The following is a 57,381-nucleotide window of genomic DNA, read 5'->3' as shown; positions in this document are numbered from 1 at the left end:
AAAGATTTAAATTTACATGTATTGGGGTATGGAATTGATTATTTGGATCCTGTATTCAATCAGATTGGAAAAGATATTGAAGATCAGGAAATAGCATCCAGCTTGAAAAAGATCGAATTGACCAATGCGTTAGGCTTTGATGTGGCAAAAGATATGTTGGATACTGTTTCTTCCAACGGTGTTTATACTGGAGAAATGTTTGCCGAAGTCTTATTGAAAGATGAACGATATTTAAATCATAAATTGTTAAAGCCATATCGTGAAGGAAAAGATCGTGGAGATAATCCGTATGTGAATTTTTATTGGGATTATTATTCACAGGGAAAGCCTTGTTATGTAGAGATTCAATACTTGTCCTTACAAGAAACGATTCAGATCATTAATGAACATGGTGGGATTGCCGTATTAGCGCATCCAGGAAATAATCTAAAAGGCAAGTTTGAATTATTTGATGAGATGGTCAAAGAAGGGATTCAAGGCGTAGAATGTTTCTCTAGTTATCATAGTGAAGAGGTTAACAAGTATTTCTATGAAAAAGCGAAAGAATATAATTTGTTGTATACATGTGGAAGTGATTTTCATGGAAAGACCAAACCTTCTATTTCCTTAGGACACAATGGCTGTAAACATCCTGAAGAAGTAGAAACTTTATTAAAGAAATACGAATTAATTTAAAAAAGAACGCAATTACAATGCGTTCTTTTAATGTGTCAGATCATCTAAGATCTCAGCTTTTCTTGTTCCGATCAATAAAGCTTGTTTATGGTTTTCATATACAGGAATTTCATGCTCACTTAAAAATAAAGCAGCATTGGAAGATAGGGAAAGGTTGGTGATGAAGATAACCATCTCTTGTCCTTTTGAGAAGGCATCTTCCATAAATTGAAGGGCATGGTTGATGGAATTGAGTGCCTTGGTTTCGGCTGTTTCTAAAATTTCTCTTTGTCTATCAAAAGGTTCTTTGGCAATATTGAAAGCCTCTAAACTTGAAAGTTCTGTTGGGATGTTTACTTTAGATAGTTGTTCAAGCAAATATCTTTGATGGTGAAGCTGATCTTTTGTCAAAATATCGGCTTTTTTGTTTTGTTCAAATAACACTAGCTTTTGATTTAATAAATCTTGATAGGAAATGGTATCTATGTTGTTTCGATATTCCTTTAAGAATGCATACCAGGTATCTGTATAGTATTTTTCCAAAATATATTGATCGAACAATTTGAATAAGCCATCAAGAAGTAGATTGACAACAGAGACTCTTTCATCAAAGTCAGCCATAGCGAGTCTTTGATATGTTTTGGTGTTGACTTTTCCATCTAAGATATCCATGATTCCATAATTATCCTGATATTTTTTATATAACAGATAATAAGCTTCTACATCTTCGGCTACTTCTTCATGATGAAGGTATTGATAGATGGTTTCTTTGTTGATATCCAGATTTAATTTTTCATAGAGCGTAATTAAATGAGAGAGATCTTCCCATCCGCGGGCTGTTACAAATTCCATGCCATCAATGCTGGTTTCGATACGATAGAACTGGCTTGGCTTTAATTCTAGATAGCCCAGGATCATAGGATGAAGATGTTTTGAAAGGGCATATTCTTTCCAAATGTGATAGTTCGCTTCTACATTGATATAACGCACACGATCAAGTGTGACCATATCAAATTCACGAACAGACTTATTGTATTCAGGTGGGTTTCCCGCTGCGACGATGATCCACCCTTCAGGTACTTTTTGATTGCCAAAAGTTTTATTTTGAAGGAACTGTAACATAGTTGGAGCAAGTGTTTCAGAAACACAATTTATTTCATCTATGAATAAGATTCCTTCTTTTAATCCAGTCTCTTTCATTTTTTGATAGATGCTGGCGATGATTTCGCTCATTGTATATTCTGTAATGGAATAAGTTTTTCCTTCAAATTCTTCTTCTTTGATGTAAGGTAGGCCAACAGCACTTTGGCGAGTGTGGTGTGTAATGGTATAAGATACTAAGCCGATTTTACATTCCTTGGCAATCTGTGCCATGATCTGGGTTTTTCCTATACCAGGAGGACCAATTAATAATAATGGTCTTTGATTGATGTTTGTGATTTGGTATTCACCATAAGCATTCTTTGTCAGATACGCTTTGACGGTGTTTTTGATTTCTTCTTTTGCTTGTTGTATATTCATTGTCCTGCTCCTTTAAAATCTAATGGATCTAATCGTAATGTAATGGCCCATGGTGGAATTGTTGTTGGATCATAATCATCTAAAAAGATAAAGGCACTTTTGTAAGATGGGCGCTTCTTTGGGTAGATACCTTTTCCGTCTGTGAAATAGATCAACCCGCTTAAATGATTGATTTTCTTTTCCTCTATTAATTGATCGACATATTGAAAAGCTCTTCGGAAGTCAGTGTTTCCACCACCCACCAAAGTAAATTGATTTAGTAATACTTCCATTTCATTTTGACTGTGGATCACATCCTCTTTGCGAACGGCATCATCGCATTGTAAGATGCGTATATAAGTTTTTCTAAAGAAACTATCGCTTTCAGATAAGAGCGTGTATGTTTCCTTTAAAAAGTTTTTTACGAGTTCTCCATTTGTAGAATAGCTGGTATCGATCACGATAACAAGCTCACTGATCTTATGTACTTCTTTGGTTTCGGTTTCTTCAATTAATGGCATATTTTTATAAAGATGAAGCCCATATGTATAATAGGTGAGGTCAAATTCATCTGGATTGGCATGAAGTTCTTCTCTAGAAATTGTGAACTTCTTTAAAAAGTCTTTATAGCTTCGCTTTGTCTTTGAGGCTTGGATCTGTCTTGCCATCAATGAAGAACCTTCTTCTTTGTTATCTTTGCCTTTTTTTATTTGATCAAGCATAGTTTGACGAGCAATTTTCTGCCAGGAATCCTGTAAGGAATTATTGGACATATTAGCTTGACTGTCTTCTTTTTGTGGCCAATAGCGATGATCATCAGTGAAGAATTCATAAACCAATTCATGAATATTATCTTGTCCAAACAACCAGGAATAAATCGCAGGGGCACTGATGTATTGAACATCTTTTTCCAGTTTTTCGTATGTTTCTTTACGAATCAAACTTAGGATTCGCTTAGTGCATGGTTTGTTTAAATGGTCGATCGTATATTCTACCGCAATATCACAGGCTAAATTCCAGTGATTTTGTTCTTTATTCTGACGAATCCAGAGGTGTGAAAACATGCAGTGAAATAGAGAGTGAAGATAAGCTCGATCGATGTATTTTTGATTGTTTTTAAACAAGTGGATCATCTTGGAAGCTGAATAGAATAGGTTTCTTCCATCGGTTGCCATTGTTTCAATTTGCTCATCGTTTACTAAAGTAAGTGCGTTTAGAGCAATGGACATATAAGGCATATCAATGAAGAGTTCATTTTGAACAAATTCCAAGATTTGCGTAGCCATTTGAATTTCCCATTCCTGCTGGGTTTGTATATGTTTTTTCATTTAGAAGTCCTCAAAGTCATATTTTTGTTTTTTTGTGAAATACTTTTTCTTCCACGTAATCAAGGTCGTAGTGATTTCTACTTGATTGGTATTCGTAGAAAAAGTGATTAGATCATCCAAAATGGTTGATTCTAACCATCCTTGCAGCAGCATAAACTCTATTTTATCGAGTTTTTCTTGATTGTCCATTGATTTGAATTTTAAGATATATTCGCAAATATATGTTTGATTTTGAATGATGTAATCCTGATAAAAAGATGGATTTTTTTTGAGGCGATGCATCACAAAATGAGCAAGTGTATCTTTGTTTTCCTCTACGCAAAGTTTGGGAAATGTCGCATCATATTCTTCTAAAGAGACAAGACCATCTTTAAAACATTGGCGTAAACGAAAGCCTTCTCCGGATATATTTAAACTGAATATGTGTGCCGGTCCAATTTCGTCATAGATTTCATAATATTCAGGATAAAATAAAGTAGCGTCATTAAAACAAATATCAATATCCCAGGATATTTGCGTCAAGATCTGTTTAAGCATGGTTGGTTCGTTGATACTTGCATGAATATAAATTGTGCTAAGTTCATGACAATTGAGAAACATATCCGACCCAATTTGTTTCAGTTTATTGGAAAGATGAATTTCTTTTAGCTTTTTACAGTTATAGAAACAAAAGGAACCAAGTTTTGTGACTGTATCAGGAATATCGATATATTCAATATTCTCTTTATTTAATTCATAGAGGTTTTCGTCTGAATTGCAAATCAATGTATCTTCTAAATGATTGTTTCGTGTAGAGAAACAGTGGTCTGCTAATTCTGAAACGATTCTGCCATCGATCACTTTTGGAATTTGAATATATGGAACGTTGGAATAGATGCGATATAAGGCGATGGTTCCATCGTTTTTTATTTTATAGCGATAAGAGTATTTGTTCATGAGTTTAATTATATCATAAAAAGAAAAAAACGCTTTTTAGCGTTTTTTAAGAATTATTGATTTAATGATCTTAAGAGCTCTTCAACCTCTTCTTTTGTACAAAGATTTGGAGAGAAAGCACTGGCACTTCCAGCGCATATTCCTTTTAGGAAGGCTTTCTTGTAATCGCCATCTGAGTTTAAGTAACCGGAAATAAATCCTGCAACCATGGAATCTCCAGCTCCTACAGAATTCACAACAGTTCCTTTTGGAGCAGGGCTTTTATGTATGGTCTTTTGTTCATCAATAAAGACAGCGCCCTGGCCAGCCATAGAAATTAATACGTTTTGAGCACCCATTTCCTGTAGTTTTAGTGCGTAAGGAATTACTTCGTCCTGCGTGTTTAAAGTTACATCGAACAATTCCCCAAGTTCGTGGTTGTTTGGCTTGATCAAAAATGGTTTATATTTTAAAACGTTCATCATAAGATTTTTTGTTGCATCAACAATGATCTTAATATGTTTGTCTTGTAGATGCTGCATGATTCTTTCATAGATATCATCTGGTAAAGTACTTGGGATGCTTCCAGAGATTACAAGGATATCCTCTTTGGTCAATTTGTCTAGTTTTTCAAATAATTCTTGAATGTTTTCATCTGTTATTTTTGGTCCCATACCATTGATTTCAGTTTCATTATCCGATTTCATTTTTACATTGATACGAGATAGTCCGTTTTTAACTTGAATAAAGTCTGTCTGGCAACCGAAGTTATTCATGCGGTTTTCAATTTCTTTTCCTGTAAAGCCTGCCATAAAACCAAGGGCCGTACTATTATGTCCTAAATTGGAAAGAACGATAGAAACGTTGATTCCTTTTCCGCCGGGCAAAATATTTTCGTAGTATGTTTTGTTGATTTCGCCGGTTTGAAAGTGGTTAACGCGAATAATGTAGTCTAATGATGGATTGAATGTTACTGTGTAGATCATCTTGCTTCCTCCTAAAATAGATGTGTTTTCTTTTTACACTCAAAGGGTATCATTATAATTGTTGAAAGTCAAATACAAATTGTTGAAATAACAGTTGACAAGGGGTAAATGTGTGCTAATATAGAATTGTAATTGTTGAAACAACAGAATAATAGAAAAGGAGATTGTTGAAATGAAAGCAAAAGCAGTAAGATTACATGGTGCAAACGATCTTAGGCTGGATGAATTTGAATTGCCAGAGATCAAAGATGATGAAATTCTTGTAAAAGTTGTATCGGATAGCGTTTGTATGTCAACCTACAAATGTGCTATTCTTGGTACGAAACACAAACGTGTTCATGAAGATGTAGCTGATCATCCAGCTATCATGGGACATGAAATGGCTGGAGACATTGTCAAAGTTGGGGCAAAACACCAAGACAAATTTAAACCAGGAATGAAATTTACTTTACAGCCTGCATTGAATTATAAAGGAACAATGTGGTCTCCTGGATATTCTTATGAATTTTTTGGTGGAGATACTACTTATTGCATCATTCCAGCAGAAGTAATGGAATTAGGATGTTTATTGGAATATAAAGGGAAAGCATATTATGAAGCAAGCTTAGCTGAACCTATGTCATGTAGTATTGGTGCGTTTAATGCCAATTATCATACAAAGATGGGTGTCTATACACATGAAATGGGAATCAAAGAAGGTGGAAAGCTTGCGATCTTAGCAGGTGCTGGTCCAATGGGATTAGGAGCTTTGACTTATGCTTTGCATCGTGATGTTCGTCCTGGTATGATCGTAGTAACAGATATCAATCAGGAACGCTTAGATCGAGCTGAACATTTATTCCCAGTAGAAGAAGCAAAAGCTGATGGTATTGAATTGCATTTTGTCAATACAGGAAACATGGAAGATCCAGCTGCTGAACTGATCAAGATTACAGGCGGAACTGGTTTTGATGACGTATTCTGTTATGCACCGGTAGCACAGGTTGTCGAATTATCAAGTGCTGTTCTTGGTAGAGATGGATGTTTGAATTTCTTTGCGGGACCAACTGACAACAAATTTAGTGCTAAGATGAATTTTTATGATGTTCATTATAACTCAACTCATGTTATGGGAACGACTGGTGGAAATACGGATGATATGATCGAATCTTTACGTTTAACAGCTGAAAATCGCATTAATCCAGCTGTTATGGTGACTCATATTGGTGGTTTGGATGCAGCTTGCCAGACGACTCTAAATCTGCCAAAGATCCCAGGAGGAAAGAAATTGATCTACACCCATTTAGAAATGCCTTTGATTGCATTGACAGATCTAAGAAGTCGTGCTGATGAAGACAGTCGTTATGGTGAACTTGCAGATATCGTAGATGCTCATAAAGGTTTATGGTGTCCAGAAGCTGAAGAGTATTTATTGAAAAATTTTATTAAAGAATAGTCGAATCAGCCTTGGCTTTGGCCTGGACTGATTCAGGCTGAAGTGGAGGAATGAGGAAGTATGGAACAAAGACGAAATGATATCGTATCTTTTGTCAATGAGAATGGCAGTGTGACTTTTGCCCAGATCAAAGAGCGATTTGCAGGCGTATCTGAGATGACTTTGCGTACAGATCTAAAAGTTCTAGATCAACAAAACCGAATCATTCGAATTCACGGTGGAGCAAAATCATTGGATCAAGTTACGAAAAATGATGATTTCTTAAAACAGCGCTATATACGAAATACCGAGGAAAAAAAGATCATTGCGCAAAAGGCACTGGATTTGGTAAAGCCAGGACATACAATATTTATTGATTCTGGAAGCACGACAACAATGTTGAGCCATATTTTAAAAGATCAACCGAATACATTTGTCACAAGTGGATTAACTTGTGCTATTGAGATGGCAAAATTGAAAAGTGCGAAAGTATCGTTGACAGGAGGAAACCTGAATAATCGTTCTTTAAGTGTAAATGGTTTTGAAGGATTGCGTTTGATTGAACGAGTGAATTTTGATGAAGCTTTTATTGGGGTAACTAATTTTAGCTATAAAACAGGGTTCACCTGTGAATCAGAAAGCGATGCCGAATTAAAAAAAGCGGCTATACAAAAAGCCAACAAAGTTATAATATTAATGGATTCTTCAAAATATGAAAGAAAAGGTACATATACGATCTGTAATCTAGATGACGTTGCGGCAATCGTTTCGGATGATAAACTTCCTCAAGAATTTATAAAGAAATGTGAAGAATTGGGGATCATAGTCTATTAGTCATAATTTTCTATTTTCCTCTAAATTCTAGAGAGGAAATAATAATAATGAAAACTGCACTTCAGAAATTTGGTAAATTCCTTTCTGCGATGGTCATGCCTAATATTGGAGCTTTCATCGCATGGGGATTTATAACAGCTATATTTATTGCGGATGGCTGGTGGCCAAATGAACAATTAGCTTCCATTCAGCCTTATATGTTGACTTATTTATTACCTATCTTGATTGCGGCAACAGGTGGTAGAATGATTGCCAAAGATCGTGGTATGGTCATGGGTGCTATCGCAATTGTTGGATGTATTGCCGGTGTTGGCGGAACGGAAGGTCAGCCTATGTTGATGGCTGCAATGATCATGGGACCGTTTGCCGGATGGGTTATTAAAAAATTTGATCAGATGATGGAAGGTCATATGCCTGCAGGTTTTGAGATGTTGATCAATAACTTCTCTGTTGGTATCCTGGGCATGATCCTTGCGATCATTGGTTATTATTTCATCGGCCCTGTTATGACAGGTATCTTGTCCGTATTATCTGCTGGTGTTGCATTATTAATTAATAATAGTTTATTGCCTTTGGTTGCGATTTTTGTCGAGCCGGCAAAAGTATTATTCTTAAACAATGCGATCAATCATGGAATCTTTACACCAATTGGTGTGGAACAAGCTGTTGAAGCAGGAAAATCAATTATGTATATGTTGGAATCCAATCCAGGGCCAGGACTAGGAGTCTTGTTGGCTTATTGGCTGTTCTCAGCTGATAAAACAACAAAAGATTCAGCACCGGGCGCCATTATCATTCATTTTTTGGGTGGTATCCATGAAATCTACTTCCCATATATCTTGATGAATCCAGTTGTGATCATAGCGCCAATTTTAGGAAATATTTGTGCGATTACTTTCTATACACTATTTAACTGTGGTTTAAAAGGGCCTGCAAGTCCAGGTTCAATCATTGCCTATCTTTCTATGGCGCCGAAAGGTGAGACCTTGATGGTCTTGTTGGGTGTTTTGATTGCGGCAGGTGTATCGTTCTTAGTTGCCAGCCCAATCATTAAACTATCAAACGCAAAAGGAACAAGTCTTGAAGCTGCCAAAGATCAGATGCAGACAATGAAAGCTCAGTCAAAGGGACAAAAGAGCATTCTTACAGCTAAGAAAATCGTCTTTGCGTGTGATGCAGGTATGGGTTCCAGCGCAATGGGAGCTACGAAATTTAGAAATCGTTTAAAAGCAGTTAGACCTGATATCGTTGTTACAAATACATCTGTCGATAATATCCCTAGTGATTGCGATATAGCAGTTGTTCAAACTGTGTTGGCTGACCGTGCAAGAGAATGTGCACCAAATGCAGTGTTGATCACTATAGGAAACTTCTTAGCGGATCCGGCCTTGGATGATTTGTTCTTCCAGTTATCAACAGGGGATCCATTGATGACAGAAGCAGTTAATGAAGAAACAGAAACACAAACAAGCATTGATCCAAATATTCTTGTTCCAGAAGGAATTATATTGAATCAAAAGTCCGTGACCAAAGAAGAAGCTATTACTGCGGCTGGTCAATTATTGACAGATCTAGGTTATGTAGATAAAGAATATATTCCATTGATGTTAGAACGAGAAAAGATCGTTACAACATATATAGGTATGGGTCTTGCGATTCCTCATGGAACTACACATGATGAAGGTATTATTCATAAAACAGGTATTGTATTGATCCAATATCCTGAAGGTATTGATTTTGGTGATGAAAAAGCTCAGCTTGTGATCGGAATTGCCGGTAAAGGTGGAGAACATATGGAAATCTTATCTAAGATTTGTACTGCACTAGAAGATGAAACAATCTTAGAAAAGATGAAAACAACAGATGATAAAGAATGGATCATGAAACAATTATCTTAAAAAAAGGACTGTTATCGCAAATTAGATAACAGTCTTTTCATATGTTTTGACAAGATTTATATATGTTTCTTCAATTTCTTTACATTCATGTACATCTAAATCAGGGGTTGAATAAAATTGAGGTAAGGGTAGATTTTCATCGCCGGGCATTAAATATTTTAGCTCAATCTGTAACATGGCATCATCGATATCTTTCCATTGTTTGATTTCTGCTTCGTTTAAATCGTCTACATAATATTTTTGTAAGATCACATTCATGATCATGGATTCAATTTCTAAATAATTGGTCAAGTGTACTTTAACAGGACGAATGATATCCGAAATATAGGCTTCACTGGCATCGTGTAGTAAGGCGGCCAAAACAACTCGATTAGAGTAATTTCTAGCTTTAGCTTCTTTTGCACAATTGATGCAGTGCTGTCCAACTGAATAAAATTGTTTTAAATGTCCGCCGCCTCGACACAATAAAGAAAGAGCATGTGCTATGTCAACGATATCAACATCTTTTACAGTTATTTTCATAGGATCAAATTGTCTTTTTGTGTATGTATTCATTTCTGGCATATTTATATTGTAAGAGATGTTGTGGTAAATGAAAATAGTAAAATATTTCATATGCTATCACTAGTAGAATTTATTATAATTAAAGTGAAAAAAGAAATTAGTGATCAGAATGTCATTGATATTAAAAATTTTAATCTTTTCGATCTGTGTTTTTATTTATATAAAGTATTTTGATTACTTGAATAGAAGAGAAGATAAATATTTAAAAACAAAGCACATGATAGCTCGTATTATATTAGTCTTTTTTTCCTTCTATATACTATTTTTGGCAAACAGTTGGCAAGATGTATTGTGGTATGGGTTTGGGTTGGTATCTCTTACTTTAATAGTAATGATAGTATACTTATTTATGAAATGGTATACAAATCAATATCAATAAGTAAATAATAGAAACAGGTGATGAAGGATGTTGGCATTAAGAATTATAACTTTGAGTGTTTGTTTTTATATAGGATATCGCTATATAAAAGATTTAAATATGAAACAAGACAAGAATAGAGATTTTAAAGTTGGTATAGTTGTTCTTTTGATGGGAGCAGTATGTTACTTGTTATTTATAGCAGATAAATTACGAGAAACAATATTTTATTGTTCAGGTATTCTTCTGTTTATTGTGGTTTATTTGTGCATTATTTGGTATCGCAACAAGAAAAAGGATGATTGATAGCCTTTTAGAATATGCGTGAATAATGTTTATAAGATTAGTGAACTGCGTGCAGAAAAACAAAAAAAATGATTGACAAATACAAGCGCTTACAGTAAATTATCTTTGTAAGTGTTACTGGTCAAGCAGGCATGATGGTATAAGAAGATTAAATGTTGGTCTTTTTATATGATCATGCCTTTTATGTTGGCAGAAAGGAGGAAAGAAATGTATTTGATCAAAGCTCTTAACAATAACACAGCTTTAGTAAAAGATAATACAAAAGAATATATTGTAATGGGAAAAGGGATTGCTTTCAATAAAAAAGAGTATGATACGATCGATCAAACTAAAATAGAGAAGAAATATATTCTACAGAATACATCTTTTGATAAGCTTATGCAAAATTTATCTGTTGAAGATTTGGAATTGGCCAACCAGATCATTAAACATGCGGAGATCGAATTAGGGTATTCTTTCAATGATTCTATTTTGCTGGCGTTGGCAGATCATTTATCTTTAGCTCTAAAACGAGCAAAAGAACATTTGTATTTTGGAACTCCATTGGAATGGGATATTAAATTGATTTATCCAAATGAATTTCGATATGCGACAAGGTGTGTCAAGATGATCAATGAAACGATGGATCTTGATATCCCAGATCAAGAAGCGAGTTTTATTGCTTTGCATTTGATCAACGCTTCGGCAAATGCTAAAGATATGGATGAAACTGTGCTAACAACGAAGATCATCCAAAATATTTTAAATATTGTTAGACGCTATTATCGAAAAGATTTTGATGAAGATAATTTTGATGTATCACGTTTTATTGTACATATTCGATATTTTGTTCGAAGACAAATCAATGGAGATGCAATCAATGCAGATACAAGTATTGCCAAAATTGTTGCGCAAAGATATCCACAGGATTATAAATGTGCAATGATGATTTCAAACTTTCTTTCCAAAGAATATGGATGGGAAGTAAGTACGAGCGAAGAACTCTACTTAACATTGCATTTAAATCGAATTAATTTAAGTTTTATTCAAAAAAGTTAAATATTTTATGGTGTTACTGGTTCGACCAGGCATGACTCAAAAGCAATGAAAAGACCTTTATTCTTTTTTGTTTTTGAGTCTTTTTTTGTGAAAAGGAGAAGAAAATATATGAAATTTGAAAAAGAGGCAAAAGAGATTGTCAAATTAGTCGGTGGGGAATCAAACGTAAATAGCTTAGTTCATTGTGCCACTCGTTTACGTTTTGAATTAAAAGATGGTTCAAAATTCCACCAGGAAGAGTTAGAAAAATTAAGCTATGTATTAAAAGTATTAGTTAGCGGTGGACAATATCAAATCGTTATTGGGCCCAATGTAGATGATTATTACAATGCAATCTTTGCGGTTACAAATCTAAAATCAGGAAATGATGAAGTAAAAGAAACGACAGATAAAGTGAAATTATCTGACAGAGTTTTAAAGGTCATTTCTGGAGCTTTTTCACCATTGATTCCTTTGATGGCTGGTTCTGGTATGATCAAAGCTATATTGACATTGTTTACAACAGTTGGAATTATGTCTGACACTAGCTCAACATATTTGATTTTATCAGCTGCAGGTAATGCTTGTTTCTATTTTATGCCAGTATTCTTAGGTATCACAATTGCTAAACAGTTAAAGGCCAATGCGTTTGTTGGCGGAGCTATTGGTGCAGCTTTATTGGAACCGAACTTCTTAGGTTTGGTAGATGCAGGAAGTGTAGTGGATTTTTTAGGAATTCCAGTTACACCAATTAATTATTCAGCAACGATTTTTCCAATCTTTATTGCAATGTTAGTGTATTCTTATTTGGATAAGGGAATGAAGAAAGTCACCCCTCAAAGTCTACAATGTTTCTTAGTTCCAATGGTGTGTTTGATGTTAATGGTTCCTTTTACAGTTATCGTTTTTGGTCCAGTTGGAACAACGATTGGTAATTATGTCAGTGAATTTGTAATGTGGTTATTCTCTTTAAGTGGTACATTGGCAGGAATTATTTTAGGAGCAACATATCCATTCTTAACAATGCTAGGTTTACATTGGGGATTTACACCAATTACATTACAGAATCTTGAAATGGTTGGTGGAGATATCATTGAAGGTGTATGTGTGTGTGCAGTATGGTCTCAGATTGGTATTGCTTTAGGTGCTTATTTGAAAGCAAAAAAGAATTCTAAAATAAAATCTATTGCAGGACCTACATTCATTACTGGTTTCTTTGCGGGTGTTACAGAACCGATTTTATATTCTATTGTTATGGAATATAAGAGATTGATGGTAGTTGTTGCGATTGGTGGCGCTTGCGGGGGTGCTATTGCAGGAACTCTTGGTGTTACGATGGATGCATATGTATTCCATAATATCTTCTCTGCATTGGTTATGAGCTATTCACCAATTTGGGCATATGCAATTTCTATTATCGTTTCTTTGGTGGTTGCCACAATCTTAACATATACTTGGGGATTAAATGGCTTGGATGCAGACCAAAAAAAAGATTTATTACCAGAAAATACAACAGAAGAAATTTCAGTTAAAGAACATGCAAGTGAAAAAGTAGAAATCTTATCACCACTTGATGGAAAACAAATCGCATTAAAAGATGTAGATGATGAAGTATTTGCCAGTGGGGTAACAGGAAAAGGTATTGCGATCATTCCAGAAAGCAACACTGTTTATTCGCCTGCAGATGGTACGATTAGTGTATTGTTCCCATCAAAGCATGCAGTTGGTATAACGACGAATGAAGGTGTTGAAATTTTAGTTCATATTGGATTGAATACAGTAATGTTAAATGGAGAAGGTTTCACTGCATTCGTTAAACAAGGAGATGTTGTCACAAAAGGGCAAAAACTGTTAGAATTTGATAAAGAATTCATTGTGAAAAAAGGTTGTTCACTGCAGTCTCCGTTAATCGTAACTAATGCGGATCAGTTTAAAAATCTAGTGATTGAATCAAGAGAAACGCTTAAAACAGGCGATGTAGCCTATGAAGTTTTGATTTAAAAGAGAGGAAAAATTATGCGAAAAGATTTTTTATGGGGTGGAGCTGTTGCCGCTCATCAAGTAGAAGGTGGATATGATAAAGGACATAAGGGTCTAAGTATTGCCGATGTCTTAACAGCTGGTGATGTTCATACACCTAGAGAAATCACCGATGGTATCCAGGAAGGCAAATTTTATCCAAATCATGAAGGAATTAAATTCTATGATCATTACAAAGAAGATATTCAAATGTTTCGTGAAATGGGATTTAAATGCCTTCGTACAAGTATTGCGTGGAGTCGAATCTTTCCAAAGGGTGATGAAAAAGATCCAAATGAAGAGGGTTTGAAATTCTATGATGACTTATTTGATTGTATGTTAGAAAATGGTATGCAGCCAGTTATTACGCTATCTCATTTTGAAATGCCTTATTATCTAGTTAAAGAGTACGGTGGATGGAGAAATCGTAAAATGATCGACTTCTTCTATAATTTCTGTAAAGTAGTTTTAGATCGCTATCAAAATAAAGTGAAGTATTGGATGACATTTAATGAAATCAACAATCAAATGTTGGTGGAAAATGATTTGTATCCTTTCACAAATTCAGGGATTATCTTTGAAAAAGATGAAGATAGACTTCCTGTTGTTTATCAAGCTGTACATTATCAGTTTGTAGCTAGTGCTCTTGTTACAGAATATGCGCACAAGTTAAACTCAAATATTCAAACGGGATGTTGCGTGGCCGCAACACCTAATTATCCCAATTCTACCAATCCAGATGATATTCTGCTAGCTCAATCTGAAGATAGAAAATTATTGATGTTTACAGATGTGCAAATTCGTGGACATTATCCAAATTATCTATTAAATGAATGGAAAAATAACGGTTATCAATTTGATATAACAGACCAAGATCTAGAGGTTATGGCAAAAGGAACTGTGGATTATTTAGGTTTTACATATTATATGAGCAATACAGTTTCAGCTGATCCAAATGTAAAAAAATTAGGCGATGATTTACAAGGAAACTATGCTGTAGATAATCAATATCTTAAAACAACTGACTGGGGATGGGCAATCGATCCAAAAGGTTTGCGCTATATCATGAACATGTATCAGGATCGTTATGAAATCCCAATGTTTATTGTAGAAAATGGCTTTGGATATGCAGATAAATTTGAAGATGGAAAGATTCATGATCAAAATCGTATTGAATATTTAAAAGCACATATTGAAGAAATGAAGAAAGCGATCGAAGAAGATGGCTGCGATTGTATCGGATATACGGTTTGGGGATGTATTGATCCAATTTCATTTACAACAGGTGAAATGAAAAAACGTTATGGGTTTATCTATGTAGATCGAAATAATGATGGTAGTGGATCTTATAAACGTTATAAAAAAGATAGTTTCTACTGGTATAAAAAAGTTATTGAAACAAATGGTGAAGAACTTTAGTAAGGGTGTTAAAAAAACACCCTTTTGTGTTATTCTATCTAAGGTGATTAAAATGAAATTACATGAAATAAACTTTCGAGAGATTGATCAACAAATTGTAAGAATCCAAGGTAATGAAGTATTAAAACAGCTTCATTCTATGAATTTGGATGCGCAAGGTTTAACAGCTGGTATGTTTTACTGTTATATTGATCATGAAAAAGGACTTACGTTTGAATTGCTGGCTTTAGAATTAGAAAATGGAAACTTTCTTATTGCCCCTAAAGAATATAGTTATAAGCTAAGATGTCGTCCATTATTAGATGAAGAAATAATGATTTTAAAAGATGTAAATACAGAAGTGTTTAAAGAAAAAATCGAAGCAATTAATGAAACATATAAAGTAAGTGAAGATCTTTTAAAAACACGCTATATTAAAGAAATAGATGATTCAAGACATAGTGAATATCCAGATGATGTTCGAGTATTTTTATTAAGAAAAGATAAAGATCCTGAGGCTTGCTGGGTAAGGATCACTGGAACAAATGGAAGAAAGCTAACAGGAAAAATCTTAACAAAGACGATGCAGGATTTTGATTTAGAGCTTGAGGAAATTATTGAGTTTGGTACTATGACCATGGAAGATAATTCAATATCCTGTGTGTGTATTATGTAGAAGGATAATTAGTATTTGTAATCATTAAAAAGGTTTCTAAACTAGATCATTCAATTATATAATTTGATACTAGTTAGAAACCTTTTTTGTTAAAGCTTGATTTGATTTAAAGTTTGGATCAAAAAATCATAAGTTGGATTTTTTATTAATTGCTCTAATAGTGAGCTGTTTACTAGCACTTTACTAAGTTTACCATAGAATGTTTGAATATTTGCATCATTGTCTTTTGACAAAGAGATTAAGAATACTATTTTTACCGATTTATCATTCCAAAGAATTGGTTTTTGTAAGACGGCTACTGAAGCAAAAGTTTCTTTAGTACAAGGTTTGTATGGATGCGGTAAGGCTACATAATTATCAAAAGCTGTTGAGAAAATTTTTTCGCGTTTCCAAATCATTTCTTCAAAATCATTGGGTAGTGTATATAATGTGGATGCTTTCTGAATCAAGAAAGTGATAACTTCTTTTTGTGTATGTAAATCAAGATTGCTGAAAAATAAATCTTTAGGAAAATAAGTAGAAACTGAAGACATATCATCAATATTTTGCTCAATTCGAATGGTTTCATTTTGATCAAGAATAAATCCAGTTTCTATTACAGGAACAGGGACTGAATCATAAATTGGAACGGTTGTAAAAATGAAATCTATATCAGTAAAATCTTGATGTTTTAGGCCCGTAACATCACAACAGATTAGTTGATTTATCCAATTACCAAATTTTTGACGATACTGATATTCTAGTAATTTAGCTGTTCCTTTTCCTGTTGCACAGACTAAAATGATGTTCTTTTTTCGAATGTTAATAAATTCTTTTTCCATAGATAAGTTGATATGTAAAGCCAAGTAACCAATCTCATCTGGGGACAGCTCTTTATCAAAGGCTTTAGAAAGGCCATTTGCTAAACTCTTAGCAATTATATAAGCGTGTGGATAGTTATTCTTTATTGATTCTAATAAAGGGTTTTCCATACGTAAGTCATATTTTAAACGATATGATAAGGGTATTAGGTGTAAAGTTAAAGCCAATTGAAGATTAAGATCTTTCGTGAAATTAATTTGATATTCTTGGGATAATTCTGTTAATAATTTTTGAACTAGCATGTTGTATTCTTGTGGAATAATTGTATTTTCTTGATCATTCTGTAACTTTTTTCCTAATAAGTGCATAGATATATAAGCACATTCACTATCAGGAAGTTCAATTTTAAGTTTTTTATTAATTCTTGAAGCAATATCTTTGGCAATAGTGTATTCTAATTTGTTTTGTAGATCATTGTAGTAGTTTGAAGGAAAGGTTATTGTTTTTCCTTGTTTGATGCGGTCAATGGTAACAACTAGATGAATGACAAGATTATTAAAAGCAAATTCAGAAATTTGAAAATTATAGCTTTCTGTTACTTCACGTAATATTTGTGCAATGATATCGTGATTTTGATCATCGCTTGATTCGTTTTTTTTATGAAGTATATCACTCTCTAATTCACGAAGATGTTTCTCTTCACCTTTTAAGATCATGCCATATTTAGGCTTTGTCTTTAAAGATAAATGATAATTCTGCAGAGTTTTTCTAACTTCTTTTAAGTCAGTAGAGATTGTGCTTGTGGATTGATAAAGCATGTTGGCAATTTCTTCCGTTTTTATATAACGATTTTCTGTTAAAAATAGCTTGATGATATAATCAATCCTTTGCTCTGGAGTAGAAGGAAGGTCGGGTTCGCATTCATTTAGAGCTTTTTCAAAATTCTTTTCATCTTTAATCTCCAAACAGTATCCAGAATTTGGCTTCGAGGTAATAAAAGCAATATTATCTAATTTATAATTGATGGATAGGATATCGTTTCGAATAGTTTTCTCAGATACACCAACGACACTACCGATCTGCTTAGCACGGCAATAACCTTTGCCATCTAGAAAATGTAAAATGTTTTTTTCTCGTTGTGTAAGCATAAGATATCCTCCTCACCTATAGTATTTTATCTTAAATTAAAGGTTATTTCGTCATAGAAAATTTCCGTAATTTAATGGAAAATGATTCGAAGGTAAACCAATGAGCAAATGTTTATGATAATAGTGCAAGGAGGTCAAAACAATGGATATTACAGAAACAGCATTTATGTTAATTCTTAATGCAGGGAATGCACGCAATAATGCCAAGGAAGCTGAGCAGTTTGCCAGTGATTATGAATTTGAACAAGCTGAAGAGGCTATTAAAAAGGCAAAAGATGATTTGAATCAAGCACATCAAATTCAAACGGATCTAATTCAATCCGAAGCCAGAGGTGAAAATCAGCAATTTGGTCTGATTATGGTACACGCCCAAGACCATCTATCTATGGCTATGATGGCAATTGATCATGCAAACAGCATGATTAAACTTTATCAAAAATTATATCAATTAGAAAAAGAAAGATAATAGAAGGAGGAAAAATTATATGAATATTATGTTATCTTGTTGTGCTGGTATGTCTACAAGCATGTTGGTAGAAAAAATGAAACAAGCAGCGAAAGATCAGGGAAAGGATCATAAAATTTGGGCATGCTCAATTGAAGCAATTGCGGATAATTTAGACAAATGTGATGTTATCTTGCTGGGACCTCAAGTTCGTCTAGAGAAAGATAATGTAGAAAAAATTGCAAATGGGAAACCTGTAGCGGTTATTAATGCAATGGATTATGGACGCTTAAATGGTGCTGGAGTTGTAGCAACTGCCGAAAAATTATTAGAAAAATAATTTAACTTTTGGAAAGGAGAGGATATTAAATGATGGAAAAATTTTCTAACTTTATGGATAAATGGATGGTTCCAGTAGCAACATTTATGAATAAGAATAAATATATTTCTTGTATCAGAGATGCGTTTGCAATTTTGATGCCAATGATCATTGCAGGTTCATTTGCTTTATTGTTCAATATTTATATTTGTGGAACGACAGGGCTTGCAGGTATTAGTGGATTAGAATGGCTAAGCAATTTTTCAGGAATGTTCTCTACTGTAAATTATGCATGTATTAACTGTATGGCACTTTGGACAACATTGATAGTTGGTTATCTGCTTGGAGAAAAGAATGAACAAAAACCATTGGTTACAATGATTATTGCAGGATGTTGCTTCTTATCATTATTAAATCCTGAAACAATTTCTTCTGATTTAGGTGCATCTTCATTATTCTTGAGTTTCTTTGTAAGTATTCTTTCTATCGTGATTTTCTCAAAATTAATGAATAATGAAAAAATAAAGATTAAACTACCTAGTTCAGTACCTCCAATGATTTCAAATAGTTTTAATGCTCTTATTCCAGCTTGTATTACACTTTTCATTTTTGGTATTGCCGGTGGAATCCTTTATGGTACAACTGGTATGTATCTGAATGATATTTTATATGGTATTATTCAAAGACCATTTAATACAATTGTCGGATCTCAGCTGGGAGTTAGTTTAATCGTAATTTTCACACAGTTGTTATGGTGGTTTGGTATTCATGGTACTTTCGCTTTGAATCCGATTGCTCAACCGGTCCAGGCTGCTGCATTGGCAGCAAACATGGCTGCTGTTGCTGCAGGAACAATGCCTGAAGAAGTTTATACAAAAGCTTTCATGCATTTGTTCTCAAATCTTGGAGGTGGAGGAATCGTAATTTCCTTAGCCTTAGCAATCCTGGTGTTCTCGAAAAAGAAGGAAGAGAAACAAATTTGCAAAATTTCAATGATTCCATTAATTTGTGGTATATCAGAACCTGTCGTATTTGGTTTACCAATCATGCTAAATCCAGTATATTTAATTCCATTTGTTTTGGCACCTTTAGTAACAACAAATATAGGATATATTGCTATTCAAGCAGGCTTTTTAACTTCGAATTATGTAGAATCAATCTCTGGAATGCCAATGTTTATTCAACAATTCTTAGCTTATAATGGTCAGTTTAGTGCATTATTATTAGTTGTAGTAAATGTTGTGGTTGCATTCATAATCTATGCGCCATTTGTAATCATGGCAAATAAAAAAGAACTAAATAGCGAAGTGGATGCTATTGAAGAATGAGGAAATAAATCATGAAAGAAAAATTTTTATGGGGTGGTGCTGTAGCTGCAAACCAGTGGGAAGGCGCTTATGATGTTGATGGAAAAGGTTTAAGTATTGCGGATGTTCAAACTGCTGGAGCTCATGGCGTACCACGTATCATACACGATCACGTTCATGAAGGTGTGTACTATCCAAGCCATGAAGGTATTGATTCATACCATCGTTATAAAGAGGATATTGCACTGTTTAAAGAAATGGGATTTAAATGTCTTCGATTTTCTATAAACTGGCCAAGAATATATCCTCAAGGTGATGAGGAAACACCTAATGAAGCAGGTCTAAAATTCTATGATGAATTTATTGATGAATTGCTAAAAAATGATATTCAACCTGTTATTACTTTATCGCATTATGAAACACCTTTATATCTAGTTGATCATTATGGAAGTTGGCGTAATAGAAAATTAATTGATTTTTTCTTAAATTACTGTAAGACAGTATTTCATAGATACAAAGGAAAAGTAAAATACTGGATGACATTCAATGAAATTAATGAAACTATGAATAAGGAAGAACCATTCTTCCAGGCAGGATTACGTTTTAAAGAAGGGGAAAATCCTAATGAGATTAAGGTGATCGCAAGTCATAATATGTTTGTGGCTTCGGCCAAAGCGGTTAAGTTAGCTCATGAGATTGATTCAAATTATCAAGTTGGATGTATGGTTCAATACCCGACTACTTATGCAAGCTCTTCAAGACCAGAAGATCAACTGGCACAGCGTTTTCAAATGATGCCTAACTGGTATTATACGGATGTTATGGCTAAAGGATACTATTCTAATTTGTGTAAAGCGCAATTAAGAAGATTAGGTGTTAACTTAGAAGTTAGCGAAGAGGATAAGAAGATTCTAAAAGAAGGTGTTGTTGATTATATTGCACTTAGTTATTACTTTTCTTCAATTGCTTCAGCAGATGATAAAAATGATTGTATCGTTACTAGAAAGAATCCGTTCTTGGAAAGAAATGATTGGGATTGGCCAATTGATCCTATTGGTTTAAGAATTGGCTTAAATGAACTGTATGATAGATATGAATTGCCTCTATTTGTCGTTGAAAATGGCTTAGGCTTAGATGAATATCCAGATGAAAAAGGCCAAATCAACGATGATAAACGCATCAAATTCTTGAAAGATCATATAATACAATTAAAAAAAGCAATGGATGAAGACTTCGTTGATGTTATCGGGTATACGACATGGGGACCAATTGATATTATATCTGTGGGTACAGGTGAAATGAAAAAACGATATGGTTTTATCTATGTTGACAAAGATGATAAAGGATACGGTACTTTAAAAAGAAGTAAAAAGAAATCATTTGATTGGTATAAAGAAGTAATTGCCAGCAATGGTGAGAAATTATAAGAATAGATCGATCCACAGAAAGGATCGATTTTTTTAATTTTCAAAGATTTTAGCACTCTGGGGTTGACTTTGCTAAAATGTGGGATATAATATAAGTGTAATCAAGGTAAGGTATCTTGATTGAAGAAGTATTTCATGAACAACGGCTGCAAATGAATTACAACCGCTAGTTTAGATGGAGGCGATGTATATGAAATTCTTCCCTAGAACTTATGATTTATTTGATGATGTATTTGATGACATGTTTAACACACCATTCTTTACAGGTCGTAACAATGGCTTGATGAGAACAGACATCACAGAAAAAGATGATCATTACTTGTTGGATGTTGAATTGCCAGGATGTAAAAAAGAAGACATTCAAATTGGCTTAAGAGATGGTTATCTGAATATCAGTGCATCTCGTAATTCAAACAAAGAAGAAAAAGATGACAAAGGCAATTTGATTCGTCAGGAACGTTACAGTGGTAGTTTCTCACGTAGTTTCTATGTTGGTGAGAATGTTGAAGAAAAAGATATCAAAGCAAGTTATGACAATGGTGAATTAAAGATCACATTCCCTAAGGAAAAAGAAAAATTGCCTGAGAACAAGACAATTATGATTGAGTAATTCACATGTAGGACCGAGTGATTCGGTCCTTTTACTTTGAATGAAAAAAGGTAGACGTTATGTCTACCTTAACTGTAATTACATTAATTTTCTAAATAGATCTTTTAGATCTTCAATGCTGGCATCTTTAGGGTTGCCTGGAGCACATGCATCTTCATAAGCGGATTTAGCTAAGAAATCAAGATCTTCTTCTTTTAGCGCTTCAAGTTTAGTAGGGATACCTACATCAACAGAAAGTTGTTGAACGGCATCTACTGCAGCTTTACGATATTCTTCCTGTGTCATAGAATCTACATTTTTAACACCCATTGCTCTGGCAATTTCACGATATTTTTCCCCAGTGCAGTCTGCATTGTATTCCATAACGATTGGTAACATCATAGCGCATGCAACTCCATGAGGAGTATCATAAACAGCACCTAGAGTATGTGCCATAGAGTGAGCAATACCTAAACCAACATTAGAGAATCCCATACCAGCAATGTATTGACCTAAAGCCATACCTTCACGACCTTCTTTTTCATTGGCAACAGCCCCGCGTAAAGAACGGCTAATGATTTCGATAGCTTTTAGATGGAACATATCTGTCATTTCCCAAGCTGCTTTTGTTGTATAACCTTCGATTGCATGAGTTAAGGAATCCATGCCTGTAGAAGCAGTTAATCCTTTTGGCATAGATGACATCATATCTGGATCAACAACCGCAATGATTGGCATGTCATGAGGGTCAACGCAAACGAATTTACGTTTTCTTTCAACATCTGTAATTACATAGTTGATCGTTACTTCTGCTGCAGTTCCTGCTGTTGTAGGTACGGCAATAATAGGTACACATGGTTTTGTTGTTGGAGCTGTTCCTTCTAAAGAGCGAACATCTTCAAATTCAGGATTGGCAATGATGATACCAATTGCTTTTGCGGTATCCATTGAAGATCCACCCCCAATCGCAATGATGTAGTCTGCTTGAGCAGCTTTAAATGATTCAACACCATGCTTTACATTTTCAATAGTTGGATTAGCTTTGATATCAGAATATATTTCATATTCTAAACCTGCATCGTCTAATACTTTTGTAACTTTTCCTGTTACACCAAATTTAATCAGATCAGGATCAGAACAAACAAAAGCTTTTTTGAACGCTCTTGCCTTTGCTTCTGTGGCAATTTCCTGAATTGCGCCACTGCCATGATAAGATGTTTCGTTTAACATAATTCTATTAGCCATTTAGTATTCCTCCTTTATGTAAACGTTTTCCAATCTTATTTTAACAGTCTTGATACTCTTTTATAAGTGACAGAATCAGCGATTTGTCACTTTATATTAAGTGTAATTCGACAAAGGTTTTCTTTACAACTTCAGGCATTGAATCTGTTAGAAGTTTGGCCATAGTTTGGCAGGATTCTTTTGTACCATCTAACAACCATTTTACTGTCATATAGACAGATCCTTGACAGTACATTTCTAGTTGAAACATCAATTCTTCAGATAGATTATCTCCCATTTTTTCTTTGATCTTGTTTGTATAAAAAGCTAAAATTAGTTCAAAATCATGTTTTCTTAAGTTGTTTTGATCATCGTTTTTAAATGCAGCAGTAAAGAATAGTTTTTCTTTTTGGATAAAAGTCAATTTATTAATCAAGGCTTCATAGATGGTCTTACCAGTACCCATATGTTCAAAAGATTCATTCAAAATTTTTTCAAAATACCAATTGACTAAATCTTGTTTATCTTGAAAATGGCGGTAGTACGTTTGCCTTGATATTCCGCAGGTGTCCGTAATATCTTTTACAGTTATTTTTTCCAATGGAGCTTTTTTCATACATATTTTTAAAGCTTCTGCCAACAGGTATTTTGTGTCCATGATTTATTTCTCCTTTTTGTCTTTATTATGATAAGGAAAAAAAGTGAAAATTAAAATAGATTTAATAGTTTTTTTGTATGATGAATAATTTCATAATAAGGGTATAAATATAACAGGGTAAATGGTAAAATTAGATAAGAAAAAATAAATATGGAGGGTTAAAGATGGAACAATATAAACAGGAATTTATCGATTTCATGTTGGAAAGTAAAGTTTTAAAATTTGGTGATTTTACATTGAAATCAGGAAGAAAAAGCCCATTCTTTATGAATGCGGGTGGATATGTTACAGGAAATCAGCTAAAAAGATTAGGTGAATATTACGCAAAGGCAATCGTAGATAATTATGGTTTAGACTTTGATGTATTGTTTGGACCAGCTTATAAAGGAATTCCTTTGGCTGTTGCGACAACAATTGCTTTAGATAACCTTTATGGCAAAGAAGTCCGTTACTGTTCAGATCGTAAAGAAGTAAAAGATCATGGAGCTGATATGGGCGGTTTATTAGGAACAAAACTTCAGGATGGTGATCGTGTAATTATGATCGAAGATGTTACGACATCTGGAAAATCTATGGAAGAAACAGTTCCTAAAGTAAGAAATGCAGCTAATGTGGAAATTAAAGGATTGATTGTTTCCTTAAATCGTAACGAAAAAGGAAAAGGGAATAAAACTGCATTAAAAGAAATTTCAGAATTATATGGTTTTCCAACAGCGGCAATTGTTTCAATGCCTGAAGTTGTTGAGTATCTTGAATCAAAAGATGCATTGGATGCAGAATTAAAAGAGCGTATTGATGCATATTATGCGGAATATGGAGCTACAGAATAAAGTGGAATTTTCCACTTTTTTCTTTTACATATAATAAAAACAGCATCACTGGATGCTGCTTGATATTTGATTGATAAGAGGCTTGTCATGAATAAAGGCATGAACGTTTTGTCTTGCGATATCTAAGAATATTTCTTTTGCCTTCGCAAGCTGAAATGTACCGGATACATGTGGTGTGATGATTACATTTGGATCTAACCACAAAGAAGAGCCTGGATCTAAAGGTTCATTTTCAATAACATCTAATACCATACCTTGAATGATCTTTTCATGCATTACTTTTTCCAAAATGTTTCTTTTAACTAGATCACCGCGTCCTACATTACAAAACAGGGCGCTTTTTTTCATAAGATGAAAATGTTCTTCGTTTAAAAGATATCGTGTATCTTTTGTGCTTGGTAGAGTACAGACTATAATATCGGCTCGAGGCAATACTTTGTTTAATGAATCAATCGTATAAACTTCATCAACGATATCACAATCTTTTTTAGATTTGCGTACACCAATTGTATAAGCTCCAAGAGCCTTGGCTTTCTTAGCAAATGTCGATCCTAAATCGCCTAAGCCAAGGATCAATATACATGAACCGGAAATAGATTGAATCGTATCATCAAATCGATTCCACTTTCTTTGATCTTGGTTATGCATATGAGCTTTCATATGTCTTAGACTCATCAAGATCGTACATATCAGATATTCACTGATTCCTAACCCAAAGCTTTTAGATGCATTACATACAGGACAAGCGAACTTATTTTCGTATTGTTCATAGCCGGCGCTTTCTAATTGAATGAATTTGGGATGGATGTCATAAACTTTAGGATTTCCTATGATAATGTCTGCCTTATATATGTCATCGATCCATTCAATCTCTTGAAATGAGTTTTTTTCCTCTTTGTTTAAATCAGCACAGGCAAACGCTGTTATTATTTGGCCCATGTTATTTTCTTGTCTTTGATTGATGCGATTGAAGCTAATGCGCAGAAGTCATATCCTGCATCAACAATGTATTTGTGCCCTTTTTGGAAGGCTTTTTCAATTACGATCCCAACACCGGAAATATTGGCACCACATTCTTTAATTAGATTTTCTGCAGCTTTAAATGCTTCTCCGTTTGCCAAAAAGTCATCGATGAATAATACATTGTCTTCTTCAGATAGATATTGTCTTTCCATGCAGATTGGATAGTATTTGTTTTTTGTGAAAGAGAATACCTGACAGCTGACTGGATCTTGCATCGTGCTTGGCTGTGCTTTTTTGATAAATACCATTGGTACGCCAAATCGGCATGCTGTCGCAAAACTTGGGGCTACACCACTGGATTCAATCGTAACAATTTTTGTGATTTTTTTATCTTTGAAGTGTTCGTAGAATTCATCGGCCATTTCCATGACTAATGGACAGTCGATCTGGTGATTCAAGAAAGAATCTACTTTTAATACTTCATCACTGATAATCAATCCTTTTTGTTCAATTGCATCTTTAAGACTTTTCATTTTCCTCTTTCTCCTTTTCTTTTATATACACAATGGTTTGTCCGATACGGTGATTCTTAATTTCTCGAACATTAATGATCATTGTATCTAAATCAATTTCTAGTTGTGTTCCATCGTCAGGAATTCTACCTAACTGGGATAGGGCATAGCCACTGAATGTTTCATATTCATCAATTGGTAATTCAATATTCAGTGCTTCCTGGACTTCTTCAAGATCGGCAGATCCTAAGATATACCATTGATTGTCATCAATTCTTTGAATTTCCACAGGTGGAATTTCATCATCCACTTCGTTCATCTCACCTAATAAAGTTTCAATGATATCGTGAAGGGTTATGATACCGGTCATACCACCATATTCATCTAGAACAATCGCAAAATACGTCTTGCGATTTTTCATTTCATGGAAACATGTGTCGGCTTTTGTGTTTTCAGCCACAAAGAATGGCTTGTCTACGGCTTTGTTTATGATGATATCCTGGTTGAGTTCTCCATCAATTCTAAAGTAATCTCGAGTGTCTAGTACTCCGATAATGTCATCATCGTCTTTACCACAGATTGGATAGAAAGTGTGTCGATTATCGTGGATGATCTGTTTCCATTCATCAATGGATTGGTCTAAATCTAATGTAATGACTTTAGAACGGTGTGTGCAGATTTCTTCAACGCTTGTATCATCTAATTCAAAAACATTTTCAATGAATTCTTTTTGTGGTTGTTCAATTTCACTTCCTGTATTGATCAATTCACGAATATCTTCTTCAGACACAGTTTCGTCTTCAATTTCTGTTTCAAAACTAAATAGCCAGGATATCCATGAAAATAAAGTAGAAATAAAACCGGCAAGTTTTGTCAAGAAACCAATCTTTTCAGTATTTTTGTTTGCGAAGCGTCTAGGTATCTTATAGGCGAAGATAAAATATACTAGGCTATATGCCACCATGATCAATATGGCGATCCATATATTGGATGATTGAATATTAAACGAGGTATAGCTCCAAACGATAATGCCTAAAGAGGACAATCCATATAATGAATAAGATAGCCATTGAAGGGTAGAAAGAGTCTTTGTATCACTCTTTTTATCTTGATCAAACAAGGCCATCATCATAGATAAAAAAACGCATATAAAAAACAGGACAATACTTACTGCTAACATAATATCACTCCTGCTTGATTAAAATATCGGGGACAAGAATCATCAGTCTTCATCGAATCAACAACTCCTTTTTATTAGATAAATAATACACGTTTTATACTATCTTTTCAAACCGAATTCAAGGAATAAAAGTGTAAAGTATACTTAAGGTTTCCTAAGACTAGGAAAGAATGTTAAAAATGTCTTGTTTTATAAGCGATATAATGGAATCATAAGAAAGGTGGCTATATATATTATGACTGAAAAAACACTTGAAATAATGAAGGAATTAACGCAGATCGTTGGGATCTCTGGCGATGAAAAAGAAGTCTCAAAAGCTTTGGCTGCGCACTATAAGGGACTGTGCGATGAAGTGATTTATGATAATCTAGGCTCTATTTTTGCGGTAAAAAAATGTGGTAAAGAAAACGCTAAAAGAGTAATGGTATGTGCTCACATGGATGAAGTTGGATTTATGATCACAGAAATCCATGATAATGGTTTATTGTCATTCATTAAGATTGGTGATATTGCCGATGGGGCAATGTATGGTTCAAGAGTTACTTTGAAAACTCGTGAAGGAAAAGAATTAACAGGTGCAATCGTTGCCGATGGGGATACACTTGAAAAAGGTGAAGGCAAAAAGATGAAGATTGATCTAGGTTGTGCTTCAAAAAAAGAAGTGGAAGATCTAGGTGTGTTTGTTGGAGACAGTGCTGTAATTAGCGGAGATTTCGTACAGGTACAAAATCGTGTATTTGCCAAAGCATGGGATAATCGTTTTGGGTGTACATTGACAGTTGAACTTTTAGAGGCTTTAAAAGATGTAGAATTAGACTATGATCTATATATTGGTGCCAGTGTCATGGAAGAGGTTGGAATTCGTGGTGGAACCAGTGCTACCGGTTTGATTCATCCAGATATGGGCATCGTCTTAGATTGCTCAGCTGCAAATGATTATGCAGGAAAAGAAGAGGAAGTAGGAAAACTAGGAAAAGGAGTTCTAGTTCGTTACTATGATAAAGGTATGATGCCAAATCGTGGCTTATTGGATGAACTGGTACGTGTTTGTAAAGAAAATAATATTGATTATCAGTATTTCTATAATATGGAACAAACAGATGCAGCTTGGATCCATAAATTATTTAGCGGATGTCCGACATTAAGTGTATGTATTTGTGCACGAGGAATTCATACAGCTAGTACAATGATTGATTTACATGATTATGACTGCGCAAAAGAAGCTGCCTATAAAGTGTTGAGCGAATTAAACGAAGAAAAAATCGAAGCATTTAAGGCTAGCAATCGATAAGAGGGCATCATTATGAGTAGAGAACCAATTGGAGATATTAATTTAGAAATGCTGAAGGAATTCAGCGAAGCACATGGAATCAGCGGCAATGAAAAAGAAGTAAGCCGTGTCATGAAAAAATGGATCGAACCATATGCCGATGAAATCACATACGATAATTTGGGTTCATTGGTTGCCCTTCAAAAAGGGGACAAAGACGGTGTAAAAGTTATGATTGCAGGACACATGGATGAAGTTGGTTTCATGGTTTGCGATATAGATAAAGATGGTTATATTAAAATGCTTCCTGTTGGAGGATGGTGGGGACATGTTCTTCCAAGCCAAACTTTAGTAGTAACGACAAGAGAAGGAAAACGATATCAAGGTGTTGTTGGATCTAGTGCACCACATGGTCTTCCAAAAGATGTCAAAGAAAAAGTAATACATCCAACAAAATTATTCCTGGATATGGGTGTTGAATCTCGTGAGGAAATTTATGAATTAGGTATACAGATTGGGGATATGATTACGCCGGATACAAAATTTACCGTTATGAACAATCCAAATTATCTAATGGGTAAAGCATGGGATGATCGCTTATGTGCTGCTATGGTCGTTGATGTGATGCGATTATTGCATAAGGAGAAACATTCAGCTAACTTGTATGGTGTTGGTACTGTACAAGAAGAAGTTGGCCTTCGTGGGGCTAGAACCGCTGCCAATATGTTGCATCCAGATGTTGCGATTGCCTTGGATGTAACAACAAGTATGGATACTCCAATGGATAAAGGAGTAAACGGAATTGGAAAAGGTGTTGTCCTTAGTGTCATGGATGCAGGTATCATAGCGAACAAGAATTTCTTACATGAAATGGAAAAGATTTGTAAAGATCTTGATTTAGATATCAATTATGACATGATGACTGTTGGTGGAACGGATGCCGATAATATTCATAAAGCTCATGACGGGGTTGTAACGATGACGTTATCAATTCCAACTCGTTATATGCATTCTCATCGTTTGATCATTCATCGTAAAGACTATTGGCAGACAGTTTTATTGATGGCCGAATTTGTTCGTCGAGTTGACAGGGATTTATTGAATAAATTAAAAGATTTTTAATTATGCTTTTCTTCTATATTTATAATTAGTTTATACGATAATCTGCAAATTATAATTGTTAGAAAATGTTATATTTACCAAATTGAGTATATTTTAAGTTGTCTAATTCATCTATTTGATGATTTAGACAACTTTTTTTAATTCTTTTAAATATTTTTGGCATGTATTAAAAGGTACATATTTAGAAGATATGGAATTCATTGATTATGATGATATTGAGACTGTAAAAGCAGGTGTACAGGAAGCTGGTATGATCATGGGTGGAGATTATTTGTTTAAATTTTATCTAGTGATTTTTACCAAAGATGATAGAGCTGTACGATTGGATTCGGATTTATTTTTTAACGGGCAACACTTCTTAATGACGTTACGAATTTTACATGAAAAAGCACCTAAATGAATCGATCCAAAACACTTAGCTCAATTACTGGAAATGCCGAATGAAAAAGCATATAAAATATTGAATGAATATTATTGGAATAAACGTTCTTGGCATAATACCCCTTTATACAGAAGATTATCTAGAAAATAAAGCAAAGGAGAAACATTATGACAGAATATTTAGAGAATAATATTTTGAATGTATAAATTCCAAAACAAGATGAGAAACAGCTTCATGTTCCATCACTTCTATATGGCGCCTATAACAATGCCTTAAATGGATCATTGATTTATTCAAGCGATGGATTGATTATTCATTTTAAAGAAGAGAAAATAAAAATAGAATATGAAGAAATAGATTATGTTGAATTATCGTATTTATTTAAACGAACCAGTTATCGAGGATTGCCAGAGAATGCTTGTTATATTGATGTGTATTTGAAATGTAAAGATTAAAGAAGTTATGAGTTTTGTACTTTAAGCCATAAAATTGAAGATGGATTTTATAGCTTTATGCGAACGCACGGAAAGGAAGTCGCAGACAAGTACGGCTTGATGTATCCAAAAATTGATAACACGCGAACGAAGTAAAAAAGCCCAGGAAACTGGGCTTTTAAGATTCAGATTGTGCTTTCTTTAAAAGAAGTAAGATTAATATGAATGAGATAGAGAAAATAATCAATAAAGGGATGAATGTAAAGAAATTTATGTCTAGTTGGCATAATAAGGTGTATCCCCATGTAGCTGGAAATATCTTACCTATAGTTTCAAGTAAATCTGGAAGAAAGGATGCCGGAAACATGATTCCAGATAACATAATAGAAGGCAGAAAGATAATTTGGCTATACATGGTGAGTTTTGCTTGATTTTTTATCGCAAGACCTAATACGCAAGAAATGGATAAAGATACGATAATAAATAGTGCGAGTGTGAAAAAATAAAGTGGGATATTTTCTGGCGCCGAAGCATGGAAAATAATTGGTGCTGCAATAAAAATTATAAAACTCATGATCATGAGATGGATAAAGGCTGAGATCACAATAGTAAATATTCCAAAATAAAGCGGAACATTATTTGCACTATACATTTTTTTGATGTTTGTACTATAAATTTCAACCATAGAAGGAGGAACTCCTATAAGAGCTCCCATGGAAACGCCCATAATTGTCATAGATTGGATTAGTGTTTGGGTTGCATCTGGCATAAGTGAGGTAAAGATTCCAGACATGATCATGAAAAATAAAAGTGGGACAAGATAACATGTTACTAATAGAGTTTTGCTGCGAATATCTAATTTAAATTGTAAACCAATTCCATAAAGAATAGCTTTCATGATCTAACCTCCTTGGAGAGCTCAATAAAGTGATCTTCTAATGTGCCTCGATTGATTTTGATATCGAGAATAGGTTTATTTTTGAGTTTATATTGTTCAAGGATAGTGGATAAAGTATCAATGATATCTGAAGTAAAATATTCTTTCTCTTCATTTTCATCAATGATTTTTATTGAATATTTTTTGTTCACCTTTTTAGCTAATTGCTCTGTAGTTCCTACAAAGATAATCTTGCCTTGATTCAGAATGGCGATACGTGTACATAAAGATTCAACTTCAGCCATATCATGACTAGAAAGAAGAATGGTCGTTCCTTTTTGGCTGAGCTTTTTGATTTCTTGATGAAGGGCTTGTTTAGCTTCAACATCTAATTCTGTTGTAGGTTCATCTAAAATTAAAATGTCTGGGTCTCCTATTAAAGCCAGAGCTAGATGGAGTTTTCTTTTTTGACCAGCAGATAATTGATAATACAATTTTTTGTTTATTTCGGTAATATTTAGCGCAGTAAATAGAGAAGGATCTAAATTTTTGTTTTTCCATTTGGAAAATAATTGAATTGCTTCATCAACGCGCATATAGGAAGGCAAGGATGCAGATTGAAGTTGAATTCCTATATTTCCTGCGATTTTGATGTTTCCTGAATGATAATGACGAAATCCTTCTATGCACTCTAACAATGTAGTTTTCCCGGCTCCATTGATACCTAAAATGCCAAAGATTTCTCCTTTCTCAATGCTTAAGTCAACACCTTTAAGTACTTCATGATTTCCATAGTTTTTCTTTAGATTGGATAGTGTTATAACTTGAGACATATTTATTGCTCCTTAAATGGATCTACACCGGCATTCTGAAAATAGATTTCTAATGCAGGTTGTATATATTCATTGGCAATTCTCTGTTTTTTTGTCCATTCATTTTGTTCGTCCAATTGATCATTAAATTTCATTAGTTCTGGTAACAGGCTCATATCACCGTTTGTGAATTCCATGACAATGTTCCAGAATTTTTGTGCTGCTTTTTGAGCTTCTATATTATCAGGTGAAACATTATTGTCTTTAAGAATCAATATTTCTTCAATTAATTGATTGAAACGATGTATGAAACTTAAACCAGTATCCTTGTTAAAACGATGTCGAATATGGTCGAGAGTCGAATCATCAAAATGTTTAATAAGCCAATAATATTGATTGTTCATTTGTAGGTTAACGATTATATCGGCGTATTTCTTGAAATCGACTTGTTGCATTTGAAGAACTTCTTCTTTTAATAATTCGATTTCCTGTAAAGATTTAGATAATTGTTGTATTTGTTCTTGGATCGTTAAAGCTTGTTTACTTAAAATGGCAGCAACTTCTTCGGGTGTATCTAATGGCATTAGTTTGTTTTTGATTTCTTCCAATGAAAAGCCAAGAGATTTTAAAGATTGAATCTGATGCAATTTAATCATATCTTTATGTGTATATAATCGTCTTCCGCCTTCACTTTGGCTAGAAGGGCAAAGTAATTTTTCTTTGTCATAATATTGAAGTGTTCTTACAGTTGTGTGCATCTTTTTAGCTAGTTCGCCAACACTCATATAACTTTTATTATGCATGGTTAAATACCTCCTGACTTAATTATAATTTATGACGTTGCGTCACAAGCAAGAAAAAATATAAAAGAAGTTGACATAACGCAAAAGTTAGTCTATACTAACCATAAAGTTAGATAAAACTAACTAAGGAGGTATGAATAATATGAAATATGCATATGCTTCAAGAACAGGCAATGTAGAATCCATTGTGAATGCTCTTGGATTAGACGCCACAGTTATTGAAAGTGGCAGTGAAACGATGGATGATGATTTTATCTTGTTTACGTATACAGATGGCTTTGGAGATGTTCCTATGGAAGTAGAATCATTCTTGATGACAAATGGAACAAAATTAAAAGGTGTTATTGTCTCTGGTGATCTTGGATATGGAGATGCTTATTGTAAAGCAGGTGACAAGATCAGCGAAGAATATGGAGTAGATTGTTTGTACAAAGTAGAAAATGCAGGAACAGAAGAGGATATTGCGGAAATAAGTAAGATTTTAGGCAATGTCTAAAGAACAAAAATTATTTGAAGAATACCTTGCGTATCATTGTGCGCCGGCATTAAAGAAATATAAATTAGCAAATATGTTTCATATTCCACGCACTGCGATACCTTGTGTAGATAGTTTGATTCGTGAGTATAACGAAAAATTTGCGGATAAGCATTTGACTTTTCGGATCCTGCAGGCAGATAAACCTCGTATAACAATTTATTTGTATTCATTTGAAATTCTCGAAAATGTATTACTAGATCCAGAAATTAGAACCTTCCTAGAACAATACGATTATCCTATACACTCTCTTTCTGCCTGTCTGGATCATTTAGATAAGCGAATGGAAGAAACAGATTTTCCTCACGAAATCGGTATTTTCTTAGGATATCCTTTAAGCGATGTCCTGGGTTTTATAAACAATGAAACATGCTGCTGTATGGGTGCATGGAAAGTATATAGTCCTAAAAAGGCTGAATATTTTAAATCATTGTTTAAACTCTTTGATCATGTTCGTGACCAGTTTATCTATGCAATAGAAAACGGTGTACGAATCGAACAGCTCGTTTAAAACTTTTTCCTTTTTAACTTAACTATACCTAACCTAACTAAACTTAATGATCAAAGAAAGATGACTGTCACAATATTGTGGCAGTTTTTTTTGTAGTTTATTTTACCTTATTTAGAAACTCTTTTATGGAAAATAATCATATGGATATTTATAAAACGGCATGATAAGCTTTAAAATGAGTGATAATATGAAAGAAGAGAGAGTAAAACTAATTTTAGAAAGTTTATCGGAAAATTATATTAGTTCAAATGTGTTAGCATCACAGATTGGTGTCAGTTCAAAAACAATTCGCAATGAAATTAAGGAAATTAATAGTATTCTTAAACATCATGGTGCAATTATTCAAACTAAGCCTAAGAAAGGTATAGCTTTAAACATCATAGATAAAATAAAGTATACTAAATTTACTAATTCATTGTCTACGAAACAACCTCAAGACATCCCGGCAACATTTGAGCAAAGAGTTCAATACTTAATTGAGTATTTATTAAATGCTCAACAATGGACAAAAATTGAGTATCTAGCAGATAAACTTTTTGTAAGTCGTTCAATTTTATCTCAAACTTTAAAAGAAGTGAGAAAAAGATTAAAAGTATATAATATTGAACTTGTAAGTAAGCCTGGATATGGATTGAAAGCAATAGGTAGTGAGTTTGATTTTCGCGTATGCATGACAAATATCATTGTAGATAACGTGGATAATCAAACACTACCCGATAACAAATGTGAAAACGACAAAAGAGAAATTCTTAAGAAAATTTCACAAATATTGAATAAGAATTTTGAATTTTTCGAATATCATATGTCCGATGTGTCTTTTCATAACCTTATTATTCATATTTATGTTGCATTATGTCGTATAGAAGAAGGACAAGAAACATATTTATCAAATGAGCAAATGAATCAAGTTCATGAATGGAAAGAATATAAGATGGCTCGTTTAATTGTAGAAGGTTTAAGTGAAGAGTTTAATGTAGATTTTCCAGATGATGAAATAGGTTATATTGCGATACATTTGGCAGCAAAAAGAATTGTAAGTATTGATGAAACAGAAAATGGGAATGTTATTATTAATGGTGAAGTTTATGAGATTGTTTCACATATGCTTCGTGCTGTATACGATTCATATCATATTGATTTAATGGATGATTTAGAATTACGAATGATGCTTGCACTGCATCTAGTTCCATTTGGGGTTCGTATGGCGTATGATCTTGTTTTACATAATCCCTTATTAGTGGATATTAAAACAAAATATACGATGGCTTATAATTTGGCTGTCGTTGCAAGCGAGGAACTAAGAAAACATTATAATAAGGAAATAAAAGAAGATGAAATAGGATATTTTGCGCTTCATTTCAATCTTGCTCTAGAAAGAAAAAACCGTAAACAAGATAAGAAAAATATATTGATTGTTTGTGGTACCGGTAGAGGAACTGCTCAACTGTTGATGTATCAGTTTAAAGATAACTTTGGCAAGTATTTAAATCAAATTTATACAAGTAATGCTTTAGGTATAAAAAATGTAGATTTTACTGATATAGATTATGTTATTACGACAGTTCCAATAGCTTATTCGGTACCTGTACCTATTTTAGAAATCAAATCATTTGTAGAGGATAGGGATGTAAAGACTATTAAAAGATTTTTATCACAAGGTCATAGTCGTACGATGGAAAAGTATTTTAGAAAAGACCTTTTCCTAACGAATGTGGAATTTGAAACAAAAGAAGAAGTATTACAGTATATGGTTAAAAAAATTGAATCAGTATACGATATACCGAGCGATTTTTATGATGCAATTTTCCATCGTGAACGACAAGCAGGTACCGAGTTTGGCAATTTAGTGGCCATACCACATCCATATAAAGCTATGACTAAAGAAACATTTGTATGTATTTGTATACTGAATAAACCAATCATATGGGATAAAAAGAAAGTTCAACTTATTTACCTTATGTCTATGGAAGATAATTCAAACAGAAATTTGATGACATTTTATAAGATAACGAGTAAATTATTAGTAAATCCAAAATATGTAAATGAACTTATCCAGAATAAACGTTTTGAAGTGTTACTGAGTTTGTTTGGAGAGATAGAATCAACATTGGAGTAACGAGGTAGAATATGCGAATTTTATTAACATGTTGTTTGGGAATGTCTACAAGTTTACTTGTGGAAATGATGAATGAGGCATGTAAGAAACAAGGGAAATCCCATAAAATATGGTGTGTAGATGAGAATTTGGTAGATTGCTCAGTAATGCAATGTGATATTTTACTTTTAGGGCCACAATTGAAGCATGTTTATAAACGATTTCATAAATCTTATGGTAAAATGGTTCCAATCGCAATGATTGATCAACAGGATTATGGACTTTTGGATGGAGAAAAAGTACTGGAAAAGGCAGAACGGATATATAATGAATTTCATCGTAATGGAAATTATATAGATGTTAAAGCCAATGAGGAAGAACAGACATAGCGCTGTTCTTTTTTTGTGGAAAAATATTAAATTTCCTTATTTATTTTTAAAAAACGAGGTAAATAACAAAATGGAAACGATTACATCTTTAAGCTATTATGTTTCTGTAAAACATGTAAGTGCACAAAACATGGAAAAGAGAGGGTAGTTTATGGACAATAACTATGAAACATCTTTTGGCTTAATTTTGAATGCAGGGAATGCAAAATCAAAATCCTTAATGGCAATAGAAGCTGCTAGAGAATTTGACTTTGAAGAAGCTTATTCTCTAGTTAAAGAAGCTGAAGAAGATTTACGTTTAGCTCATCAAACACAGACAGATTTGATCCAGGGTGAGGCAAGAGGCGAAAAAAGCGATATCAATATTATTTTGATTCATGCTCAGGATCATCTGACAACTGCAATGATCATGATTGATCAAGCTAAAGAGTTTATTCATGTTTATGAATTATTACAGAAAGTTTTACCAAAGGAGGAAGATTAATATGAGAATTATGTTAGCATGTGCAGCTGGTATGTCAACAAGTTTAGTTGTTTCTAAAATGCAGGAAGCTGCAAAAAATCAAGGGAAAGATTATAAGATTTGGGCGATTGAACAAGGCCAGATTCAGGATGAATTAGGGAACTTTGATGTATTGTTATTAGGTCCACAAGTTCGCCATATCATGCGTAAAGTACAAAAAATCGTTGATGGAAAAGCGCCTATCGCTGTTATCGATGCCGTTGCATACGGAAGATGCGATGGCGCAGCGGTTCTAGCTCAAGCAGAAAAGCTTGCAGAAGAAAGTGGTAAATAACCATGGCAAAGTTTACAGAAAAATTTGAAGACGGCTTGATGATCGTTGCTGAAAAGGTAGATGATAATAAGTATCTAGGAGCAATTAAAAACGCTTTTACTACATTCATGCCGTTTATTATCGTAGGTTCATTTGCAAGTTTGTTTAATACGTTAATTTGTTCAACAAGTACTGGATTGGCAGCGTTTATTCCAGCATTGGCAAAAATCTCTCCGGCTTTCACAGCTATTAATTTTGCAACCTTATCAATTATGGCACTTCCAATTTGCTTTTTGATTGGATCTGAGCTGGCAAAAAGGAATAAAGTTCCAGAACATATCTGTGCTATTACATCATTAGTTGCTTTTCTTTGTGTGGTTCCACAATCTGTTTCTATTGTAGTAGAAGGTTTAGAATCGGCAGTTAGTGGAGCAGGGTTGCCTGGTGATGCTATCGGGGCTCAAGGTTTATTTATCGCAATGATCATTTCGGTCTTAGTATCTGAATTGTTCTCTACTTTGATGAAGATTGATAAAATTAAAATCAAAATGCCTGCTTCCGTTCCGGCAGCTATTTCACAGAGCTTTAACACGTTGATTCCTATCTTAGTTTCTTTGGTTGTAGTTGGTGTAGCAGGTCAATTATTCTTCTTAGCAACTGGAACTTATATGAATTCTTGGATTTATTCTGTTGTACAAGCACCATTGGAAGCAATTTTCCAAAGTCCGTTTGGAGCTATTGCGTTATTTATGATTGCTCAGGTATTCTGGTTCTTGGGTATTCATGGAAATATGATCATCACACCAATTCGTAATCCATTGATTGCTAGTGCTTTGGCTGCTAATATCGCAACTGCAGCAGCTGGTGGTGTTCCTGATCAACCTATTACGTATGGAGCTTTAGTATCCTTTATTGTAGTTGGTGGAGCTGGGCTTGTTCTATCTTTGATTATTGCAATTCTATTATTTTCAAAACGAGATGATGAAAAAGCTGTAGCAAAACTTGGCTTAATTCCTGGCTTATTTGGAATTTCTGAGCCAGTGGTATTTGGGTTGCCTTTAGTATTGAATGTAACTTATGCTATTCCATTTATTTTGAGTGCAGGCTTGGCAACGGGATGCTTATTGTTTGCAACAAGTATTGGATTTGTTCCATGTAATATTGTTGATGTACCATTTGGATTCCCTATCGTTGTAAGTGCATTCATTGGTCATGGATGGCAAGGTGTTGTATTACAATTAGTGATTTTGGCGTTAGGTGTATTGTTATATACTTACTCCATTTGTTCTAATGTCTAATAAGCAATATCAAAGAGAACAAGAAAAATTAAACGCTGAAAAGGAATAAATAGTATATGTCAGGGAGTAGAAATACTCCCTTTAATTAAAAAGGAGCACATTATGCAGAAAAATAAATTTCCAAAAGATTTTTTATGGGGAGGTGCCGTTGCCGCAAATCAGTGTGAGGGTGCCTGGTTGGAAGATGGTAAACTTCCAAATGTAACAGATGTATTGGTTGGTATTATTCGAAGTGGAAATAATCCATCTATTAAATGGAACGAGGAAAAACAAATCTGGGAAATGAATTTGGATCCAGAAAAACAATATTTAAGTCATGACGGAATTGATTTTTATCATCGTTTTAAAGAAGATTTAACTTTAATGTCAGAAATGGGATTTAAAGCTTTTCGTACAAGTATTTCCTGGGCTCGTATCTTCCCAAGAGGCGATGAAGAAGAACCAAATGAAAAAGGTCTTCAGTTTTATGATCAAATGATCGATACCATGATTGATCTTGGTATGGAACCCGTAATTACATTATCTCACTATGAGACACCTCTTGCACTGATTGCAGAATATGGAGGATGGACGAATCGAAAATTAATTGGGTTCTTTGAAAAATATGTTCGTACAGTTTTGACTCGTTATAAAGGTAAGGTTAAATACTGGTTAACTTTTAATGAAATTAATAATGCGTTTAAGATTCCTTTTGCAGCGGCAGGTGTTGTATCTTTCCCACCGACAAATCCAGACGAACCAATGGCAGATGTAGATGAAAAAATGATCTATCAAGCATGTCATCATATGTTTGTGGCAAATTCATTAGCAGTAAAGGCATGCCGTGAAATTGATCCAGAAGCGCATATGGGGGTAATGTGTAGCTTCTCTCATATTGCTACATATCCTGAAAATTCGGATCCTGAAAATGTGGTAGGTACACATCTATTTAAAAGAAAGCATTATTTCTACACAGATGTAATGTGTAGAGGACATTATCCAAAATATATTTTAAATGAATGGGAATCAAAAGAAATTGCCCCTGTAATGGAACAAGGAGATGAGGAGACTCTGGCAAAATATACGAACGATTATATCGCTTTTAGCTATTATAGAAGTTCAGTATATTCTAAAAATGTAGAAATGAAATCCGATACAGGTGGAGCAATTGGTTTATCAAATCCATATTTGAAAGAGTCAAGCCCAGAACCATGGAAATGGCCTATTGATCCTGTTGGTTTTAGGTTGGTTTGCGATGAACTATATGATCGTTACGAACTTCCATTATTCCCGGTAGAAAATGGAATAGGTTTAAAAGAAGACGAGACAGATGGAATGATTGAGGATCCAGCTCGTGAAAAATATCTAAGAATGCATTTAGAAGAAATGGCAAAAGCTATTGAAGATGGATGTGAAATCTTAGGATATTTATGGTGGGGACCTATTGATATTGTATCAGCTGGAACTGGTGAAATGAAAAAGCGCTATGGATTCATCTATGTTGATCGTTTTAATGATGGAACAGGAGATCTTCATCGTAGTAAGAAAAAGAGTTTTGAATACTATAAACGAATCATTGAAACAAATGGTGAAGAAATTTAAATTTTAAATCTAGAAGAAGGTAAAAATTTTGGAATTAAGTTTTTTGATATTAAAACAGATAGTCTCCATGTTTTTAATGATTGTAGTAGGCTACGTGTTAGTAAGATCGAAAGCAGTTGAAAAGAATTTAGGCACTTTTTTAGCGAAGGTTGTTATGTATGTCGTATTACCTTGTACGATCGTTGATGCCTTTCAAATTGATAACGATCCAAAAACATTTTCAAATCTCTTATTTGCGTTTGTTGTAGCACTTGTGTTCAATATTTTGTTGATAATACTATCATATGCTTTTAAAAGTATATTTAAAATGAATGAAATAGAACAGGCTTCTGTTGCATATCCAAATTCGGGAGATATTTTGATACCTTTAGTGACAAGTGTTCTGTCTCCAACTATGACAGTATATTGTTGTGCTTTTATGGTGGTTCAGCTATTGTTTATGTTTACTCATGGAGTTAATTTATTAGCTAATGATTCAGAAAAAAATTTGAGTAACATATTGAAGAATCCTAATGTAATTGCAATTGTAATCGGAATCTTATTGCTTGCAATGAATATTACAATTCCTGAGATCGTTGGAAATGTTATAGATAGTTTTGCATCAATGGTAGCACCATTAAGTATGCTGGTTATTGGCTGTTCAATCACTAATTGTGATCTAAAAAGAGGGTTGGCAAAGAAGAGAACATATCTAATTGTATTAATTCGTCAAGTCATATTTCCAATAATATTTTTAGGAATTATCAAAATAACATCATTGGATACATTTATTCAGGATGGAGCATCAATTCTGTTGATTTTATACATGGCTGTAGCATCGAGCCCAGCAGCAACAATTGTAAACATAGTACAAAGCCATGATATGGATTCAAGTTATGCGAGCATTATAAATGTGGTCGGAGTAATCTGTTTGATATTTACAATGCCTATAATGGTATTTATTTTTCAAATGTTCATATAAAAGGAGAAAAAGATGAAATTTCCAGATAATTTTTTATGGGGTGGCGCAATTGCCGCAAACCAATGCGAAGGCGCATGGAATGAAGATGGTAAAGGTATGAGTGTTGCAGATGTTGCAATGTTTAAACCAAATGTGGATAAAAAAGACTATGTTTCTCAATGGCATATAGATATGGATGATATACGCAAGGCAAGAGAAACTGATGATGTTGTTTACTATCCAAAAAGACATGGAGTGGATTTCTATCATCATTATGAAGAAGATATAGCATTATTTGCAGAAATGGGCTTTAAGACACTTCGTTTATCAATTGCTTGGACTAGATTATTTCCAAATGGAGATGAAGAAAAGCCAAACGAAAAAGGGCTTTTATTCTATGAGAATGTATTTAAATGTTTACGAAAACACAATATAGAACCATTAGTCACGCTTTCGCATTATGAAATGCCTTTATATTTAGTAGAAAACTATGAAGGTTGGGCGAGCAGAGAAGTGGTTGATATGTTTGTGAAATTTGCAACGACTTGCTTTGAAAGATACAAAGATTTAGTTAAATATTGGCTGACGTTTAATGAAATAGACAGTGTTTTTCGTCATCCTTTTACAACAGTAGGTATCGTAGAAGACAACTATGCATCAAAAAATGAGGCAGAAGAAGCCATTTATAAAGCTTTACATCATCAATTAGTTGCAAGTGCTTTAGTCACTAAATATGCACGTGAAATTATTCCAGGTGCTCAAATTGGATGCATGGTTACAAAAACTTTAACATATCCTGAAACTTGTAATCCAGAAGATATATATCTAGCAATGATGGATAATAGGACGAATAATCTTTATACAGATGTACAAGTAAGAGGAAAATATCCTCTTTGGATCAAAAAACTATGGAAAGATAAAGGCTTTGAAATTCCTATTCTAGAGGGGGATGAGGAAATTTTAGCCGCTCATACTGTAGATTTTATTTCATTCTCTTACTACATGAGCATGGTACAAAGCATTCATGCTGAAAAACGAGAGAAGGTTGGTGGCAACTTAACAACAGGTGTCAAGAATCCATATCTTTCTACTAGTGAATGGGGATGGCAAATAGATCCAAAGGGATTAGAAATTTCCCTAATTGATTTGTATGATCGCTACCAGAAACCTTTATGGATCGTAGAAAATGGTTTAGGATACAATGATGTCGTTAATGAAGATGGAACGATTGAAGATGATTATAGAATCAATTATTTTGCAGATCATTTTAAAGCAATCGGTCATGCTATTGAAAATGGCGTAGAAGTAATGGGTTATACTTCGTGGGGATGTATAGACATTGTGAGTGCATCAACATCTCAAATGAGTAAACGTTATGGATTTATTTATGTCGATGTTGATGACTATAATAAAGGAACATATAAGAGATTAAAGAAAAAGAGTTTTGATTGGTATAAAAAAGTAATCGAAACCAACGGAGAAATCTTAAAAGATTAATCTAAAATTGTATTAATAGCTGTGATAGACAAATATTTTGTTAATCATAGCTATTTTTTATCTTTTTATCTTGACGTTATGGAAATAATTGTTACAATTAAATTAACGTATGAACAATTGTTCATATATAAAGGAGAACGGTTATGAAAAAGACGTATAAAATTGATGTAGATTGTGCAAATTGTGCAAACAAGATGGAAGAAGCTGCCAATAAAACAGAAGGTGTTAAAAACGCAGTTGTAAATTTCATGACATTAAAAATGATCGTGGAATTTGAAGATGGTGTTAACGCAAAAGAAGTTATGGGTCGTGTTTTAGACAATTGTAAAATTGTTGAAGATGACTGCGAAATCTTTTTCTAGGAGATTTTAATGGAAAAGAATAATATAGAATGTTGCGAAAAGATCGAGGTTCATGAAGAATTATTAAAAATCGTTCAAGAAAAAATGCCAGACGAAGTGAATCTATATGATTTGGCGGAATTATTTAAGATCTTTGGAGATTCTACAAGGATTCGTATCTTATTTGTATTATTTGAAGCTGAAGTATGTGTCTGTGATTTAGCGCAGGTTTTGAATATGAAACAATCGGCAATCTCTCATCAATTAAGAATTTTAAAACAAAATAAGTTGGTGAAGAGTCGTCGAGAAGGGAAATCTGTGTTCTATTCATTGGCTGATCAACACGTTCGAACAATTATTGGTCAGGGAATGGAACATATTGATGAGGATTAAAAAAATAAGGAAGTTTATTTCCTTATTTTTCTTTAAGATGATGTGCAGCCATAGCTAGAATTTCTTCAACGTGTTCATCATCCAGTGAATAATAAACTGTTTTTCCATCTTTTCTAGATTTAACGAGCTTTGATATACGCAATGCCTTTAATTGATGAGAAATGGCTGATTTTGTCATGTTTAAAACGTTGGCTAAATCAGATACGCACATTTCTGAGTGCTGTAAAGAAATTAGTAATTGAAGTCGGGTACTATCAGACATAACCTTAAAGAAATCGGATAGATCCATGATTTCATCAAAATTAGGAAGGCTGTTTTTTACTGTATCTACAAGATCTTGGTTTTGAGGCGCACAATCACAACGGTTTTCTAACATAGAATTCCCCCTTTTATTGACATTATAGTTGAAAGATTGAACAATTGTCAAAAAAAGAGATGCTTTTATATTGACAGTTGAACAATCAATACACTATAATATGTATAAAGTTGAATATTTGTTCAATTGTTTGAATAAGAAAAGGAAGAGATATTATGAACAAGAAACAAAAGAAAATGCTGACTCGAATTATTATCGCCTCGATTTTATTTATTGGTTTAAAATTAGTTCATCTACCTGAAATGGTTAATGTTATTCTTTCTTTAGCAACTTATTTTCTGATTGGGTATGATATTTTAACCAAAGCCGTAAAAGGGATATTGAAAAAACAGGTTTTTGATGAAAACTTTCTAATGGCTGTTGCGACAGTTGGAGCCATAGCTCTTGGAGATTATAGTGAAGGGACCGCCGTTATGTTGTTTTATCAGATTGGGGAATGGTTCCAAAGTTATGCGGTCGGTAAATCTAGAAAGAATATTAGCGATTTGATGGATATTCGTCCTGACTATGCCAATATTGAAAATGAGAATGGCGAACTTGTACAGGTGGATCCTGATGAAGTTGAAATCGGAACGATCATAATTGTAAAGCCCGGAGAAAAAATTCCCATTGATGGAATTGTCGTGGAAGGAAATTCTACTTTAAATACAAGTGCATTAACGGGAGAAAGCTTACCAAGGGATGCCTCAATAAATGATGAAGTGATCAGTGGATGTATCAATCTAACTGGTTTATTAAAAATTAAGACAACTCATGAATTTGGAGAGTCCACGGTTTCTAAGATCTTGGATATGGTAGAAAATGCCAGCTCTAAGAAATCAAGATCTGAAGCCTTCATCTCACGTTTTGCCCATTACTATACACCAGCCGTTGTATATAGTGCTTTAGCCTTAGCTATTCTTCCTCCAATCGTGTCTCTTTTGATGGGGATAGATTCGAATTGGTCAGAATGGATCTATCGAGCTTTAACATTCTTGGTTATCAGTTGTCCTTGTGCTTTGGTCATTAGTATTCCATTAAGTTTCTTTGCCGGAATTGGGGGTGCAAGCAATGCCGGTGTCTTGGTTAAAGGATCTAACTATCTAGAGGCATTGGCATCGACAAAATATGTAGTCTTTGATAAGACTGGAACAATGACACAAGGTGTTTTTGAAGTGAGTGGTATCCATCATGCAAGTATTGAAAAAGACAAAATATTAGAGTTAGCTGCAATGGCAGAAAGTTATTCCACACATCCTATCAGCAAATCTTTATTGCAGGCATATGGAAAACCAGTGGATAAAGAGCAAATTAAAAATGTAGAAGAAATAAGTGGACACGGAGTGATTGCGCAGATCGATGATAAAGAAGTTCTTGTAGGTAATGATAAGTTAATGAAAAAGTATGGCATTGAATATAAGCCTTGTCATGATGTAGGAACAATCGTACATATTGCGATTGATCAAAAGTATGTAGGACATATTTTAATTTCAGATAAGATCAAACCTCATGCTAAAGAAGCTATCGCAAGATTGAAAGAAGTTGGCATTAAAGAAACGATCATGTTAACAGGAGATGTTAGAACCGTTGCCAATAAAGTAGCCTCTGATTTGAATATTGATAAAGTGTATAGTGAACTATTACCGCAGGATAAAGTAAATAAAGTAGAAGAATTGTTGGAAAAGAAACAAGAAAAAGAAAAGTTGGCCTTTGTGGGAGATGGTATCAATGATGCTCCTGTATTGTCTAGAGTGGATGTAGGAATCGCCATGGGCGCTTTAGGTAGCGATGCTGCTATTGAAGCTGCAGATATTGTTTTGATGGATGATGACCCATTAAAGATTGCCAAAGCTATTAAAATCGCAAAAAAATGTTTACGTATCGTATATGAAAATATTTATTTTGCGATTGGTGTAAAAATCATTTGTTTGATCTTAAGTGCTTTTGGTATTGGAAATATGTGGTTAGCTATTTTTGCCGATGTTGGTGTGATGGTGATTGCGGTATTAAATGCAATTCGTACATTAAATGTGAAGAAGTTATAATGTTAGCTAGGATGCTTATAAAAAGGCATCCTTTTTTATGTAGGGATAAAAAAGAGGAAAGACATCATGTCGATCCTCAGCTTAATTATAAGATATTAAAATGTTTTAAGGCTTTGTAAATACCGTCGTTTTTAGAAGTGTCAGTAATATAATCAGCCGCTTCTTTTACACAGTCTTCGGCATTCTGCATGGCAACACCTATTTGAACAAATCTTAGCATGTCGATATCATTTTCTCCATCACCAAATGCCATTGTTTCTTCCTGCTTGATATCATAGTAGGAAAGGATATCTTTGATACCAATTGATTTTCCTCCAGTATTGGAAATGATATCTACACCATAAGGATTCCAACGTGTTAATTTACAATTGTTAAGTCTATTCATGATCAACTGTGATTCTTTCTCATTTGAAAATGCAGTGACTTGATAGATGTTTCCACCTTGGTATTCTTTAATAGGTGGTAAATCGGTTGCGATGGCGTCTTGTGCATGTTTTACGTATTCATTCACAAAATTAATGTAGAGCTCTTTGTCTTGAACAAGTACCAGTGGGATTTCTTTTTGTTTGAAGAGTTTTAATGTATTTTCTGTATCTTTTTTATTAAACGGATAGGATTGAATGATTTCTTTATCTTTGTTGAAGATTAGCTGTCCATTTAAACAGGCGTATCCATCAAAGGGGATATCTCGAATTGGTTGTTCTTCAATTTCGCATACATGTCTTCCAGATGCGATAAAGATTTTGATCCCTTTTTCCTGCAGCTTAGTTAAAGCAAATCTAGTGCTGTCGGCAAAGGAGCCATCTGTACTGGATAGCAGTGTTCCATCTATATCAAAGAAAATTGCCTTGATCATTTCTTTCACCTCGAGCCTTATTGTATAAGAAAAATAATGTCTTTGCGAGTTTTGTTTGATGGATTTATCATAGATTTTACAAATTTGCATCGTCGATAATTTTTTTCTTCTTAACATTTGGTTCAATAAAATTTTTATAAGAATACTCCCATAGGATCTTGGAACCTAGCTTCGTTTTTTCGTTTCGTTTTAAGATTTGTGAAAGACAAACCTTGTTTTCTTCCCACATCTTTCCATTTGTTGCATCATTTAACATTATTGGTTGAAAATTATCCATTGTATGAGCAAAATGGGCTTCTGGTGTTTCGTTGTTTTCAAATTCTTCCCAAAGCATTCTAAATTTCACTTTTTGATCTTCAGGAAGCAATCCAAAGATGCGATCTGCTGCTTTTGTTTCACGTTCTCTTTGTGTTTTGATTCCTTTTTGATCATAAGCATATGTATCTCCAACATCAATTTCAACGATATCATGGATCAATAACATGGAAATAGTTTTTAAAATATCAATTTCCTCGTTGGCATACTCACTTAAAAGCAGTGTCATTATGGCCATGTGCCATGCATGTTGGGCATCATCTTCTTTTTGTATGCCGTTTGTCAATAAGGTCTGGCGTGTGATCGTTTTTTCTTTATCAATTTCTTTTATAAATTTAATTTGTTTTTCTAGTCTTTCTTTCATGTGCTCCTCCAATTGAATACATTATACATTTTTTTGGCAAGACAAAAAATAACTTGTATAATATGAACATATTTAAAGGAGAAATAAGATGACAAGACAATATTGGCGAGCTTCAAATATGTTAAATCCGGTACCGGCCGTTATGGTTTCGTGTGCAGATAAAGAAGGTAGAGCGAATGTGATGACAGCTGCCTGGGCAGGGACAATCTGTTCAGATCCGGTTATGGTCTCTGTTTCAATTCGCAAAGAGCGTTATTCATATCAAATCATCAAAGATACAAAAGAGTTCGTGATCAACTTAACAACGGCTTCTCTAGCCAAGGCAACTGACTATGTTGGTGTACGTTCTGGCAGGGATATTGATAAATTTGCCTTGGAAGGAGATCTAAGGCTGACAAAACAACCATCAAAATGTGTAAAAGCTCCTTCAATCTTGGAAAGTCCAGTTTGTTTGGAATGCAAGGTGAAAGATATCATTGAACTAGGAACACATGATATGTTTATTGGTGAAGTTGTTTGTACATCGGTAGATGATGCCTATTTGGATGAGAATGGAAGATTAGATCTACAAAAAGCGGATTTAATTGCCTATAGTCATGGTGAATATTATCGATTGGGACAAAAAATAGGAAAGTTTGGTTTTTCTGTTCAAAAGAAAAAACGCAAGAAAAGAAAATAGTGAATTCGACAATAGTTTTTTATACGAGCAGAGCTGTTTGAAAGTACACGGAGTGCTGGATATAGGATGAATATTAAAAAAATAGCCGTGAATTTCACGGCTATAGTGTTTTATCTGTGATTTTGATGATTTGTTTGATATCTTGAATCAAGTCATCGTATTTTTCTGGTTTTAAAGATTGTGGTCCATCACACAATGCACATTCAGGGTCATTATGAACTTCGATCATTAGACCATCGGCACCGGCAACAACGGCTGCTTTTGCCATTGGATCAACTAACCACCATTTTCCTCCTGCATGACTTGGGTCAATAATGATTGGTAAGTGTGTTAATCGTTTGATAACAGGAATTGCCTGCAGGTCCAATGTATTTCGTGTATAGGTTTCAAATGTGCGAATTCCTCTTTCGCATAAGATTACATTTGGATTTCCATTTGCCATGATGTATTCAGCAGACATTATCCATTCTTCATATGTATTTGACAAGCCTCGTTTTAATAAAACAGGCTTTTTAATTCGTTTTCCGACTTCTTTTAATAAATCAAAGTTTTGCATGTTTCTAGCACCAATTTGAACAAGATCAACTTTATCATTAAATTCATCGATATATTTCTCTCCCATTAATTCTGAAACGATAGGAAGACCTGTTTCCTCTTTGGCAGCAACTAAGATATCTAAACCTTGTGTTCCCATGCCTTGAAATGAGTAAGGGCTTGTTCTAGGTTTATAAGCACCGCCTCGCAACATATGCGCACCACTCTTTTTGATTGAACGGGCAATTTCTATGACTTGTTCTTTAGATTCAACAGAACATGGGCCAGCAATTAGTGTTAGGTTATTACCACCTACTTTGACACCACTAACATCAATAATAGAATCTTCGGGATGAAAAGCGCGGTTGGCAAGCTTGTATGGCTCACTGACTTTCATAATGCGTTCAACACATTCATCCACTTCAAATTGTTTTGGGTCTACACGTGTTGTATCTCCAATAAGTCCAACAATGGTAGACATTTCTCCTCTTGACAAGTGGGTCTTTAATCCCATTCTTTCAACTTTGGCGATGATTCGATTTACATCGTTTTCTGTGGCTCTAGGCTTAAATACAATAATCATTTTATTTCCTCCTATATAACATAAAAGTCCCTTTGCCATAAGGGCGAAAGGGACTGTCGCGTTACCACCTTAATTCAATATGACCTCACAATCATATCCTTTTCGAGTACAAACATACTCTAACACAATAACGGGTGTACCCGGACAAACCTACTATTATTTCAGCCGTCTACTCCAAGATGTATTCAATGAATCTTCAAATCTCTTTTCCACCAGCCAAGAGCTCTCTATGTCTGAACGATTTCATTTACTCTTTCTTTTCCTTGTAGTTGTTCCTATTCTAGTAAAAACATGAATCAATGTCAATGAAAAAAATTATGGATTGTCTTATAATGCTTGCAGAGGTGTTTTTATGAGCAATGATAACATATTGAAAAGAATATGGTATGTCTTTAACGGAATATATGTAGTGACATTGTTTTATAGTGTATTCGTCAATTATACCGAAGACGATATGAATGGTGTTTTTATGTGTGGCGTAGCAGTTTTAACTCTTGTCATGGTGCCGTTGATCTTTAAGATCTTTCATTTTAAGCCAATCTATGAAATTTATTTGATTGCGACTACATTTGCGTATATTGCCAGTGTATGGGGAAGTACGCTGGGCGGTTATGGTTTAAAAGGTTTTGATAAGTTTTTACATTTTTCAAGTGGCTTTTTAATGTTGACGGTAGCTATCATGCTGTATTATTTATTGAGCTCACATAATGAAATAAGAACAAAACAGGAAAAAAGAGTATTTTATGTGTTTATAAATGCAGTCAATATGGCGATTGCATTGTGTTGGGAATTCTTTGAGTATGCTATGTTGATATTCTTTAACAATGATGCGATCAATCATTATACCCAAGGAGTTCATGATTCTATGACGGATATGTTATGTGCAACGATAGCAGGTTTGTTGTTGACAATCTGGATCATGAAAAGTCGATCAAATTTCTTTATGAATACGGCGCAGAAATTTTATGAACTAAATGTAAAAAAGAAGCCTTAACCAAGGCTTCTTGTTAGGTGAAGATGACTTGTTTTATCCTGAATATCTTCAAAGCACTTAATGATACTCATGATGGAGTCACTTACCAGATCATACTGTTGAAATTCAATATACATATCTTCAGAATTATTTAATAAACTTCTATATAGTGATTTTAACGAATTATTCTTACTTGAACGAAAGCCAAACAACTTGCATAAATAATCTATAGGGTCTGCATTGGATGCAAGACTATTCAAATCGATTGTATATTTTTTCATTGAAAACAACTCCTTTCATTTGCTTACATTTTATCAAAGATAAAAAATGTATTAAAGCCTTTAGTACAATATTAACGAAATCTTAACATTCCTTTTTCATGGTGCTAATCAATATTCGTGGTTTGGAATCTTTGTTGTATAATATAGCTGTAAAAGACATATCAAATTGTTGAAGGAATGAAAATTGTGTAAAATGTATAAGGTTAAAGAAGCGGATTGGGAAAAGTTTAGAAAAAAGATTGGCTTTTGGCAGGAAAACTATCTAAGAAGGCTAAATAAAGAATATATTGATATATTGAAACAAGACAAAGCTGCATCTGAAATTTTTTGGACTCTAGAAGAGAAAATCAAAAAAGATAAAAAGAGTGTGGAAGTTATGGTAATAATGAGACGATCCATTATACTGGATATTATATTAGAATTAATACGAGATAATGTAATTGAATTTAAAGATATTGACGAATTTAGTGACGATTTAAAAGATACTGTGCGACAAATTTTTGATTATAAAAATAATATTTAAGGAGATAATCTAATGGTTCTAAAAAGATTTTTTTCAATTGCTGTTATGGTTATTTTATTTGTAAGTGTAGTTGGTTGTTCATCACAAGAAATACATGATCTAAATGATTCAAAATTGATCTATGAAGAAACCATATCACCAAATCGCGAATATGTTGAAAATGAAGAAGATATCGTAGATTACACAATAGAAATATATCAAGATAATGAAAATAATATTTTAGTTTATTCGACATCTAATTCTGAATTTTTTGATCCACTTCAGTGTGAAATGGAGTGGGATGAAAAGATGAATGAATCAGACATTTTTATAGAATGGACAACTTTGATGGGAAGCCAGACTTCAAATCAAGATGATCAATTTGCATTGGCAAATGTATCGTTTTTAAAAGATGGACAAGTTGTACAGGAAGTAAAAATTAATTTTGTGGATCAAGGAATAGAGATCATTAAAGAAATAATTAGATGATAGAAGCAGGAGAATGAAACGTGAACAAATCCAAGATGAAATTAAGTGCTATTTTAAGCAGGCTGTTTTTTATTTTATTGATCATTAGCGTTGACTCAATGTATGTGTTGCCATTTTTGTTTGAGGATTTCCCATTAGACTGGCTTATACAAATTATTATCCCTATTTTATATGTATTAAGTGTTATTAGTCTTTTCTTAATTAAAAAAGAGATCGATGGTGATCATACTTTGATCAAAATGGCAATGATAGGCAAAGTCGCTTTGATACCTTGGTTTTGTGTCAATGCGTTTTGGATCACACTTTTATTCCTAAGTGGGATTATATTGCCTTTAAACTGGCTTGGATTGCCAGTAATACTTGTTATAGATGGATTGATATTGGCTATTACTTCGTTGTATTCAAGTGTAGGAATATATTCTTTTTATCGTAAACATCAAATGTCTTACAGAACATTGTTAATTGTTTTACAGTGGATTTTTATTGTGGATGTTGTTAGTTCCATTGTTGCGTTTATACAATCTAATAAGAAAGTAAAACTTCAAAAAGAATAGTATGATGACATTTTTAAAGTAATCGTATGAGTGATTTTAGTACATATAGAAATTTAAAATTAGCAGAAGCATTGTTTAAAAAAAGCAGATCATACAAATTTGAAAAGGTAGACAGTTTATTATGAGAAAGATTAGTTTGTATATTGCGATGAGCTTGGATGGCTATATGGCAGATAATAAGGGTGGAGTAAACTGGTTAAAAGGTCAAGATGAAAATGATAATACAAATAAATCCTATTCTGAATTTATAGAAAAAATAGATACAATAATCATGGGATGGAATACGTATCATCAAATTGTTACAGAACTCTCACCGGATTTTTGGCCATATGAAAATCAAATTACATATGTTATGACGCATAGAGAAGAAGCTTCATCTGAGAAAATTCGATTTATAAATGAAGATTTAAATGAGTTTGTAATAAAGTTGAAGAAAGAAAAAGGAAAAAATATCTGGATTTGTGGAGGAGCTAATGTTGTGCAACAATTGATGGATGAAGATCTTATTGATGTTTACAATGTTACTATAATTCCAACTATTTTAGGTTCAGGTGTACGACTCTTTAAAAAAGGTAAAAATGAAATAAAGCTTAGTCTTGTAAAAGCGAAAACATATAATGGTATGATAGATGCAGTATATACAAGGTGGTGAATGTTATATTGCCTGAATGTTAAAAAGCGTTGCTTGTTATGATATAGAGCTCTTCATAGAATATTGGTAGATGAAAGGAGTTCTTCTTATATGTTAAGTGAGAATATTAAAAAGATTCGAAAATCAAAAGGATTGACGCAAAAGGATCTTGCTCTTCAATTAAATGTTGTTCGTCAAACTGTTTCAAAATGGGAACAGGGTTTATCGGTTCCGGATTCTGAGATGTTGATTTCTTTATCGAAAGTGCTTGATGTCCCTGTTAATGTATTGTTGGAACAAAATCTACATACTGAAAATGAATTAGAAATAAAGGATCTCTCGCTAAGGTTGGAAGCTATAAATGTATATCTTGCACAAAAGGAGAAATCGAGAAAAAAACGGTATCAAAAATTGTTGATATTGTTATGTGTTTTAGTCGTACTGATTTTTGGGTTTTTAGTGTATTTCAATAGTCCGTATCTAGAATGGAATTATGCAAATCCTGAAAGAGCTGTTTTAGGTGCAGGCTATCATGTGTTTGAATGGCTGTTTGTTCGCATCGCACCAGTCATTTTAATTTGTGCTATTGTAGAAATAATAGTATTGAAAAAAGCATTGAGAAGTTAAAGATTGAAAATGTTCAGAAAAATACATCTAATTTCAGGAAATATCATTCTTAAGAAGTGAATCACTTTTTTATGAAGATAAGAATTATTTTTTGTCTTTTCATATTTAGCTTCGAGGATTAAAATGAACATAGTAGGAGGTTTAGTTATGGAAAAATCAAAGGTATACTATACAGATTTTCATGCTCATTTAGGAGAAGGTTTACCAACGAAATTGAAAAGACTGGTAAAAAAAGCGGGTATTGAAGATTTAGACTTAGATGGGAAATTTGTTGCGATCAAGATGCATTTTGGAGAATTAGGAAATATTTCTTATTTACGTCCAAATTACGCCAAAGCAATTGTTGATGTCGTTAAGGAACTAGGAGGAAAACCTTTTTTGACAGATTGTAATACGATGTATCCAGGGTCTAGAAAGAACGCTTTAGAGCATTTGGAATGCGCTTGGGAGAACGGTTTCACACCACTTAGCGTTGGTTGTCCAATTATTATTGGAGATGGACTTAAAGGAACTGATGATATTGAAGTGCCTGTTAAAGGTGGAGAATATGTCAAAAATGCTAAAATTGGACGTGCTGTCATGGATGCAGATGTATTTATTTCTTTAACGCATTTTAAAGGCCATGAAATGACAGGGTTTGGCGGAACGATCAAAAATATTGGAATGGGATGCGGTTCTCGAGCAGGAAAGATCGAACAGCATTCTAGCGGATTGCCTCATGTAGATCCTGAAAAATGTAGAGGTTGTAAACTTTGTTTAAGAGAATGTGCAAATAATGGTTTACAATTTGATGAAGAAGCTAAGAAAATGACAATTGATTCAAAGAATTGTGTTGGTTGTGGTCGTTGTGTTGGTGCATGTAATTTTGATGCGATTTCTTTCAATAATGATCATGCCAACGAGATCTTGAATTGTCGTATGGCAGAATATACGAAGGCTGTAGTAGACGGAAGAGAACAATTCCATATTTCTTTGATTGTAGATGTTTCGCCTAACTGTGACTGCCATGCGGAAAATGATATTCCGATTTTGCCGAATATTGGTATGTTTGTATCCAAAGATCCATTAGCCTTGGATCAAGCTTGTGTTGATGCATGTTTAAAAGCAACTCCAATGCCAAATAGTCAGCTTGCCAAACATTTGGCAGATCCTAATTTTGAAGATCAACATGATCACTTCAGAAATTCAACGCCTGAATCAGAATGGCGCTCCTGCTTGGATCATGCGGCAAAGATTGGCTTAGGCTCTCGAGAATACGAATTGATTGAGATGAAATAATATAGAAGACATGGGCAACCGTGTCTTTTTTATTAATGTATGAAAACATCTTTTGATATGGACTTTTTATTATGTTGTAGTACAATAGTGTACGCTAATAAAGTAGTTTTGGAGGAAGGACTATGAAGATCATCATTGTCGGAGATGGAAAAGTTGGTTTTGCGATTGCAAAGCAGCTTAGTAAAGAAGGCTATGATATTACGATTATTGAAAATAAGCCTCAGGTTTTGAATTTGACTATGAATTTGTTGGATGTCGTTGGAATTCAGGGAAATGGAGCAAACTATGATGTGTTAAAAGAGGCACAAGTTGACCAGGCAGATTTAATCATCGCTGCTACATCCAGTGATGAAATTAATATCATTAGTTGTTTAATGGCCAAAAAGATGGGAGTAGGAAATACGATTGCTCGTATCCGTAATCCAGAATATGTTAAAGGCTTGAGAATGTTAAAAGAAGATTTAGGCTTGAGTTTACAAATAAATCCTGAACAGACGGCTGCCATTGAAATCGTCCGATCTTTAAGTTTTTCTAACTTTATCAAGACGAGTTCTTTTGCAAAAGGACGTTTGGAGTTAGCAGAAATCAAAGTGTTAGAAAACAGTCCGTTGATAGGTAAAAAGATTTCTAAACTTGGTGATGCTTTAAAATCGCAGATACAATTTGTTGCCATTCAGCATGGCAAAGAGGTTTCCATCCCTAATGGAGATACCGAAATTCGTCTACATGATAAAGTAACTTTGACAGGATCTACAAAACAGTTAGAAAAGTTCTTGTGTGCAATTGGAGTACTTCAACAACGCAGCGTACATGAAGTTATGATCGTTGGCGGAGGGAAGATAACTTTCTATCTAGTTCCAATGTTGTTAGAGTTAGGAATTGGTGTCAAGGTCATAGAAATGAAAAGGGATAGATGTCTGGAATTGGTTGAAAAATTCCCGGAAATTACAGTTATTCATGGAGATGGTACTGATCATGAACTATTGTTATCTGAATCATTAAGAGATATGGATGTATTTATTGCTTTGACAGATAATGATGAAGAAAATGTTATCATATCGATGTATGCTTCTAATCAGGGAGTAGGAAAAGTAATTCCAAAAGTAAATCGCGTATCTTTAGGATTTTTATTGGAAAAACTCGGTATTGAAAATGCAATCACACCAAAAAACCTGACTGCAAATCAAATTGTTTCTTATGTACGTGCGATGCAGAATACTCTTGGCAGCAATGTTGAATCATTGATCAAGATCGTGGATGATCAAGTTGAAGTCTTGGAGTTTAGGGTTCGCAGTAATTGTAAATTTATTGGAATTCCTTTAAAGGATTTGAATTTAAAAGAAGGGATTTTGATTAGTTATATTACCCATCGTGGAGTTTCTAGAATTGGTGTAGGTAGCTCTAGGGTTGCTTTAGGCGATACAGTGATTATTGTAAGTACACAACAAGGATTGAGGGATATTAATGATGTACTCGCTTAATAGAACTTTGCAGACATTTAACTGGCGGGTAATCTTTAATATCATTGGTCATGTATTGATGATTGAAGGGTGCTTGTTGTTGTTTCCGTTGATCGTTGATCTGATTTATTCACAACATGTATGGGATGCGTATCTAAAGACAATTGTTATTTGTTTAGTAATCGGCTTTCCTTTATCACGTATGAAAGAAAAACATAAGTCTTATTTTGCCAAAGATGGATTTGTAGCTGTTGGATTATCTTGGGCTATTCTTTCTTTTTTTGGGGGACTTCCTTTCTTTTTTACGCAGGAAATTCCAAGTTTAGTGGATTGTTTCTTTGAAACGGTTTCTGGATTTACAACCACTGGTTCAAGCATATTGACTGATGTAGAGGCTTTGAGCCAGGCTTCTTTATTGTGGAGAAGTTTTACGCATTGGGTAGGAGGAATGGGTGTACTTGTCTTTATTTTAGCTATTATTCCTCGTTCTAACGATCGTACCATGCATATCATGCGTGCAGAAGCTCCAGGTCCTGTCATAGGAAAGTTAGTACCTCGTTTGAAAGATAGTGCTGCAATCTTATATAAAATTTATTTTGTTCTGACTATTATTATGATTTTATTCTTACTGGCTGGTGGAATGCCGTTATTTGATTCGCTTTGTACTGCTTTTGGAACAGCAGGAACAGGTGGCTTTTCCATCAAAAATGTGGGTATGGCTTATTATAATAGCGTATATTTGGAAATGGTTGTTACATTTTTCATGTTGTTGTTTGGAATAAACTTCAATTTGTTTTATTTTCTTCTTATTAAAAATGTAAAAGCAGTATGGAAAAATGAAGAATTACGAACATATTTGATTATCGTAGCTTTTTCAATTCTAATGATCATGTGCAATATTGTCCATTTATATGATAATTCCTGGTTTGAGGCATTTCGTTATGCTTCTTTCCAAGTCGCAAGTATTATATCTACTACAGGATTTTCTAGCACGGATTTTAATTTATGGCCACAGTTTTCAAAGATGGTATTGTTATTGTTGATGATAATTGGTGCTTGTGCGGGATCTACAGCTGGTGGTATAAAAGTGAGTCGTTTCTTGATTTTGTTAAAGAAGACTAAATTAGATATTCAAAAATTGCTTCATCCACAAAAAGTAGAAGCTATTACCATGGATCAAAAAATAGTTGATGAACAAGTCGTGCATCAGATACTCAGTTATTTTTTCTGTTTTATGTTGATATTAGGGTCTATATTGTTGATCGTATCTTTAGATGATTTTGATTTGGAGACAACGCTTTCGGCTTGTTTCACATGTATTGGTAATGTAGGACCTGGTTTAGGTATGGCTGGCCCTTTAAGTAATTTTTCGATGTTTTCTGATTTATCCAAGATTGTTTTATCATTTGCTATGTTGATTGGACGTTTGGAAATTTATCCAATCATTATATTTGTCGTTCCTTTGTTTGCTACAAGAAAAACAAAAAGACATAGAGATTAAAAAAGGGGGTCTAACAGTTAAAAGTTAG

Annotated in this window: 61 protein-coding genes and 1 other annotated feature (1 of these 62 only partly in view); of the genes, 42 read left to right on the top strand and 19 right to left on the bottom strand. The window is 33.9% G+C overall.

Annotated elements, in window-relative coordinates; all coding sequences use genetic code 11:
• Positions 1-675: the 3' portion of a PHP domain-containing protein gene (locus HMPREF0367_RS07050; protein WP_035402694.1), read on the top strand. Its footprint begins 213 nt before the window's first position; only the last 675 of its 888 coding nucleotides appear in the window; the start codon falls outside the window, past its left edge; its stop codon occupies positions 673-675.
• A 27-nt stretch (positions 676-702) separates the two neighbouring features.
• On the opposite strand, the gene HMPREF0367_RS07045 is transcribed toward HMPREF0367_RS07050, so the two are convergent.
• The 4 genes from HMPREF0367_RS07045 to pfkB are packed head-to-tail and all read right to left on the bottom strand — an operon-like array spanning position 703 to position 5,383.
• Positions 703-2,175, bottom strand: coding sequence for an ATP-binding protein (locus HMPREF0367_RS07045; RefSeq protein ID WP_035402691.1), 1,473 nt, complete (start codon positions 2,173-2,175; stop codon positions 703-705).
• Positions 2,172-3,482, bottom strand: a complete 1,311-nt coding sequence (locus HMPREF0367_RS07040; RefSeq protein ID WP_035402690.1) for a vWA domain-containing protein — start codon at positions 3,480-3,482, stop codon at positions 2,172-2,174. The genes HMPREF0367_RS07045 and HMPREF0367_RS07040 overlap by 4 nt, the downstream gene beginning before the upstream one ends.
• On the bottom strand, positions 3,483-4,418 hold the full coding sequence (locus HMPREF0367_RS07035) for a leucine-rich repeat domain-containing protein (RefSeq protein WP_035402688.1): 936 nt from the start codon (positions 4,416-4,418) through the stop codon (positions 3,483-3,485).
• 53 nt (positions 4,419-4,471) lie between these two features.
• On the bottom strand, positions 4,472-5,383 hold the full coding sequence (pfkB, locus tag HMPREF0367_RS07030) for a 1-phosphofructokinase (RefSeq protein ID WP_035402685.1): 912 nt from the start codon (positions 5,381-5,383) through the stop codon (positions 4,472-4,474).
• Positions 5,384-5,555: 172 nt separating this feature from the next.
• Between pfkB and HMPREF0367_RS07025 the strand changes: the two genes are divergently transcribed.
• From HMPREF0367_RS07025 to HMPREF0367_RS07015, 3 genes are read left to right on the top strand one after another with little or no spacing between them, the layout of a single operon-like run.
• Positions 5,556-6,818 (top strand): zinc-binding dehydrogenase, encoded by a 1,263-nt coding sequence (locus tag HMPREF0367_RS07025; protein WP_015536380.1) that lies wholly within the window; start codon positions 5,556-5,558, stop codon positions 6,816-6,818.
• 60 nt (positions 6,819-6,878) lie between these two features.
• Positions 6,879-7,631, top strand: coding sequence for a DeoR/GlpR family DNA-binding transcription regulator (locus HMPREF0367_RS07020; RefSeq protein ID WP_015536379.1), 753 nt, complete (start codon positions 6,879-6,881; stop codon positions 7,629-7,631).
• 47 nt (positions 7,632-7,678) lie between these two features.
• Complete coding sequence (locus tag HMPREF0367_RS07015) at positions 7,679-9,529, top strand: PTS mannitol transporter subunit IICBA (protein WP_035402682.1); 1,851 nt, start codon at positions 7,679-7,681, stop codon at positions 9,527-9,529.
• 21 nt (positions 9,530-9,550) lie between these two features.
• On the opposite strand, the gene HMPREF0367_RS07010 is transcribed toward HMPREF0367_RS07015, so the two are convergent.
• Positions 9,551-10,093 (bottom strand): phosphohydrolase, encoded by a 543-nt coding sequence (locus HMPREF0367_RS07010; RefSeq protein WP_035402738.1) that lies wholly within the window; start codon positions 10,091-10,093, stop codon positions 9,551-9,553.
• Positions 10,094-10,499: 406 nt separating this feature from the next.
• Between HMPREF0367_RS07010 and HMPREF0367_RS07005 the strand changes: the two genes are divergently transcribed.
• From HMPREF0367_RS07005 to HMPREF0367_RS06985, 5 genes are all read left to right on the top strand, one after another.
• Positions 10,500-10,757 carry a hypothetical protein gene (locus HMPREF0367_RS07005; RefSeq protein ID WP_035402679.1) on the top strand — a complete coding sequence of 86 codons (258 nt, stop codon included), beginning with the start codon at positions 10,500-10,502 and terminating at the stop codon, positions 10,755-10,757.
• Between the two features lie 207 nt (positions 10,758-10,964).
• Positions 10,965-11,795 (top strand): PRD domain-containing protein, encoded by an 831-nt coding sequence (locus HMPREF0367_RS07000; protein WP_035402678.1) that lies wholly within the window; start codon positions 10,965-10,967, stop codon positions 11,793-11,795.
• A 108-nt stretch (positions 11,796-11,903) separates the two neighbouring features.
• A complete protein-coding gene (locus HMPREF0367_RS06995; RefSeq protein ID WP_035402676.1) occupies positions 11,904-13,775 on the top strand; it encodes a beta-glucoside-specific PTS transporter subunit IIABC in 1,872 nt (623 codons plus the stop codon).
• 15 nt (positions 13,776-13,790) lie between these two features.
• Positions 13,791-15,212, top strand: a complete 1,422-nt coding sequence (locus HMPREF0367_RS06990; RefSeq protein WP_035402673.1) for a 6-phospho-beta-glucosidase — start codon at positions 13,791-13,793, stop codon at positions 15,210-15,212.
• A 52-nt stretch (positions 15,213-15,264) separates the two neighbouring features.
• Positions 15,265-15,867 (top strand): hypothetical protein, encoded by a 603-nt coding sequence (locus tag HMPREF0367_RS06985; RefSeq protein WP_035402671.1) that lies wholly within the window; start codon positions 15,265-15,267, stop codon positions 15,865-15,867.
• 89 nt (positions 15,868-15,956) lie between these two features.
• Here the strand turns inward: HMPREF0367_RS06985 and HMPREF0367_RS06980 are convergent, their stop codons facing one another.
• The gene (locus tag HMPREF0367_RS06980) at positions 15,957-17,816 is read right to left on the bottom strand and encodes a BglG family transcription antiterminator (protein ID WP_035402668.1); all 1,860 of its coding nucleotides are present in this window, start codon (positions 17,814-17,816) and stop codon (positions 15,957-15,959) included.
• Between the two features lie 142 nt (positions 17,817-17,958).
• On the opposite strand from HMPREF0367_RS06980, the gene HMPREF0367_RS06975 reads away from it, so the two are divergent.
• From HMPREF0367_RS06975 to HMPREF0367_RS06955, 5 genes are all read left to right on the top strand, one after another.
• Complete coding sequence (locus HMPREF0367_RS06975; RefSeq protein ID WP_035402666.1) at positions 17,959-18,282, top strand: PTS lactose/cellobiose transporter subunit IIA; 324 nt, start codon at positions 17,959-17,961, stop codon at positions 18,280-18,282.
• A gap of 19 nt (positions 18,283-18,301) precedes the next feature.
• Entirely contained in the window at positions 18,302-18,601 is a 300-nt protein-coding gene (locus HMPREF0367_RS06970) for a PTS sugar transporter subunit IIB (protein WP_035402664.1), read from the top strand.
• A gap of 29 nt (positions 18,602-18,630) precedes the next feature.
• A complete protein-coding gene (locus HMPREF0367_RS06965; RefSeq protein ID WP_035402661.1) occupies positions 18,631-19,908 on the top strand; it encodes a PTS sugar transporter subunit IIC in 1,278 nt (425 codons plus the stop codon).
• 11 nt (positions 19,909-19,919) lie between these two features.
• Positions 19,920-21,314 carry a family 1 glycosylhydrolase gene (locus tag HMPREF0367_RS06960; RefSeq protein ID WP_035402659.1) on the top strand — a complete coding sequence of 465 codons (1,395 nt, stop codon included), beginning with the start codon at positions 19,920-19,922 and terminating at the stop codon, positions 21,312-21,314.
• A gap of 190 nt (positions 21,315-21,504) precedes the next feature.
• Positions 21,505-21,924: an Hsp20/alpha crystallin family protein gene (locus tag HMPREF0367_RS06955; protein ID WP_022355382.1), complete on the top strand. Its 420-nt coding sequence runs from the start codon at positions 21,505-21,507 to the stop codon at positions 21,922-21,924.
• A 78-nt stretch (positions 21,925-22,002) separates the two neighbouring features.
• On the opposite strand, the gene fucO is transcribed toward HMPREF0367_RS06955, so the two are convergent.
• Together fucO and HMPREF0367_RS06945 are read right to left on the bottom strand one after the other, a co-directional pair.
• Positions 22,003-23,148, bottom strand: coding sequence for a lactaldehyde reductase (gene fucO / locus HMPREF0367_RS06950; RefSeq protein WP_035402656.1), 1,146 nt, complete (start codon positions 23,146-23,148; stop codon positions 22,003-22,005).
• A 91-nt stretch (positions 23,149-23,239) separates the two neighbouring features.
• Positions 23,240-23,785: a TetR/AcrR family transcriptional regulator C-terminal domain-containing protein gene (locus HMPREF0367_RS06945; RefSeq protein ID WP_015536375.1), complete on the bottom strand. Its 546-nt coding sequence runs from the start codon at positions 23,783-23,785 to the stop codon at positions 23,240-23,242.
• Between the two features lie 164 nt (positions 23,786-23,949).
• Here HMPREF0367_RS06945 and pyrE point away from each other — a divergent pair, with 164 nt between their 5' ends.
• Complete coding sequence (gene pyrE, locus HMPREF0367_RS06940) at positions 23,950-24,615, top strand: orotate phosphoribosyltransferase (protein WP_035402654.1); 666 nt, start codon at positions 23,950-23,952, stop codon at positions 24,613-24,615.
• 45 nt (positions 24,616-24,660) lie between these two features.
• On the opposite strand, the gene HMPREF0367_RS06935 is transcribed toward pyrE, so the two are convergent.
• The 3 genes from HMPREF0367_RS06935 to HMPREF0367_RS06925 are packed head-to-tail and all read right to left on the bottom strand — an operon-like array spanning position 24,661 to position 27,270.
• Positions 24,661-25,554 (bottom strand): D-2-hydroxyacid dehydrogenase, encoded by an 894-nt coding sequence (locus HMPREF0367_RS06935; RefSeq protein WP_051335216.1) that lies wholly within the window; start codon positions 25,552-25,554, stop codon positions 24,661-24,663.
• Positions 25,542-26,111, bottom strand: coding sequence for a xanthine phosphoribosyltransferase (locus HMPREF0367_RS06930; protein WP_022355384.1), 570 nt, complete (start codon positions 26,109-26,111; stop codon positions 25,542-25,544). The genes HMPREF0367_RS06935 and HMPREF0367_RS06930 overlap by 13 nt, the downstream gene beginning before the upstream one ends.
• The gene (locus HMPREF0367_RS06925; protein WP_051335215.1) at positions 26,098-27,270 is read right to left on the bottom strand and encodes a hemolysin family protein; all 1,173 of its coding nucleotides are present in this window, start codon (positions 27,268-27,270) and stop codon (positions 26,098-26,100) included. The genes HMPREF0367_RS06930 and HMPREF0367_RS06925 overlap by 14 nt, the downstream gene beginning before the upstream one ends.
• Before the next feature lie 235 nt (positions 27,271-27,505).
• Here HMPREF0367_RS06925 and HMPREF0367_RS06920 point away from each other — a divergent pair, with 235 nt between their 5' ends.
• The 4 genes from HMPREF0367_RS06920 (at position 27,506) to HMPREF0367_RS10460 (ending at position 30,499) form a co-directional block, all read left to right on the top strand.
• Entirely contained in the window at positions 27,506-28,561 is a 1,056-nt protein-coding gene (locus HMPREF0367_RS06920; RefSeq protein ID WP_051335214.1) for a M42 family metallopeptidase, read from the top strand.
• A gap of 12 nt (positions 28,562-28,573) precedes the next feature.
• Positions 28,574-29,662, top strand: a complete 1,089-nt coding sequence (locus HMPREF0367_RS06915; protein WP_035402647.1) for a M42 family metallopeptidase — start codon at positions 28,574-28,576, stop codon at positions 29,660-29,662.
• A 190-nt stretch (positions 29,663-29,852) separates the two neighbouring features.
• Positions 29,853-30,062, top strand: a complete 210-nt coding sequence (locus tag HMPREF0367_RS06910) for a hypothetical protein (protein ID WP_022355388.1) — start codon at positions 29,853-29,855, stop codon at positions 30,060-30,062.
• A gap of 266 nt (positions 30,063-30,328) precedes the next feature.
• Complete coding sequence (locus HMPREF0367_RS10460; protein WP_154654094.1) at positions 30,329-30,499, top strand: hypothetical protein; 171 nt, start codon at positions 30,329-30,331, stop codon at positions 30,497-30,499.
• A 157-nt stretch (positions 30,500-30,656) separates the two neighbouring features.
• On the opposite strand, the gene HMPREF0367_RS06905 is transcribed toward HMPREF0367_RS10460, so the two are convergent.
• Genes HMPREF0367_RS06905 through HMPREF0367_RS06895 form a run of 3 tightly spaced genes read right to left on the bottom strand, consistent with a single transcriptional unit; the run spans position 30,657 to position 32,970 of the window.
• Positions 30,657-31,376: an ABC transporter permease gene (locus HMPREF0367_RS06905; RefSeq protein WP_035402645.1), complete on the bottom strand. Its 720-nt coding sequence runs from the start codon at positions 31,374-31,376 to the stop codon at positions 30,657-30,659.
• Positions 31,373-32,188: an ABC transporter ATP-binding protein gene (locus tag HMPREF0367_RS06900; protein ID WP_035402643.1), complete on the bottom strand. Its 816-nt coding sequence runs from the start codon at positions 32,186-32,188 to the stop codon at positions 31,373-31,375. Before HMPREF0367_RS06900 ends, HMPREF0367_RS06905 begins: the two co-directional genes overlap by 4 nt.
• Before the next feature lie 2 nt (positions 32,189-32,190).
• Positions 32,191-32,970, bottom strand: coding sequence for a MerR family transcriptional regulator (locus HMPREF0367_RS06895; protein ID WP_035402641.1), 780 nt, complete (start codon positions 32,968-32,970; stop codon positions 32,191-32,193).
• A 142-nt stretch (positions 32,971-33,112) separates the two neighbouring features.
• On the opposite strand from HMPREF0367_RS06895, the gene nrdI reads away from it, so the two are divergent.
• From nrdI to HMPREF0367_RS06835, 12 genes are all read left to right on the top strand, one after another.
• Positions 33,113-33,466 (top strand): class Ib ribonucleoside-diphosphate reductase assembly flavoprotein NrdI, encoded by a 354-nt coding sequence (gene nrdI / locus HMPREF0367_RS06890; protein WP_015536364.1) that lies wholly within the window; start codon positions 33,113-33,115, stop codon positions 33,464-33,466.
• Complete coding sequence (locus HMPREF0367_RS06885; RefSeq protein ID WP_035402639.1) at positions 33,459-34,016, top strand: DUF3793 family protein; 558 nt, start codon at positions 33,459-33,461, stop codon at positions 34,014-34,016. The genes nrdI and HMPREF0367_RS06885 overlap by 8 nt, the downstream gene beginning before the upstream one ends.
• A gap of 175 nt (positions 34,017-34,191) precedes the next feature.
• Positions 34,192-36,132 carry a BglG family transcription antiterminator gene (locus HMPREF0367_RS06880; RefSeq protein ID WP_169815943.1) on the top strand — a complete coding sequence of 647 codons (1,941 nt, stop codon included), beginning with the start codon at positions 34,192-34,194 and terminating at the stop codon, positions 36,130-36,132.
• A gap of 11 nt (positions 36,133-36,143) precedes the next feature.
• The gene (locus HMPREF0367_RS06875) at positions 36,144-36,500 is read left to right on the top strand and encodes a PTS sugar transporter subunit IIB (protein ID WP_051335213.1); all 357 of its coding nucleotides are present in this window, start codon (positions 36,144-36,146) and stop codon (positions 36,498-36,500) included.
• Positions 36,501-36,651: 151 nt separating this feature from the next.
• Entirely contained in the window at positions 36,652-36,984 is a 333-nt protein-coding gene (locus HMPREF0367_RS06870; protein WP_035402636.1) for a PTS sugar transporter subunit IIA, read from the top strand.
• A gap of 1 nt (position 36,985) precedes the next feature.
• A complete protein-coding gene (locus HMPREF0367_RS06865; protein ID WP_035402634.1) occupies positions 36,986-37,297 on the top strand; it encodes a PTS sugar transporter subunit IIB in 312 nt (103 codons plus the stop codon).
• A 2-nt stretch (positions 37,298-37,299) separates the two neighbouring features.
• Positions 37,300-38,574 (top strand): PTS sugar transporter subunit IIC, encoded by a 1,275-nt coding sequence (locus HMPREF0367_RS06860; protein WP_051335212.1) that lies wholly within the window; start codon positions 37,300-37,302, stop codon positions 38,572-38,574.
• Positions 38,575-38,676: 102 nt separating this feature from the next.
• Positions 38,677-40,155 carry a glycoside hydrolase family 1 protein gene (locus HMPREF0367_RS06855; RefSeq protein WP_035402632.1) on the top strand — a complete coding sequence of 493 codons (1,479 nt, stop codon included), beginning with the start codon at positions 38,677-38,679 and terminating at the stop codon, positions 40,153-40,155.
• A 28-nt stretch (positions 40,156-40,183) separates the two neighbouring features.
• Positions 40,184-41,116, top strand: coding sequence for an AEC family transporter (locus HMPREF0367_RS06850; protein WP_035402630.1), 933 nt, complete (start codon positions 40,184-40,186; stop codon positions 41,114-41,116).
• A gap of 12 nt (positions 41,117-41,128) precedes the next feature.
• The gene (locus HMPREF0367_RS06845; RefSeq protein WP_035402628.1) at positions 41,129-42,592 is read left to right on the top strand and encodes a glycoside hydrolase family 1 protein; all 1,464 of its coding nucleotides are present in this window, start codon (positions 41,129-41,131) and stop codon (positions 42,590-42,592) included.
• 143 nt (positions 42,593-42,735) lie between these two features.
• Positions 42,736-42,954 (top strand): cation transporter, encoded by a 219-nt coding sequence (locus tag HMPREF0367_RS06840; RefSeq protein ID WP_035402626.1) that lies wholly within the window; start codon positions 42,736-42,738, stop codon positions 42,952-42,954.
• Positions 42,955-42,963: 9 nt separating this feature from the next.
• A complete protein-coding gene (locus tag HMPREF0367_RS06835; RefSeq protein ID WP_035402624.1) occupies positions 42,964-43,326 on the top strand; it encodes an ArsR/SmtB family transcription factor in 363 nt (120 codons plus the stop codon).
• Positions 43,327-43,348: 22 nt separating this feature from the next.
• Here HMPREF0367_RS06835 and HMPREF0367_RS06830 read toward each other — a convergent pair whose 3' ends face one another.
• The gene (locus HMPREF0367_RS06830; RefSeq protein ID WP_035402622.1) at positions 43,349-43,702 is read right to left on the bottom strand and encodes an ArsR/SmtB family transcription factor; all 354 of its coding nucleotides are present in this window, start codon (positions 43,700-43,702) and stop codon (positions 43,349-43,351) included.
• 155 nt (positions 43,703-43,857) lie between these two features.
• On the opposite strand from HMPREF0367_RS06830, the gene HMPREF0367_RS06825 reads away from it, so the two are divergent.
• Positions 43,858-45,726 carry a heavy metal translocating P-type ATPase gene (locus HMPREF0367_RS06825; RefSeq protein ID WP_035402620.1) on the top strand — a complete coding sequence of 623 codons (1,869 nt, stop codon included), beginning with the start codon at positions 43,858-43,860 and terminating at the stop codon, positions 45,724-45,726.
• 85 nt (positions 45,727-45,811) lie between these two features.
• On the opposite strand, the gene HMPREF0367_RS06820 is transcribed toward HMPREF0367_RS06825, so the two are convergent.
• Together HMPREF0367_RS06820 and HMPREF0367_RS06815 are read right to left on the bottom strand one after the other, a co-directional pair.
• Positions 45,812-46,582, bottom strand: coding sequence for a Cof-type HAD-IIB family hydrolase (locus tag HMPREF0367_RS06820; protein ID WP_035402618.1), 771 nt, complete (start codon positions 46,580-46,582; stop codon positions 45,812-45,814).
• 76 nt (positions 46,583-46,658) lie between these two features.
• The gene (locus HMPREF0367_RS06815) at positions 46,659-47,261 is read right to left on the bottom strand and encodes an HD domain-containing protein (protein ID WP_035402616.1); all 603 of its coding nucleotides are present in this window, start codon (positions 47,259-47,261) and stop codon (positions 46,659-46,661) included.
• Positions 47,262-47,349: 88 nt separating this feature from the next.
• On the opposite strand from HMPREF0367_RS06815, the gene HMPREF0367_RS06810 reads away from it, so the two are divergent.
• Positions 47,350-47,940 (top strand): flavin reductase family protein, encoded by a 591-nt coding sequence (locus HMPREF0367_RS06810; protein ID WP_035402614.1) that lies wholly within the window; start codon positions 47,350-47,352, stop codon positions 47,938-47,940.
• Positions 47,941-48,040: 100 nt separating this feature from the next.
• Here the strand turns inward: HMPREF0367_RS06810 and aroF are convergent, their stop codons facing one another.
• Positions 48,041-49,057: a 3-deoxy-7-phosphoheptulonate synthase gene (gene aroF / locus HMPREF0367_RS06805; RefSeq protein WP_035402612.1), complete on the bottom strand. Its 1,017-nt coding sequence runs from the start codon at positions 49,055-49,057 to the stop codon at positions 48,041-48,043.
• A gap of 36 nt (positions 49,058-49,093) precedes the next feature.
• Positions 49,094-49,330: a binding site (T-box leader), on the bottom strand.
• A 79-nt stretch (positions 49,331-49,409) separates the two neighbouring features.
• Here aroF and HMPREF0367_RS06800 point away from each other — a divergent pair.
• Positions 49,410-50,051 (top strand): DUF2238 domain-containing protein, encoded by a 642-nt coding sequence (locus HMPREF0367_RS06800; protein WP_035402610.1) that lies wholly within the window; start codon positions 49,410-49,412, stop codon positions 50,049-50,051.
• Here HMPREF0367_RS06800 and HMPREF0367_RS06795 read toward each other — a convergent pair.
• Entirely contained in the window at positions 50,048-50,311 is a 264-nt protein-coding gene (locus HMPREF0367_RS06795) for a hypothetical protein (RefSeq protein WP_015536357.1), read from the bottom strand. The genes HMPREF0367_RS06800 and HMPREF0367_RS06795 overlap by 4 nt on opposite strands.
• A gap of 193 nt (positions 50,312-50,504) precedes the next feature.
• On the opposite strand from HMPREF0367_RS06795, the gene HMPREF0367_RS06790 reads away from it, so the two are divergent.
• The 8 genes from HMPREF0367_RS06790 (at position 50,505) to HMPREF0367_RS06755 (ending at position 57,353) form a co-directional block, all read left to right on the top strand.
• The gene (locus HMPREF0367_RS06790) at positions 50,505-50,834 is read left to right on the top strand and encodes a hypothetical protein (protein ID WP_035402608.1); all 330 of its coding nucleotides are present in this window, start codon (positions 50,505-50,507) and stop codon (positions 50,832-50,834) included.
• Positions 50,835-50,846: 12 nt separating this feature from the next.
• Positions 50,847-51,302, top strand: coding sequence for a hypothetical protein (locus tag HMPREF0367_RS06785; RefSeq protein ID WP_035402607.1), 456 nt, complete (start codon positions 50,847-50,849; stop codon positions 51,300-51,302).
• A 20-nt stretch (positions 51,303-51,322) separates the two neighbouring features.
• Complete coding sequence (locus tag HMPREF0367_RS06780) at positions 51,323-51,856, top strand: DUF6652 family protein (RefSeq protein WP_035402605.1); 534 nt, start codon at positions 51,323-51,325, stop codon at positions 51,854-51,856.
• 121 nt (positions 51,857-51,977) lie between these two features.
• A complete protein-coding gene (locus tag HMPREF0367_RS06775) occupies positions 51,978-52,508 on the top strand; it encodes a dihydrofolate reductase family protein (RefSeq protein WP_035402603.1) in 531 nt (176 codons plus the stop codon).
• Positions 52,509-52,598: 90 nt separating this feature from the next.
• Positions 52,599-53,114: a helix-turn-helix domain-containing protein gene (locus tag HMPREF0367_RS06770; RefSeq protein WP_035402601.1), complete on the top strand. Its 516-nt coding sequence runs from the start codon at positions 52,599-52,601 to the stop codon at positions 53,112-53,114.
• Between the two features lie 147 nt (positions 53,115-53,261).
• Positions 53,262-54,392, top strand: coding sequence for a DUF362 domain-containing protein (locus HMPREF0367_RS06765; RefSeq protein ID WP_035402599.1), 1,131 nt, complete (start codon positions 53,262-53,264; stop codon positions 54,390-54,392).
• 122 nt (positions 54,393-54,514) lie between these two features.
• The gene (trkA, locus tag HMPREF0367_RS06760) at positions 54,515-55,873 is read left to right on the top strand and encodes a Trk system potassium transporter TrkA (protein WP_015536344.1); all 1,359 of its coding nucleotides are present in this window, start codon (positions 54,515-54,517) and stop codon (positions 55,871-55,873) included.
• Entirely contained in the window at positions 55,857-57,353 is a 1,497-nt protein-coding gene (locus tag HMPREF0367_RS06755) for a TrkH family potassium uptake protein (RefSeq protein WP_051335211.1), read from the top strand. The genes trkA and HMPREF0367_RS06755 overlap by 17 nt, the downstream gene beginning before the upstream one ends.
• Positions 57,354-57,381 lie beyond the last annotated feature (28 nt).

The organism is Faecalitalea cylindroides ATCC 27803 (genome assembly GCF_000469305.1).
Lineage (GTDB): Bacteria > Bacillota_I > Bacilli_A > Erysipelotrichales > Erysipelotrichaceae > Faecalitalea > Faecalitalea cylindroides.
Note: the sequence above shows the minus strand (reverse complement) of the source record. Positions and strands in the feature narration are given on the sequence as shown.

Bases quoted from the DNA above. Each gene is read 5' to 3' on its own strand.
- HMPREF0367_RS06835 (WP_035402624.1), top strand. From the start codon at position 42,964: ATGGAAAAGAATAATATAGAATGTTGCGAAAAGATCGAGGTTCATGAA.
- HMPREF0367_RS06910 (WP_022355388.1), top strand. From the start codon at position 29,853: ATGGAATTCATTGATTATGATGATATTGAGACTGTAAAAGCAGGTGTA.
- HMPREF0367_RS06985 (WP_035402671.1), top strand. From the start codon at position 15,265: ATGAAATTACATGAAATAAACTTTCGAGAGATTGATCAACAAATTGTA.
- HMPREF0367_RS06820 (WP_035402618.1), bottom strand. From the start codon at position 46,582: ATGATCAAGGCAATTTTCTTTGATATAGATGGAACACTGCTATCCAGT.
- HMPREF0367_RS06925 (WP_051335215.1), bottom strand. From the start codon at position 27,270: ATGTTAGCAGTAAGTATTGTCCTGTTTTTTATATGCGTTTTTTTATCT.
- HMPREF0367_RS06955 (WP_022355382.1), top strand. From the start codon at position 21,505: ATGAAATTCTTCCCTAGAACTTATGATTTATTTGATGATGTATTTGAT.
- HMPREF0367_RS06970 (WP_035402664.1), top strand. From the start codon at position 18,302: ATGAATATTATGTTATCTTGTTGTGCTGGTATGTCTACAAGCATGTTG.
- HMPREF0367_RS06790 (WP_035402608.1), top strand. From the start codon at position 50,505: ATGTATAAGGTTAAAGAAGCGGATTGGGAAAAGTTTAGAAAAAAGATT.
- HMPREF0367_RS06800 (WP_035402610.1), top strand. From the start codon at position 49,410: ATGAGCAATGATAACATATTGAAAAGAATATGGTATGTCTTTAACGGA.
- HMPREF0367_RS07035 (WP_035402688.1), bottom strand. From the start codon at position 4,418: ATGAACAAATACTCTTATCGCTATAAAATAAAAAACGATGGAACCATC.
- HMPREF0367_RS06855 (WP_035402632.1), top strand. From the start codon at position 38,677: ATGCAGAAAAATAAATTTCCAAAAGATTTTTTATGGGGAGGTGCCGTT.
- HMPREF0367_RS06875 (WP_051335213.1), top strand. From the start codon at position 36,144: ATGCGAATTTTATTAACATGTTGTTTGGGAATGTCTACAAGTTTACTT.
- HMPREF0367_RS07040 (WP_035402690.1), bottom strand. From the start codon at position 3,482: ATGAAAAAACATATACAAACCCAGCAGGAATGGGAAATTCAAATGGCT.
- HMPREF0367_RS06995 (WP_035402676.1), top strand. From the start codon at position 11,904: ATGAAATTTGAAAAAGAGGCAAAAGAGATTGTCAAATTAGTCGGTGGG.
- HMPREF0367_RS06895 (WP_035402641.1), bottom strand. From the start codon at position 32,970: ATGCATAATAAAAGTTATATGAGTGTTGGCGAACTAGCTAAAAAGATG.
- HMPREF0367_RS06840 (WP_035402626.1), top strand. From the start codon at position 42,736: ATGAAAAAGACGTATAAAATTGATGTAGATTGTGCAAATTGTGCAAAC.
- nrdI (WP_015536364.1), top strand. From the start codon at position 33,113: ATGAAATATGCATATGCTTCAAGAACAGGCAATGTAGAATCCATTGTG.
- HMPREF0367_RS06975 (WP_035402666.1), top strand. From the start codon at position 17,959: ATGGATATTACAGAAACAGCATTTATGTTAATTCTTAATGCAGGGAAT.
- trkA (WP_015536344.1), top strand. From the start codon at position 54,515: ATGAAGATCATCATTGTCGGAGATGGAAAAGTTGGTTTTGCGATTGCA.
- pyrE (WP_035402654.1), top strand. From the start codon at position 23,950: ATGGAACAATATAAACAGGAATTTATCGATTTCATGTTGGAAAGTAAA.
- HMPREF0367_RS06825 (WP_035402620.1), top strand. From the start codon at position 43,858: ATGAACAAGAAACAAAAGAAAATGCTGACTCGAATTATTATCGCCTCG.
- HMPREF0367_RS06990 (WP_035402673.1), top strand. From the start codon at position 13,791: ATGCGAAAAGATTTTTTATGGGGTGGAGCTGTTGCCGCTCATCAAGTA.
- HMPREF0367_RS07000 (WP_035402678.1), top strand. From the start codon at position 10,965: ATGTATTTGATCAAAGCTCTTAACAATAACACAGCTTTAGTAAAAGAT.
- HMPREF0367_RS06830 (WP_035402622.1), bottom strand. From the start codon at position 43,702: ATGTTAGAAAACCGTTGTGATTGTGCGCCTCAAAACCAAGATCTTGTA.
- HMPREF0367_RS07015 (WP_035402682.1), top strand. From the start codon at position 7,679: ATGAAAACTGCACTTCAGAAATTTGGTAAATTCCTTTCTGCGATGGTC.
- HMPREF0367_RS06930 (WP_022355384.1), bottom strand. From the start codon at position 26,111: ATGAAAAGTCTTAAAGATGCAATTGAACAAAAAGGATTGATTATCAGT.
- HMPREF0367_RS06965 (WP_035402661.1), top strand. From the start codon at position 18,631: ATGATGGAAAAATTTTCTAACTTTATGGATAAATGGATGGTTCCAGTA.
- HMPREF0367_RS06900 (WP_035402643.1), bottom strand. From the start codon at position 32,188: ATGTCTCAAGTTATAACACTATCCAATCTAAAGAAAAACTATGGAAAT.
- HMPREF0367_RS06915 (WP_035402647.1), top strand. From the start codon at position 28,574: ATGAGTAGAGAACCAATTGGAGATATTAATTTAGAAATGCTGAAGGAA.
- HMPREF0367_RS06865 (WP_035402634.1), top strand. From the start codon at position 36,986: ATGAGAATTATGTTAGCATGTGCAGCTGGTATGTCAACAAGTTTAGTT.
- HMPREF0367_RS06920 (WP_051335214.1), top strand. From the start codon at position 27,506: ATGACTGAAAAAACACTTGAAATAATGAAGGAATTAACGCAGATCGTT.
- HMPREF0367_RS06880 (WP_169815943.1), top strand. From the start codon at position 34,192: ATGAGTGATAATATGAAAGAAGAGAGAGTAAAACTAATTTTAGAAAGT.
- HMPREF0367_RS07025 (WP_015536380.1), top strand. From the start codon at position 5,556: ATGAAAGCAAAAGCAGTAAGATTACATGGTGCAAACGATCTTAGGCTG.
- HMPREF0367_RS06935 (WP_051335216.1), bottom strand. From the start codon at position 25,554: ATGGGCCAAATAATAACAGCGTTTGCCTGTGCTGATTTAAACAAAGAG.
- HMPREF0367_RS06795 (WP_015536357.1), bottom strand. From the start codon at position 50,311: ATGAAAAAATATACAATCGATTTGAATAGTCTTGCATCCAATGCAGAC.
- HMPREF0367_RS06775 (WP_035402603.1), top strand. From the start codon at position 51,978: ATGAGAAAGATTAGTTTGTATATTGCGATGAGCTTGGATGGCTATATG.
- HMPREF0367_RS06870 (WP_035402636.1), top strand. From the start codon at position 36,652: ATGGACAATAACTATGAAACATCTTTTGGCTTAATTTTGAATGCAGGG.
- HMPREF0367_RS06905 (WP_035402645.1), bottom strand. From the start codon at position 31,376: ATGAAAGCTATTCTTTATGGAATTGGTTTACAATTTAAATTAGATATT.
- HMPREF0367_RS06980 (WP_035402668.1), bottom strand. From the start codon at position 17,816: ATGCTTACACAACGAGAAAAAAACATTTTACATTTTCTAGATGGCAAA.
- fucO (WP_035402656.1), bottom strand. From the start codon at position 23,148: ATGGCTAATAGAATTATGTTAAACGAAACATCTTATCATGGCAGTGGC.
- HMPREF0367_RS07020 (WP_015536379.1), top strand. From the start codon at position 6,879: ATGGAACAAAGACGAAATGATATCGTATCTTTTGTCAATGAGAATGGC.
- HMPREF0367_RS06770 (WP_035402601.1), top strand. From the start codon at position 52,599: ATGTTAAGTGAGAATATTAAAAAGATTCGAAAATCAAAAGGATTGACG.
- HMPREF0367_RS06945 (WP_015536375.1), bottom strand. From the start codon at position 23,785: ATGGACACAAAATACCTGTTGGCAGAAGCTTTAAAAATATGTATGAAA.
- HMPREF0367_RS06755 (WP_051335211.1), top strand. From the start codon at position 55,857: ATGATGTACTCGCTTAATAGAACTTTGCAGACATTTAACTGGCGGGTA.
- pfkB (WP_035402685.1), bottom strand. From the start codon at position 5,383: ATGATCTACACAGTAACATTCAATCCATCATTAGACTACATTATTCGC.
- aroF (WP_035402612.1), bottom strand. From the start codon at position 49,057: ATGATTATTGTATTTAAGCCTAGAGCCACAGAAAACGATGTAAATCGA.
- HMPREF0367_RS06885 (WP_035402639.1), top strand. From the start codon at position 33,459: ATGTCTAAAGAACAAAAATTATTTGAAGAATACCTTGCGTATCATTGT.
- HMPREF0367_RS06845 (WP_035402628.1), top strand. From the start codon at position 41,129: ATGAAATTTCCAGATAATTTTTTATGGGGTGGCGCAATTGCCGCAAAC.
- HMPREF0367_RS06860 (WP_051335212.1), top strand. From the start codon at position 37,300: ATGGCAAAGTTTACAGAAAAATTTGAAGACGGCTTGATGATCGTTGCT.
- HMPREF0367_RS06785 (WP_035402607.1), top strand. From the start codon at position 50,847: ATGGTTCTAAAAAGATTTTTTTCAATTGCTGTTATGGTTATTTTATTT.
- HMPREF0367_RS06815 (WP_035402616.1), bottom strand. From the start codon at position 47,261: ATGAAAGAAAGACTAGAAAAACAAATTAAATTTATAAAAGAAATTGAT.
- HMPREF0367_RS07005 (WP_035402679.1), top strand. From the start codon at position 10,500: ATGTTGGCATTAAGAATTATAACTTTGAGTGTTTGTTTTTATATAGGA.
- HMPREF0367_RS07010 (WP_035402738.1), bottom strand. From the start codon at position 10,093: ATGCCAGAAATGAATACATACACAAAAAGACAATTTGATCCTATGAAA.
- HMPREF0367_RS07045 (WP_035402691.1), bottom strand. From the start codon at position 2,175: ATGAATATACAACAAGCAAAAGAAGAAATCAAAAACACCGTCAAAGCG.
- HMPREF0367_RS06810 (WP_035402614.1), top strand. From the start codon at position 47,350: ATGACAAGACAATATTGGCGAGCTTCAAATATGTTAAATCCGGTACCG.
- HMPREF0367_RS06765 (WP_035402599.1), top strand. From the start codon at position 53,262: ATGGAAAAATCAAAGGTATACTATACAGATTTTCATGCTCATTTAGGA.
- HMPREF0367_RS06960 (WP_035402659.1), top strand. From the start codon at position 19,920: ATGAAAGAAAAATTTTTATGGGGTGGTGCTGTAGCTGCAAACCAGTGG.